This is a genomic window from Rossellomorea sp. NPDC077527, from assembly GCF_044542955.1.
GTDB classification, from domain to species: Bacteria; Bacillota; Bacilli; order Bacillales; family Bacillaceae_B; genus Rossellomorea; species Rossellomorea aquimaris_E.
In genome coordinates, this window is the sequence record NZ_JBITVL010000007.1 from 1 (window position 1) to 56260 (window position 56260).

The 56260-nt window shown below is 42.9% G+C and carries 65 protein-coding genes and 1 riboswitch; of the genes, 23 read left to right on the plus strand and 42 right to left on the minus strand.

Annotated features, from left to right (window positions below; all coding sequences use genetic code 11):
* Positions 1–300: 300 nt before the first annotated feature.
* Both ACIGG7_RS20025 and ACIGG7_RS20030 read right to left on the minus strand, forming a co-directional pair.
* Positions 301–876 carry a DUF5366 family protein gene (locus ACIGG7_RS20025; RefSeq protein ID WP_224945415.1) on the minus strand — a complete coding sequence of 192 codons (576 nt, stop codon included), beginning with the start codon at positions 874–876 and terminating at the stop codon, positions 301–303.
* 161 nt (positions 877–1037) lie between these two features.
* The gene (locus tag ACIGG7_RS20030; RefSeq protein ID WP_224945417.1) at positions 1038–1295 is read right to left on the minus strand and encodes a hypothetical protein; all 258 of its coding nucleotides are present in this window, start codon (positions 1293–1295) and stop codon (positions 1038–1040) included.
* 305 nt (positions 1296–1600) lie between these two features.
* On the opposite strand from ACIGG7_RS20030, the gene ACIGG7_RS20035 reads away from it, so the two are divergent.
* Genes ACIGG7_RS20035 through mnhG form a run of 7 tightly spaced genes read left to right on the plus strand, consistent with a single transcriptional unit; the run spans position 1601 to position 7368 of the window.
* On the plus strand, positions 1601–4006 hold the full coding sequence (locus tag ACIGG7_RS20035) for a Na+/H+ antiporter subunit A (protein WP_224945418.1): 2406 nt from the start codon (positions 1601–1603) through the stop codon (positions 4004–4006).
* On the plus strand, positions 4003–4437 hold the full coding sequence (locus tag ACIGG7_RS20040; protein ID WP_224945420.1) for a Na(+)/H(+) antiporter subunit B: 435 nt from the start codon (positions 4003–4005) through the stop codon (positions 4435–4437). Before ACIGG7_RS20035 ends, ACIGG7_RS20040 begins: the two co-directional genes overlap by 4 nt.
* The gene (locus ACIGG7_RS20045) at positions 4437–4778 is read left to right on the plus strand and encodes a Na(+)/H(+) antiporter subunit C (protein WP_224945422.1); all 342 of its coding nucleotides are present in this window, start codon (positions 4437–4439) and stop codon (positions 4776–4778) included. Before ACIGG7_RS20040 ends, ACIGG7_RS20045 begins: the two co-directional genes overlap by 1 nt.
* The gene (locus ACIGG7_RS20050; protein ID WP_397550832.1) at positions 4771–6252 is read left to right on the plus strand and encodes a Na+/H+ antiporter subunit D; all 1482 of its coding nucleotides are present in this window, start codon (positions 4771–4773) and stop codon (positions 6250–6252) included. Before ACIGG7_RS20045 ends, ACIGG7_RS20050 begins: the two co-directional genes overlap by 8 nt.
* Positions 6253–6258: 6 nt before the next feature.
* Positions 6259–6735 (plus strand): Na+/H+ antiporter subunit E, encoded by a 477-nt coding sequence (locus ACIGG7_RS20055; protein WP_224945426.1) that lies wholly within the window; start codon positions 6259–6261, stop codon positions 6733–6735.
* Positions 6735–7019 (plus strand): Na(+)/H(+) antiporter subunit F1, encoded by a 285-nt coding sequence (locus ACIGG7_RS20060; protein ID WP_224945428.1) that lies wholly within the window; start codon positions 6735–6737, stop codon positions 7017–7019. Before ACIGG7_RS20055 ends, ACIGG7_RS20060 begins: the two co-directional genes overlap by 1 nt.
* Positions 7003–7368 carry a monovalent cation/H(+) antiporter subunit G gene (gene mnhG / locus ACIGG7_RS20065; protein WP_224945430.1) on the plus strand — a complete coding sequence of 122 codons (366 nt, stop codon included), beginning with the start codon at positions 7003–7005 and terminating at the stop codon, positions 7366–7368. The genes ACIGG7_RS20060 and mnhG overlap by 17 nt, the downstream gene beginning before the upstream one ends.
* Before the next feature lie 52 nt (positions 7369–7420).
* On the opposite strand, the gene ACIGG7_RS20070 is transcribed toward mnhG, so the two are convergent.
* On the minus strand, positions 7421–7789 hold the full coding sequence (locus ACIGG7_RS20070; RefSeq protein ID WP_397550833.1) for a DUF2188 domain-containing protein: 369 nt from the start codon (positions 7787–7789) through the stop codon (positions 7421–7423).
* A gap of 69 nt (positions 7790–7858) precedes the next feature.
* Positions 7859–8242 (minus strand): PaaI family thioesterase, encoded by a 384-nt coding sequence (locus tag ACIGG7_RS20075; RefSeq protein WP_224945440.1) that lies wholly within the window; start codon positions 8240–8242, stop codon positions 7859–7861.
* A gap of 169 nt (positions 8243–8411) precedes the next feature.
* On the opposite strand from ACIGG7_RS20075, the gene ACIGG7_RS20080 reads away from it, so the two are divergent.
* Positions 8412–8798, plus strand: a complete 387-nt coding sequence (locus tag ACIGG7_RS20080) for a YuzC family spore coat inner layer protein (RefSeq protein ID WP_397550834.1) — start codon at positions 8412–8414, stop codon at positions 8796–8798.
* Between the two features lie 39 nt (positions 8799–8837).
* Here ACIGG7_RS20080 and ACIGG7_RS20085 read toward each other — a convergent pair whose 3' ends face one another.
* Positions 8838–10154 (minus strand): Na+/H+ antiporter family protein, encoded by a 1317-nt coding sequence (locus ACIGG7_RS20085; RefSeq protein WP_397550835.1) that lies wholly within the window; start codon positions 10152–10154, stop codon positions 8838–8840.
* Positions 10155–10307: 153 nt separating this feature from the next.
* On the opposite strand from ACIGG7_RS20085, the gene ACIGG7_RS20090 reads away from it, so the two are divergent.
* On the plus strand, positions 10308–10484 hold the full coding sequence (locus ACIGG7_RS20090; protein WP_397550836.1) for a hypothetical protein: 177 nt from the start codon (positions 10308–10310) through the stop codon (positions 10482–10484).
* 438 nt (positions 10485–10922) lie between these two features.
* On the opposite strand, the gene ACIGG7_RS20095 is transcribed toward ACIGG7_RS20090, so the two are convergent.
* On the minus strand, positions 10923–12428 hold the full coding sequence (locus tag ACIGG7_RS20095; protein WP_224945445.1) for a leucyl aminopeptidase: 1506 nt from the start codon (positions 12426–12428) through the stop codon (positions 10923–10925).
* Positions 12429–12585: 157 nt separating this feature from the next.
* Between ACIGG7_RS20095 and ACIGG7_RS20100 the strand changes: the two genes are divergently transcribed.
* Together ACIGG7_RS20100 and ACIGG7_RS20105 are read left to right on the plus strand one after the other, a co-directional pair.
* Positions 12586–13065 (plus strand): divergent PAP2 family protein, encoded by a 480-nt coding sequence (locus tag ACIGG7_RS20100; protein WP_224945447.1) that lies wholly within the window; start codon positions 12586–12588, stop codon positions 13063–13065.
* 10 nt (positions 13066–13075) lie between these two features.
* The gene (locus tag ACIGG7_RS20105) at positions 13076–13852 is read left to right on the plus strand and encodes a cobalamin-binding protein (protein ID WP_397550837.1); all 777 of its coding nucleotides are present in this window, start codon (positions 13076–13078) and stop codon (positions 13850–13852) included.
* A 70-nt stretch (positions 13853–13922) separates the two neighbouring features.
* Here ACIGG7_RS20105 and ACIGG7_RS20110 read toward each other — a convergent pair whose 3' ends face one another.
* The 6 genes from ACIGG7_RS20110 to ACIGG7_RS20135 all read right to left on the minus strand — a co-directional run bounded on the left by ACIGG7_RS20110 (position 13923) and on the right by ACIGG7_RS20135 (position 18565).
* On the minus strand, positions 13923–14813 hold the full coding sequence (locus tag ACIGG7_RS20110; RefSeq protein WP_224945449.1) for a fructose bisphosphate aldolase: 891 nt from the start codon (positions 14811–14813) through the stop codon (positions 13923–13925).
* A gap of 126 nt (positions 14814–14939) precedes the next feature.
* Positions 14940–15644 (minus strand): 3D domain-containing protein, encoded by a 705-nt coding sequence (locus ACIGG7_RS20115; protein WP_224945450.1) that lies wholly within the window; start codon positions 15642–15644, stop codon positions 14940–14942.
* Positions 15645–16018: 374 nt separating this feature from the next.
* Complete coding sequence (locus ACIGG7_RS20120; RefSeq protein WP_224945455.1) at positions 16019–16345, minus strand: YuiB family protein; 327 nt, start codon at positions 16343–16345, stop codon at positions 16019–16021.
* Positions 16346–16507: 162 nt separating this feature from the next.
* On the minus strand, positions 16508–16633 hold the full coding sequence (locus ACIGG7_RS20125) for a YuiA family protein (RefSeq protein ID WP_172655674.1): 126 nt from the start codon (positions 16631–16633) through the stop codon (positions 16508–16510).
* Positions 16634–16791: 158 nt separating this feature from the next.
* Positions 16792–17274: an NUDIX hydrolase gene (locus tag ACIGG7_RS20130; protein ID WP_397550838.1), complete on the minus strand. Its 483-nt coding sequence runs from the start codon at positions 17272–17274 to the stop codon at positions 16792–16794.
* Between the two features lie 73 nt (positions 17275–17347).
* On the minus strand, positions 17348–18565 hold the full coding sequence (locus ACIGG7_RS20135) for an NAD(P)/FAD-dependent oxidoreductase (RefSeq protein ID WP_224945458.1): 1218 nt from the start codon (positions 18563–18565) through the stop codon (positions 17348–17350).
* Between the two features lie 877 nt (positions 18566–19442).
* Here ACIGG7_RS20135 and ACIGG7_RS20140 point away from each other — a divergent pair.
* The 3 genes from ACIGG7_RS20140 (at position 19443) to ACIGG7_RS20150 (ending at position 21880) form a co-directional block, all read left to right on the plus strand.
* Entirely contained in the window at positions 19443–20441 is a 999-nt protein-coding gene (locus ACIGG7_RS20140) for an NAD(P)/FAD-dependent oxidoreductase (RefSeq protein ID WP_224944539.1), read from the plus strand.
* 75 nt (positions 20442–20516) lie between these two features.
* On the plus strand, positions 20517–21131 hold the full coding sequence (locus tag ACIGG7_RS20145; RefSeq protein ID WP_397550839.1) for an FMN-binding negative transcriptional regulator: 615 nt from the start codon (positions 20517–20519) through the stop codon (positions 21129–21131).
* Between the two features lie 104 nt (positions 21132–21235).
* On the plus strand, positions 21236–21880 hold the full coding sequence (locus tag ACIGG7_RS20150) for an SDR family oxidoreductase (protein ID WP_397550840.1): 645 nt from the start codon (positions 21236–21238) through the stop codon (positions 21878–21880).
* Between the two features lie 51 nt (positions 21881–21931).
* Here ACIGG7_RS20150 and ACIGG7_RS20155 read toward each other — a convergent pair whose 3' ends face one another.
* The gene (locus tag ACIGG7_RS20155; RefSeq protein ID WP_224944544.1) at positions 21932–22294 is read right to left on the minus strand and encodes a HesB/IscA family protein; all 363 of its coding nucleotides are present in this window, start codon (positions 22292–22294) and stop codon (positions 21932–21934) included.
* Positions 22295–22513: 219 nt separating this feature from the next.
* On the opposite strand from ACIGG7_RS20155, the gene ACIGG7_RS20160 reads away from it, so the two are divergent.
* Positions 22514–23212 carry a DUF2225 domain-containing protein gene (locus ACIGG7_RS20160; RefSeq protein WP_224944545.1) on the plus strand — a complete coding sequence of 233 codons (699 nt, stop codon included), beginning with the start codon at positions 22514–22516 and terminating at the stop codon, positions 23210–23212.
* Positions 23213–23372: 160 nt separating this feature from the next.
* Here the strand turns inward: ACIGG7_RS20160 and ACIGG7_RS20165 are convergent, their stop codons facing one another.
* Positions 23373–23615: a YuzB family protein gene (locus tag ACIGG7_RS20165; RefSeq protein WP_224944546.1), complete on the minus strand. Its 243-nt coding sequence runs from the start codon at positions 23613–23615 to the stop codon at positions 23373–23375.
* A 321-nt stretch (positions 23616–23936) separates the two neighbouring features.
* On the opposite strand from ACIGG7_RS20165, the gene ACIGG7_RS20170 reads away from it, so the two are divergent.
* Complete coding sequence (locus tag ACIGG7_RS20170) at positions 23937–25004, plus strand: NAD(P)/FAD-dependent oxidoreductase (protein ID WP_224944547.1); 1068 nt, start codon at positions 23937–23939, stop codon at positions 25002–25004.
* A 92-nt stretch (positions 25005–25096) separates the two neighbouring features.
* Here the strand turns inward: ACIGG7_RS20170 and ACIGG7_RS20175 are convergent, their stop codons facing one another.
* Together ACIGG7_RS20175 and ACIGG7_RS20180 are read right to left on the minus strand one after the other, a co-directional pair.
* Positions 25097–26305 carry a cytochrome P450 family protein gene (locus ACIGG7_RS20175; RefSeq protein ID WP_397550841.1) on the minus strand — a complete coding sequence of 403 codons (1209 nt, stop codon included), beginning with the start codon at positions 26303–26305 and terminating at the stop codon, positions 25097–25099.
* A 129-nt stretch (positions 26306–26434) separates the two neighbouring features.
* Complete coding sequence (locus tag ACIGG7_RS20180) at positions 26435–26761, minus strand: YuzD family protein (RefSeq protein ID WP_224944549.1); 327 nt, start codon at positions 26759–26761, stop codon at positions 26435–26437.
* Positions 26762–26959: 198 nt separating this feature from the next.
* On the opposite strand from ACIGG7_RS20180, the gene ACIGG7_RS20185 reads away from it, so the two are divergent.
* A complete protein-coding gene (locus ACIGG7_RS20185) occupies positions 26960–27196 on the plus strand; it encodes a NifU family protein (protein WP_034763763.1) in 237 nt (78 codons plus the stop codon).
* A gap of 55 nt (positions 27197–27251) precedes the next feature.
* Here the strand turns inward: ACIGG7_RS20185 and ACIGG7_RS20190 are convergent, their stop codons facing one another.
* Both ACIGG7_RS20190 and yutH read right to left on the minus strand, forming a co-directional pair.
* On the minus strand, positions 27252–28214 hold the full coding sequence (locus ACIGG7_RS20190; protein WP_397550842.1) for a 2-hydroxyacid dehydrogenase: 963 nt from the start codon (positions 28212–28214) through the stop codon (positions 27252–27254).
* 76 nt (positions 28215–28290) lie between these two features.
* Positions 28291–29292 (minus strand): spore coat putative kinase YutH, encoded by a 1002-nt coding sequence (yutH, locus tag ACIGG7_RS20195; RefSeq protein WP_224944553.1) that lies wholly within the window; start codon positions 29290–29292, stop codon positions 28291–28293.
* A 235-nt stretch (positions 29293–29527) separates the two neighbouring features.
* Between yutH and ACIGG7_RS20200 the strand changes: the two genes are divergently transcribed.
* Together ACIGG7_RS20200 and ACIGG7_RS20205 are read left to right on the plus strand one after the other, a co-directional pair.
* Positions 29528–30028: a phosphatidylglycerophosphatase A family protein gene (locus ACIGG7_RS20200; protein ID WP_224944556.1), complete on the plus strand. Its 501-nt coding sequence runs from the start codon at positions 29528–29530 to the stop codon at positions 30026–30028.
* Between the two features lie 309 nt (positions 30029–30337).
* Positions 30338–30460: a sporulation histidine kinase inhibitor Sda gene (locus ACIGG7_RS20205; protein ID WP_224945060.1), complete on the plus strand. Its 123-nt coding sequence runs from the start codon at positions 30338–30340 to the stop codon at positions 30458–30460.
* Here the strand turns inward: ACIGG7_RS20205 and ACIGG7_RS20210 are convergent.
* From ACIGG7_RS20210 to ACIGG7_RS20220, 3 genes are all read right to left on the minus strand, one after another.
* The gene (locus tag ACIGG7_RS20210) at positions 30457–30714 is read right to left on the minus strand and encodes a helix-turn-helix domain-containing protein (protein ID WP_224944559.1); all 258 of its coding nucleotides are present in this window, start codon (positions 30712–30714) and stop codon (positions 30457–30459) included. The genes ACIGG7_RS20205 and ACIGG7_RS20210 overlap by 4 nt on opposite strands.
* A 593-nt stretch (positions 30715–31307) precedes the next feature.
* Complete coding sequence (locus ACIGG7_RS20215) at positions 31308–32072, minus strand: TIGR01457 family HAD-type hydrolase (protein ID WP_397550843.1); 765 nt, start codon at positions 32070–32072, stop codon at positions 31308–31310.
* Positions 32073–32172: 100 nt separating this feature from the next.
* Positions 32173–32610: a DUF86 domain-containing protein gene (locus tag ACIGG7_RS20220; protein ID WP_397550844.1), complete on the minus strand. Its 438-nt coding sequence runs from the start codon at positions 32608–32610 to the stop codon at positions 32173–32175.
* Positions 32611–32745: 135 nt separating this feature from the next.
* Here ACIGG7_RS20220 and ACIGG7_RS20225 point away from each other — a divergent pair, with 135 nt between their 5' ends.
* Positions 32746–33015, plus strand: coding sequence for a DUF3055 domain-containing protein (locus ACIGG7_RS20225; protein ID WP_224944569.1), 270 nt, complete (start codon positions 32746–32748; stop codon positions 33013–33015).
* Positions 33016–33084: 69 nt separating this feature from the next.
* Positions 33085–33393, plus strand: a complete 309-nt coding sequence (locus ACIGG7_RS20230) for a cytosolic protein (RefSeq protein ID WP_224944572.1) — start codon at positions 33085–33087, stop codon at positions 33391–33393.
* 41 nt (positions 33394–33434) lie between these two features.
* On the opposite strand, the gene ACIGG7_RS20235 is transcribed toward ACIGG7_RS20230, so the two are convergent.
* The gene (locus ACIGG7_RS20235; RefSeq protein ID WP_224944575.1) at positions 33435–33710 is read right to left on the minus strand and encodes a YutD family protein; all 276 of its coding nucleotides are present in this window, start codon (positions 33708–33710) and stop codon (positions 33435–33437) included.
* 103 nt (positions 33711–33813) lie between these two features.
* Here ACIGG7_RS20235 and ACIGG7_RS20240 point away from each other — a divergent pair, with 103 nt between their 5' ends.
* Positions 33814–34548 carry a YhcN/YlaJ family sporulation lipoprotein gene (locus tag ACIGG7_RS20240; protein ID WP_224944578.1) on the plus strand — a complete coding sequence of 245 codons (735 nt, stop codon included), beginning with the start codon at positions 33814–33816 and terminating at the stop codon, positions 34546–34548.
* A gap of 321 nt (positions 34549–34869) precedes the next feature.
* Here ACIGG7_RS20240 and lipA read toward each other — a convergent pair whose 3' ends face one another.
* Positions 34870–35787 carry a lipoyl synthase gene (lipA, locus tag ACIGG7_RS20245; RefSeq protein WP_224944580.1) on the minus strand — a complete coding sequence of 306 codons (918 nt, stop codon included), beginning with the start codon at positions 35785–35787 and terminating at the stop codon, positions 34870–34872.
* A 222-nt stretch (positions 35788–36009) separates the two neighbouring features.
* Between lipA and ACIGG7_RS20250 the strand changes: the two genes are divergently transcribed.
* Positions 36010–37011: a M23 family metallopeptidase gene (locus ACIGG7_RS20250; RefSeq protein WP_397550926.1), complete on the plus strand. Its 1002-nt coding sequence runs from the start codon at positions 36010–36012 to the stop codon at positions 37009–37011.
* A gap of 38 nt (positions 37012–37049) precedes the next feature.
* On the opposite strand, the gene ACIGG7_RS20255 is transcribed toward ACIGG7_RS20250, so the two are convergent.
* From ACIGG7_RS20255 to ACIGG7_RS20345, 19 genes are all read right to left on the minus strand, one after another.
* Entirely contained in the window at positions 37050–37157 is a 108-nt protein-coding gene (locus ACIGG7_RS20255; protein WP_201714229.1) for a methionine/alanine import family NSS transporter small subunit, read from the minus strand.
* Between the two features lies 1 nt (position 37158).
* Positions 37159–38685 carry a sodium-dependent transporter gene (locus ACIGG7_RS20260; protein ID WP_224944583.1) on the minus strand — a complete coding sequence of 509 codons (1527 nt, stop codon included), beginning with the start codon at positions 38683–38685 and terminating at the stop codon, positions 37159–37161.
* A 279-nt stretch (positions 38686–38964) separates the two neighbouring features.
* The gene (locus ACIGG7_RS20265) at positions 38965–40527 is read right to left on the minus strand and encodes a Na+/H+ antiporter NhaC family protein (RefSeq protein WP_397550845.1); all 1563 of its coding nucleotides are present in this window, start codon (positions 40525–40527) and stop codon (positions 38965–38967) included.
* 115 nt (positions 40528–40642) lie between these two features.
* A riboswitch (Lysine riboswitch) is annotated at positions 40643–40825 on the minus strand.
* A gap of 80 nt (positions 40826–40905) precedes the next feature.
* Positions 40906–41670, minus strand: coding sequence for a sporulation protein YunB (yunB, locus tag ACIGG7_RS20270; RefSeq protein ID WP_224944589.1), 765 nt, complete (start codon positions 41668–41670; stop codon positions 40906–40908).
* A gap of 58 nt (positions 41671–41728) precedes the next feature.
* Positions 41729–42841 carry an HD-GYP domain-containing protein gene (locus tag ACIGG7_RS20275; protein WP_224944591.1) on the minus strand — a complete coding sequence of 371 codons (1113 nt, stop codon included), beginning with the start codon at positions 42839–42841 and terminating at the stop codon, positions 41729–41731.
* A 426-nt stretch (positions 42842–43267) separates the two neighbouring features.
* Positions 43268–43570: a YunC family protein gene (locus tag ACIGG7_RS20280; protein ID WP_224944593.1), complete on the minus strand. Its 303-nt coding sequence runs from the start codon at positions 43568–43570 to the stop codon at positions 43268–43270.
* 56 nt (positions 43571–43626) lie between these two features.
* Positions 43627–44979 carry a bifunctional metallophosphatase/5'-nucleotidase gene (locus ACIGG7_RS20285; RefSeq protein WP_397550846.1) on the minus strand — a complete coding sequence of 451 codons (1353 nt, stop codon included), beginning with the start codon at positions 44977–44979 and terminating at the stop codon, positions 43627–43629.
* A gap of 27 nt (positions 44980–45006) precedes the next feature.
* A complete protein-coding gene (locus ACIGG7_RS20290; RefSeq protein WP_397550847.1) occupies positions 45007–45831 on the minus strand; it encodes a sulfite exporter TauE/SafE family protein in 825 nt (274 codons plus the stop codon).
* 20 nt (positions 45832–45851) lie between these two features.
* Positions 45852–46694 (minus strand): DUF72 domain-containing protein, encoded by an 843-nt coding sequence (locus ACIGG7_RS20295; protein WP_397550848.1) that lies wholly within the window; start codon positions 46692–46694, stop codon positions 45852–45854.
* A gap of 454 nt (positions 46695–47148) precedes the next feature.
* Complete coding sequence (gene sufB / locus ACIGG7_RS20300; protein WP_224944605.1) at positions 47149–48546, minus strand: Fe-S cluster assembly protein SufB; 1398 nt, start codon at positions 48544–48546, stop codon at positions 47149–47151.
* A 39-nt stretch (positions 48547–48585) separates the two neighbouring features.
* A complete protein-coding gene (sufU, locus tag ACIGG7_RS20305) occupies positions 48586–49026 on the minus strand; it encodes a Fe-S cluster assembly sulfur transfer protein SufU (RefSeq protein ID WP_224944608.1) in 441 nt (146 codons plus the stop codon).
* Positions 49016–50245, minus strand: a complete 1230-nt coding sequence (locus ACIGG7_RS20310) for a cysteine desulfurase (protein WP_397550849.1) — start codon at positions 50243–50245, stop codon at positions 49016–49018. The genes sufU and ACIGG7_RS20310 overlap by 11 nt, the downstream gene beginning before the upstream one ends.
* Positions 50245–51555, minus strand: coding sequence for a Fe-S cluster assembly protein SufD (sufD, locus tag ACIGG7_RS20315; protein ID WP_224944613.1), 1311 nt, complete (start codon positions 51553–51555; stop codon positions 50245–50247). The genes ACIGG7_RS20310 and sufD overlap by 1 nt, the downstream gene beginning before the upstream one ends.
* 17 nt (positions 51556–51572) lie before the next feature.
* Positions 51573–52358 carry a Fe-S cluster assembly ATPase SufC gene (gene sufC, locus ACIGG7_RS20320; protein ID WP_034763664.1) on the minus strand — a complete coding sequence of 262 codons (786 nt, stop codon included), beginning with the start codon at positions 52356–52358 and terminating at the stop codon, positions 51573–51575.
* Between the two features lie 311 nt (positions 52359–52669).
* A complete protein-coding gene (locus ACIGG7_RS20325) occupies positions 52670–52816 on the minus strand; it encodes a YuzK family famiily protein (RefSeq protein WP_224944615.1) in 147 nt (48 codons plus the stop codon).
* Between the two features lie 304 nt (positions 52817–53120).
* Positions 53121–53486, minus strand: a complete 366-nt coding sequence (locus ACIGG7_RS20330; RefSeq protein ID WP_397550850.1) for a carboxymuconolactone decarboxylase family protein — start codon at positions 53484–53486, stop codon at positions 53121–53123.
* A gap of 131 nt (positions 53487–53617) precedes the next feature.
* Entirely contained in the window at positions 53618–54442 is an 825-nt protein-coding gene (locus ACIGG7_RS20335; protein WP_224944619.1) for a MetQ/NlpA family ABC transporter substrate-binding protein, read from the minus strand.
* 14 nt (positions 54443–54456) lie between these two features.
* On the minus strand, positions 54457–55125 hold the full coding sequence (locus ACIGG7_RS20340; RefSeq protein WP_224944621.1) for a methionine ABC transporter permease: 669 nt from the start codon (positions 55123–55125) through the stop codon (positions 54457–54459).
* Positions 55122–56144, minus strand: a complete 1023-nt coding sequence (locus ACIGG7_RS20345; RefSeq protein ID WP_397550851.1) for a methionine ABC transporter ATP-binding protein — start codon at positions 56142–56144, stop codon at positions 55122–55124. The genes ACIGG7_RS20340 and ACIGG7_RS20345 overlap by 4 nt, the downstream gene beginning before the upstream one ends.
* Positions 56145–56260 lie beyond the last annotated feature (116 nt).

Genomic DNA, 56260 nt, shown 5'->3' on the forward strand with positions numbered 1-56260 from the left:
GCAACGTAAAGTTTATGTTCCTGTGTAAACTTGGCCATTGGTGCGGGCACCTCCTATTGTTGGTTGGTGTGTCCAACAATAGGGGTGCAGCTCATGACGCTCCTGTGGGGTCTCACCTATTCCGCTTTTCCCGTAGGAGTCTTTGTCTTGCACTCCAATCAACAGCTAGAACCAGCTATATTCATGACATATGTTTTCGCAATAAAAAATCCGAACGATTTCGATTTTCACAAAAGAATTTCGAATGATCGTTCGGATTTTTCTATGATTAAGACACTTTTGTCTCTGATTCTATTTCCATTATAATTTCACCTTTGACATAATCGGCAAGCTGGCCATCACTCCGTTATATAGCTTTAGAAATACGAAGAAAATCGTCAAAAATAACGATGACCATGAGAATACTTGCAAACTCACTACTCCGAATATCCCCCATTTAGAGAGGGACGGACTTATTTTATAAACAAAATAAATAAAATAAGCGATTGAACTAACTGCAAAGATGACGAGAAGGCCCAGGAAGGACTTCAGGCTTACAACAGACACAAGGCCCCCGATGAAATAAATCATGGATCCTGAACGAACAAGATTATACAATTGACCATCAGAATCTGTGGCAAAAAACAGCATCGATACACCATTAATGGTCTCTGCAATCAGCTTCAAAGCGGCAAACACCATGAAAAACGCGACCATTAACAGAATCAGGATAGCTAGCTTAAGTTGGATATCAGATAAAAACTCCCTCATTCCGGGATAAACACCAATCTTTTTAAATATGTCTACAAATACCTCCACACCGTATACGGAAAATGTAAGGCTGAACAATAATATTGAAAAAAGGGGTAAATAACTTGTTAAATATGTATTTTTCACTCAAAACTCTCCCATTACGATTCTACATCCACTCTCATCATAATCGTTTATGGGTATCTTGAAAAGGGTATAGAAACAGAAGGAACGATGACAAAATGCCTATCTATCCAGCCGTTTACAAATAAAAAACTGCCCCTTCTGAAATCAAAGAAAGGACAGCTTCATTGATGAATGTTGGAATGTGGAACAACTCTGATATATTCCCTGGACCCAAATGGTTGTCTTCCACGGACAGGTTCTTTCTTCAACTCTTCTTCCACTTCTTCTGTTTCACCATATTGAACCGGCGTGATGTTCATGCTCGTCGGATCTTCGGATTCAATAAATCCACGATTGAATCGGTCTTCGGTTTCCACCATCCACGCAAAGCCAAAAAAAGCAAAAAATATGGTCGTAACCGCTACTGTTTTCTTTTTCATAACTTCACCACCTTATGGATAGGATTCTCCAATTTGACCGAAACTATTCTGTAAGTGTCCAATTTAAAAGAGAAAATCCAACAAATTTTTCAGTCTTCATTTCCGCCTCTCTTCATATTTAATACTTCTTGAAAGTTGTGATATGGATGGGATGCTGAGTAATGCAAGCATTTATTTTTTACGTTATAATGCTCTTTGAGGTTCAGCTTCGGTCGAGGTTATGTAGAATGTTGTCATATAATGAACAAGGTTGACATAGAGACCATGCCTAACAATAAATGAATTTTATATGAGGGGGGTTTTAAATGACTTTACTACATTGGGCAATTGTATCGCCTTTTTTATTTGCCATACTCATTCCGTTTCTTTATAAAGCATTCCGGAATGTGCACACCGGCTGGTTCGTACTGTTGTTGCCGGTAGCTTTATTTACGTATTTTTTTCAATTTATTCCCATAACGAGAAATGGGGATACTGTTAAGGAAACCTTGGAGTGGATGCCTTCCTTCGGGATCAACTTCATTGCTTACGTGGACGGCCTTGGTTTACTTTTTGCCATGCTCATCACGGGAATCGGTTCACTGGTTGTCCTTTACTCGATTTATTACTTAGATAAAAAGAAGGAGCAATTACATAACTTTTATGTGTACTTAATGATGTTCATGGGAGCGATGCTGGGTGTTGTTTTATCTGACAACTTGATCGTTCTTTATATGTTCTGGGAATTCACGTCCATTTCTTCATTCTTATTGATCGGTTACTGGTATCATCGTGAGCGTTCACGTTACGGAGCACAAAAATCCATGCTCATTACGGTATTTGGCGGATTGAGCATGCTTGGAGGATTCCTGCTTCTCTACCTTATGGGTGGGACCTTCAGCATCAGGGAATTAGTTGTACAAGCTGATCAGCTGATGACGCAGGCACTATTCCTCCCTGCGTTGCTGCTCGTTCTACTGGGAGCTTTCACGAAATCCGCCCAGTTCCCGTTTCACATCTGGCTGCCGGATGCCATGGAAGCACCGACACCGGTCAGTGCATATCTGCACTCTGCCACCATGGTAAAAGCAGGGATTTATTTAGTTGCCCGCTTGAGCCCGGTTTTCGCCGAATCAAGCGTATGGTTATGGCTTGTTGGAGGAGTCGGGATCTTTACTTTATTCTGGGGTTCTTTCAATGCCGTGAAACAAACGGACCTGAAAGGTATCCTTGCCTTCTCAACCGTCAGTCAACTTGGTCTCATCATGTCCCTGTTGGGGGTAGGAGCGGCAGCTCTTCACTACACACAGCTGGATGAAAACATTTATATGGTGGCTACACTCGCCGCTGTATTTCATTTAATCAACCACGCGACGTTTAAGGGAAGTTTATTCATGGTCGTCGGGATCATTGATCATGAAACGGGCACCCGTGATATCCGGAAGCTTGGCGGGTTGATGAACTTCATGCCTATCACATTCACCATAGCCATCATCGGAGCATTCTCCATGGCAGGCCTTCCGCCATTCAACGGGTTCCTATCCAAGGAAATGTTCTTTACAGGAATGGTTAGAGTCCTTGAAATGGATATTTTCAACCTGGATACATTCGGCATGATCTTCCCGCTCCTTGCATGGGTAGGAAGTGTGTTCACATTTATATACAGCATGCTTCTGGTATTCAAGACCTTTACCGGGAAGCACCAGCCGGAGAAGCTCGAGAAGAAACCGCATGAAGCCCCTCTTGGTATGTTGATTTCACCAATCATTTTGGCTTCACTCGTCGTCATCTTCGGGTTCTTTCCAAATATCCTGTCAGAGCGCATCATTGAGCCGGCAGTGGCTGCCATTACACCAAGCCTGATTCAGGAGGGACATGCAGTCGAAACGCATATCTCATTCTGGCATGGATTTACACCCGAGTTATTCATGACCTTTGGTGTTATTCTCTTTGGAGTCCTGTTATATCTCCTGCTTCCATCTTGGAAAAAGGTATACACATGGATCCCGGAACGCTTTACGCTGAATTCCTTCTATGATGGAGGGTTAATCAGGAGCGAACGTGGTGCCAAGAACTTCACAAGCGGCTATATGACAGGATTCATCCGTACGTATCTCGTATACATCTTCTCGTTTTTGATTGCTATCTCGCTATTTGCCATGTGGTTCAAAGGTGCATTTGCCATCGAGACGAAAGACCTGTCTCCTGTCGGTGTCTATGAAATTGCGATCGCTCTACTTCTCGTGATTAGTTCTGTCACCATTCTGTTCGCGAAATCACGTTTAACATCGATCATTTCACTTGGAGCTGCGGGATACACGGTTTCACTATTCTTTGTTTTATTCCGTGCACCGGACCTTGCGCTGACACAGCTTGTCATTGAAACCGTGTCGGTGGCATTATTCTTGCTTTGTTTCTATCACCTGCCTCAATTAAGCAGGCACGAAGAGCGGATGCGGTTTAAACTTGGAAATGCTTTGATTTCGATCGGGGTAGGATTGGTCGTTGCTTTATTCGCCATCTCTTCCTACAGTTCGAAACTGTTTGAATCCATTTCGAAATACTATATTGAAAATACCCATGATAAAGCCGGCGGGGAGAACATGGTCAACGTCATCCTCGTAGACTTCCGTGGGTTTGATACAATGTTTGAAATTTGCGTCCTTGCCATTGCGGCACTCGGCATTTTCTCAATGATTAAATTGCGCCTTACAAGGAGGGATGAAGGATGAAAACAAAAGTAAAAACGAATGATGTCATCCTGCAGACCGTAACCAATGTGGTCGCATTCATCATCATCCTGTTCTCATTGAGGCTCTTCTTCTCGGGTCACTACACCCCGGGGGGAGGATTCATCGGGGGCTTGATGACATCGGGGGCCATTGTGTTACTTTTACTGGCCTATGATATCAAGACTGTTGCCACCATTTTACCGGTGGATTACAAGATCATCACGGCAATCGGTCTGTTATTCTCTGTGGCTACTGGGGCAGGGGCTTTGCTATTTGATGTCCCTTTCCTCACGCACGCATACGATTATTTTCACCTTCCCCTTTTAGGGAAGACATCACTGCACACAGCCGTGCTTTTTGATACAGGTGTGTACTTGGTTGTCATCGGTGTCACGATGACCATTATTCAAACGATTGGGGTGAGTGAATAATGGAAATCATCATGGCCGTTGTCGTCGGAGTTCTGTTCACAAGCGCCGTATACTTAATGTTATCCAAGAGCTTACTCCGGATCATCATCGGGACAGCTCTATTAAGCCACGGTGCCCATTTATTAATCCTTTCTGTGAGTGGTCTCAAAGGAGGAGCTGCACCTCTACTCGGGGAACACGCTAAATCATATGTAGATCCATTACCACAAGCATTAATTTTAACGGCTATCGTTATTAGCTTTGGAGTGACAGCGTTCTTCCTTGTTCTCGCTTATCGGGCATATCAAGAGCTTGGCACGGATAATATGGATCAGATGAGAGGTAACGAAGGAAATGACTAACTTATTAATTCTACCGATTCTAATCCCGTTATTCACGGCGATTATTTTAATGTTTATAAGTAAATATGTGAAAGTACAACGTGGGGTTTCGGCCGTATCTACATTGATAACCGTCGCAACATCTGTAGTTCTGATCAATACGGTACATCAGGAAGGAATTCAGACGGTAAACCTGGGGAGCTGGGCTGCGCCGTTTGGAATCACACTGGTTTCCGATATGCTTTCGGCATTGCTCGTGACGACGACAAGCATCATCACGCTTGTTGTCCTGCTCTATTCGTTTAAATCTATTGGAGTTGAACGGGAAAGGTTCTATTACTATCCCGTCGTTCAATTTCTCCTCGTAGGAGTAAACGGGGCCTTTACCACAGGGGATATATTCAACCTTTTCGTCTTTTTCGAAGTGATGTTGATGAGTTCTTATGTCCTGTTGGTCCTGGGTGGAACGAAGGCACAGCTGCGTGAAGGGATTAAATACATTCTCGTGAATGTCATTTCTTCCGCATTATTCGTCATTACCGTTGCCTACTTGTATTCCGTCGTTGGAACGCTGAATATGGCGGATATCTCAAGGAAAATAGCCCAAGTCGATCAGCCGGGGATTCTGACCGCCATCGCCATCCTTTTCCTACTGGTCTTCGGTCTCAAAGGTGCGATCTTTCCTCTGTACTTTTGGCTGCCCGGCTCATACTATGCACCACCGACACCGGTGCTTGCATTATTTGGAGCCCTGCTTACAAAAGTCGGGATTTATTCGATTCTACGAACATACACATTGTTCTTCTATCATGATACTGGATTCACACATGAGATCCTGAGCATGCTGGCCATTCTAACCATCGTACTCGGCTGTATCGGAGCGATTGCTTACTGGGATGTTAAAAAGATCATCATCTATAACATCATCATTGCAGTTGGGGTCATCTTGTTCGGGGTATCTACGATGAACCCCGAAGCGTTAGAGGGATCGATTTACTACCTTATCCATGACATGATCATCAAAGCCGCACTTTTCCTTCTCGTTGGTGTAATGATTGCCATAACCGGCACAGCCGACTTAAAGAAAATGGGCGGATTGATCAAGAACTACCCTTGGCTCGGGTGGACATTCCTCGTCGCTGCATTCTCACTTGCCGGCATCCCGCCTTTAAGCGGCTTTATCGGCAAACTGTTGATATTGCGTGGAAGCTTTGCAGCAGAGGCCTATGTAGGCGCAGGAGTCGTTCTCGCCTCAAGTCTATTGGTACTCTACTCTGTCATAAAGATCTTCCTGAATGGCATTTGGGGAAGCCCGAAGGAATACACAGGGGCCTCAAAAGGCGACGCACGATATTTATGGATGACTTCAACCATACTGGTTGTACTGGCTGTATGTTATGGCCTGGGTGCTGAAGCAATGCGACCTCTCTTCTCACAGGCAACCGAAGTACTGGTGAACCCGGATCTCTATATAGACGCAGTGTTAAAGGAGTAATGTAGAATGGCTTTTCAAATATTATTAAACTTTTTCATGGCCTTTGTCTGGATGTTTCTTTCGGTATCCTTTACTTCTCAGTCATTCATTATTGGCTTTTTACTAGGATTGCTTGTTATCTTTGCATTCAGAAGATTTTTCAGTTCCCGCTTTTACTTACTGAGGGTGGCTGCCGTGATCAGTTTATTCTTCTTGTTTATGAAGGAGCTGATCCTGGCGAACATTGCGGTTTTAAAAACCATCTTAAAACCGAAGATGGACTTCCAACCGGGTATTTTCGCTTTACCGACAGAACTGAAAACCGATTGGGAAATTACGTTATTAGCAAATCTTATTACATTGACACCGGGCACACTCGTCATGGATGTTTCATATGACAACAAGATCCTCTATGTACATGCCATCGATATTCCTGATGTAGATGAAGCCATCAATGAGATTAAAGATTCATTCGAGAAAGCCATCATGGAGGTGAGCCGCTAATGTTACATCTAATTTTTCAACTCACATTACTATGCGTCTCCCTGTCCATGCTCGGACTCGTATACAGAGTGGTGAAAGGTCCCACGACCCCGGACAGGGTGGTGGCACTGGATGCAATCGGGATCAACCTGATTGCCATCATCGCTCTCGTTTCCATGATGCTTGATACGTACGCATTCCTCGAAGTGATCCTGCTTCTTGGGATACTGGCTTTCCTCGGGACTGTGGCCTTTTCAAAGTTCTTAGAGAAAGGGGAGATCATCGAACGTGAGCGAGATCATTAGATTTTTCATCGGATTCTTCCTGATCATCGGAGGATTTCTAAGCCTGGTCACGGCCTTTGGCTTATTGAGACTTCCGGATGTATATACGCGGAACCATGCCGCTTCTAAAAGTGCGACGCTTGGGGTCATGTCGATCCTGCTTGCGACTTTCCTTTATTTCTATCTCGAGCACGGACATTTCAATTCAAGACTGATCCTTGCCATCATCTTCATCTTCGTCACGGCCCCAGTTGCCGGACACCTTATTTCACGGGCGGCGTACAATTCAGGCGTTAAGCTTTGGGACAAAAGTGTTCGGGATGATCTAAAGGATAAAGAAGAATACGAGCGTCAGAACAGTTCAACTTAACCAAATGAAAAAGGCTTGCCCTCACGATATGGGGGCAAGCCTTTTTTAATGACTATTGTTGATATAAGTGATTTTCGACGCTTCCATCCTGCTTGTGAACAACCAGGGTACCGGAGTGATCCGTTACATAGTCCTTCGCTTTGGAAAGAAGCTTCTCCTTTGTATTCTCCACCAGGATGGCTCTCTTTCCGTCTGCCTTCTTCAACTGCCAGCCGTCATCATGAGGGGTGACGTGATACTCGGTTTTTTCGCCAGTGCCTCCCTCTTCGGATTTATGAGCCTGATCAGTAGCAATGGCAATCGCCCTCCCCTCTTGATAGCCTTCATCAAGAAGGGCATTGGCGATTTCTATCGCTTTATTCCTTACGTCAACAGGCAGGTTCTTCAGTGAATCAGGGTAATCATTTTTAGTCCAACTCATGAATATTGGCCTCCTAATTGTTTGATTAGTAGTTGATTTCCCATTTTTTCACTATTTAAACCTGTTTTTCTATCGTTTTGGAACAACCGCCATCGTGCATCGAGATACACAGATTAATTGTTCTTCCTCATCTGTGATCTTAATATCCCACACCATCGTGGTTCTTCCCTGATGCATGACTGTACCGGTCGCTGTAACAAGACCTTCCCGCTTCGCCTTAATATGATTCGCATTAATCTCAAGCCCAAAGCAAATTTCTTTATCAAGATCGATCAATTGGACCGCCCCTACACTTGCCACCGTTTCTGCCAGGGCCACCGAAGCACCGCCGTGAAGGAAACCGAACGGCTGCCTTGTGTTTTCATTCACCGGCATCGTCGCAACGACTTTTCCATTACCCAATTCTACAAATTCAATTCCTAACGCACTGATTAATGTATTCTCTGTATTCACCTGGATCACCTCATAACATATTGTTCTCTACTATTTGTTCTAGAAAGTGTCTGAAAATCCTTTATTTTTCCTTTCCTTTTACTCTGCGCCATCCTTTCATTACACGAATAATCCGTTACGTATTGTCATACATATCCTTAGAGCATTTTAATAAAAGGGGGTTTATGTTATGTATCGGTATCATCCTTTTTATCCGCCTGTGCAGCGCCCCTACTCACCCATCCATTCCAGGGCACAACCCATTTTCTCATATAACCGGACCTTTCCTCCTGTGGAAACCGAGACATTCATGTCGTCGGCAGGTAAAACATTAAGCTTAATGGGTGATGCCCAGATGGTACTCCAAAAAATCAATACCTCCAAAGAGTTTTCATCAAAATTCATGAACGCAGCACAGCAGTCGAACTTACCTGAAGTACATAAACTACTTCAATCCATCGGTACAAAGGTACAGCCGATTGTTTCGTTCAACCCGGACGGGATCCGTCTTGTATTTGATGAAAAGCTTGGTCAAGTCGATTGCTGCCATTTGATCGTCATCGTCCGATGGATGTAAAAGAAAAGAAGCAAGGGCAAAAGCCCTTGCTTCTTTCTCTTATAAAATGATCGCTGCGATCCAACCGAATAGGATCAGAGGAATATTATAGTGTAAAAAGGTTGGGACACATGTATCCCAAATGTGATTATGCTGCCCATCGGCATTTAATCCGGCTGTCGGTCCAAGCGTACTGTCTGAAGCAGGTGATCCTGCATCACCAAGTGCGCCTGCCGTCCCAACAATGGCAATCGTTGCAAGTGGGCTGAACCCAAGCTCCATGGCAAGCGGTACGAAAATGGCTGCGATGATTGGGATCGTCGCAAATGAAGAACCGATCCCCATTGTCACAAGAAGCCCAACCACCAGCATGATAAGAGCGGCCAAAGCCTGATTGCCTCCAATGACGTCAGCAGTTGCCTTCACCAAAGTTTCTACATCTCCTGTTTCCGTCACCACTGCCGCAAAACCTGATGCCGTTATCATGACAAAGCCGATAAAGGCCATCATCTTCATTCCTTCATTCAGTAAACCATCTGCCTCTTTCCATTTAACAGACCCTGAAATATACAGAACGGCAATACCAGCGAGTGCCCCGAAGATCATCGATTCTAGCTGAAGCTGGACGTATAAGGCCACTACGATGGAAATGAGAGCAAATACCATTGCTCTTTTATTGTAAACAACCTTTTCCTCTGCCACCACTTCTTCAGCTTCACTATAGTCTCTCGGTTTACGGTAACTCACAAACACGGCAATCAGCAATCCGATCACCATCCCGCCTACAGGAAGGAGCATCGCTTTCGGAATATCACTCAAATTGACCTCCATTCCGCTCGCTGCCATGTTTTGGGCGATGATTTCATGGAATTGCAAGCCAAATCCTACAGGAAGCAGGATATAAGGTGCCGTTAATCCAAACGTAATCACCGATGCGATTAACCTTCTATCAATTCGTAACTCCGTCATTACCTTTAATAAAGGTGGAATCAGAATCGGGATAAACGCGATGTGAATCGGAATCACATTCTGTGAAAAACAAGCCATGATTAAGATAGAAATAACAATAAGTGCTTTCGAAAGGGCTGTTTTTCTTGAATCTCCTTTTTTCCCAACGACTTTCAATACCCAGTCAACAAGAAGATTGGGTATTCCCGTATAGGAAATCGCCACTGCAAATCCACCCAGCAAGGCATAACTTAATGCAATACTTGCCCCGCCGCTGATTCCTTCAGAAAAGACGGATATCGTCTCATTCAATCCCATTCCTCCGGTAAGTCCACCGACTAACGCTCCAGTGATCAGGGCGAATACAACGTTCACCCGTACCAGACTCAGTACCAGCATGACAAGAACCGCTATAACAACTGCGTTCATAACTACTTCCTCCTCAAATTACTCAATATATCGATTTGCTATTTGCATTCGCATTTGCTTTAGTTCGCTAAATTGGTAGAGTAATAAAATCACGATTTCAACTTTAACAAGATAAAGAGAGTTTGTCAATACTTTAGTAGGAGGAAAGATGGAGTGGGAACTTTTGTCATGAGAGAGGAGGGGATGAGGTTGTTTAGAGGGATTGGATTGGATTGGATTGGATTGGATTGGATTGGATTGGATTGGATTGGATTGGATTGGATTGGATTGGATTTCCAACAAATGTTAGTCGGCTGGATATTTTCAAATATTGGCTGGATTCCTATTTAATTCGGCCGGATTTTTCATCAAATCAGCTGGATTATGACTGAAAACGGCCGGATTCTTGTACATTTCGGTTGGATTAGGATCATAAACGTCTGATCCTTTATCGTTCGGGGTCTCATTGCGTTCAACTATTGCGAGCTATCCTTCTTTTGCGTCCAATACTTGAATTTAGTATTCACTGCATTTTGGGGGATTGCGTCGCTTTTTCAATTATTGCGTCATTATTAAACGTATTTGCGTCATTTTTTCATTTTTTGCGTCATTATCAAACGTTTTTGCGTCACTTTTTTGTTTTATGCGTCTTTTACCATTTATTACCTAAATATCCACCTCTTCCATTCCTCCTACTCATTCCCCCTACCTATCAGTCCCCAACAAAAAAAGCCTCCTTCCAGTGCCCCCCTACGACTCAGGCACTGAAAAAAGACTCTCCACTCGTGTTTATTTTTCTAAAGGCTCGAAGCGTTCAACCAACAGTGCCAACGTTCTGGCCATGACTCCTGTTGCACCTGAAGGGCCAAGATCATGACTCCCCTTCGTAGTTGCCGTTCCCGCGATATCAAGATGCACCCACGGCAAACCTTCTGCAAACTCTCCGACAAATGCTCCGCCCATGATGGCGTGTCCTGCACGACCCGGTGAGTTATTCAAGTCGGCAATATCACTTCCCCTTACACGTTTTTTATCATTTTCCGTATAAGGCAGCTGCCAAATATATTCTCCGGATTCACCTGAAGCTTCCAACACCTGTTCGAAGAATGCTTCATTGTTTGTAAGGGCACCTGTTTTATCTTCCCCAAGGGCTACGATGACTCCTCCGGTTAATGTGGCGACGTCCACTAAGTAGTTTGCACCTTGATGCTTCGCATAGGTCATTCCGTCAGCAAGCGCCAAACGCCCCTCTGCGTCGGTATTTAATACTTCAATGGTTTTACCGCTCATGGATGTAATCACATCGTCCGGCTTGAATGCAGCACCGCTCACCATATTATCCGTAGATGGGATGACGGCTACCACGTTTTGTTCCGGTTTGATTTCACCGATGATTTCCATAGCACCGAGAACAGCCGCCGCGCCGCCCATATCTGTCTTCATTCCGACGATTCCATCCTTCGGCTTAAGCGAGTAACCGCCTGTATCGAATGTGATCCCTTTTCCCACTAAACCGATGACATCCTTCCATTCGTCTTTCCCGTTATATTTCAGGACGATCATCTTCGGTGGTTCCACAGATCCTTGGTTTACAGCAAGAAGTGCGCCCATTCCGAGGTGTTCCATCTCTTCTTTGTCCAGAATTTCCACTTCAAAGCTGTATTTCTCAGCCAACTCAAGTGCATACTCTGCTAATTTAGTAGAGGTTAATAGATTGCCAGGAGTATTCACAAGCGTACGGGCAGAGTTCACTCCGTTTCCAAAGGCAGAACCGATGGATAGAGCCGTTTCTACTTCTTTGGAATCTCCTTTTGTAAAGAATTCAATCTCCTCTACATGTACTTCCGGTTCATTCGATTTCTTTTTGTAGCCGTGGAATTCATAGGTAGACATCGTAAAGGCTTCCATGAATGCGTGGGCAATATCTGTCGCCACCATTTCCTCCGAAACAAATGTGTCAAGTGCCACTGAAAAGGAAGACACTTTCATATTCTTTAAGGACTTGGACGCTGTCCCCAATGCTTCTTTCAAGAGATCGAACGTAAGCTCTTTTTGTTTTCCAAGCCCTACGAATAATACTCTTTTTGTTCCTAGTTTTCCAAATGTATGTATCTTTGACACTTTCTTGTGCTTAGAAGAAATATCTCCATCTTTCACCAGGTGGGTAAGATAACCCTCGAATGTGTGATCAAGTTCTTTCAGCTCTCCTTCAAATGTTGGCTGATTGTATACACCTACGATCAGGCATTCCCCATTTGCTGTCTTTACGTCATTTTGATTAATTGAAAATTTCATGTTAACCGACACCTCCAATCACTATTATAACGGAGATGTCCAATTATTTCGACTTTCTAACAATCCGCCTCTCAAAGTTAAACCAGGGGTAAACAGGGTATGATATAATGAGAACATTATTTTTATTCAAACAATTGAAAGGGTGGCATTTCACAGCATGGAAGTACTGTTTAATTTTCCATTATGGGCATCATTATTCTCCATCTTTTTTGCTCAGTTCGTTAAGGTTCCCATACAATTCATCGCGACGAGGGAATTGAATTGGTCTTTGATTACCTCGACAGGCGGAATGCCAAGTTCCCATTCTGCAGCGGTGACGGCATTAACCACCGGGGTTGCTCTTGAAGTGGGAATGGATTCTCCCATCTTCGCGGTATCTGCCATGTTTGCCATCATCACGATGTTTGATGCGACTGGTGTCAGAAGGCAGGCAGGGGAACAGGCGATTGTGCTGAATCAATTGATGGTGGACTTCCAGAGATTCATGTCAGAAGCAAAAGGCTGGCAGAATAAGCCTGAGCAAGAAAAGCGCAAGGAATTAAAGGAATTATTGGGTCATAAACCCATCGAAGTATTTTTTGGAGGACTCTCCGGGATCATCTTGACGCTTCTTCTTCATTATCTATTTATCGCATAGGAGTGTGAGTATGAAAATCGTTTCCATTTGCCCAAGTAATACCGAAATCATCGATTACCTCGGATTGACTCCTTATCTTGCTGGAGTCGATGATTACTCTGATTATCCGGAAGAGGTAAAGTCCCTTCCACAGCTTGGACCGGATCTCTCCATTGATATGGATAAACTCGAATCATTGAATCCTGATTTGGTTTTCTCTTCATTGAGCGTACCCGGTATGGAAAAGAATATAGAAGAATTGGAAAACAGGGGCATTCCCCACATCACCCTGAACCCTCAGAGTTTCGCTGACATTGCAGAGGATCTTTTGACTGTGGGAAAAGCATGTGGAATCGAGGCACATGCCAATGTTCGTCATCAGGATTTCATCCGTAAAGTCGATCGCTTAAAGGCCATCGGTGCAGGGGTCACAAACCCTCCAACACTCTATTGGGAATGGTGGCCCAAACCTGCCTTTACCCCCGGTAACATCAACTGGTTAACCGAGTTAAGCGAAATGGTAGGTGCACGGAACCTGTTTCAAGATGTGGAACTAGCCAGTGTGCAAACGGATTGGGATGACGTATTGAAGCGGAATCCGAATTATATTTGCCTCGCTTGGGTAGGTGTACAGCAAAGCAAGGTAAAGCCTGAGATTGTCAAGAAACGGCCAGGGTGGAGTGAATTGGATGCCGTAAAGAAAGAAAGGATATTCGTTCTGGAGGAAGCTCTTTATTGCAGGCCATCTCCCCTTCTTATAAAAGGGGCGGAAAAACTTGCCCGTTTGCTGCACCCTGATCTATATTGATAGAAAAGGAATCCTTTTTAAAAAACATGCCCGCTAAGCATTTAAAGCGGGCATGTTTTTGTTATAAAGATTATTTCTTATGAACCGATGCTTCATAAATCGAATCAACAGCCTTCTTTAATGCTGCATCAAACTCATCCTGTGATTGGTTCACATTCAAGTCAGCAGCCAAGGCACGGGAGAAGCTAGCGATCATGCCGTCATTTTCTTTCAGCTTCTCATTCGCTTCTTCACGCGAATAACCGCCTGAAAGTGCTACGACTCGCACAACGCGCGGGTGATCGATCAATTCTTTATAAGCATTCGCTTTCGTCGGGATAGTGAGCTTCAGCATGACGTCCTCCCCTTCTGATAGATTGTTCAAGTGCTCTATCAATTCATGGCAGAGGATTTCTTCGGATTTTTCCTTTTGTTCACTATGGATATTCACTTCAGGTTCGATGATCGGAACCAAACCGGCAGCGATGATACGTTTTCCGATTTCGAATTGCTGCTGTACTACTTGTTTGATACCGTTCTTGTCCGGCTCATGGATGACCGAGCGCATTTTCGTACCGAATATGTTTCGTTCATTAGCACGTCTGAGAGTCTCTTCCAGATCGTTGATCGGTTTCATGAGCTGGACGCCATCCTTCTCTTCGGCAAGCCCCTTATCCACTTTTAAGAAGGGTACGATGCCTTTATCAGCAAGGTAATCTGCTGTATATTGGCCTTGGATTTCACTGTCCATCGTTTGTTCGAATAGGATGACACCCAGAATGCTGTCAGGGCTAAAGGCAGGGGAAGTGATGATTCGCGTTCGCATTTCATGGACCTTATCAAACATTTCATCCTCATTGGAATAAGAGTCTTCAAGTACGCCGTATGCCGCCAATGCCTTAGGGGTACTGCCGCCGCTTTGGTCCAGGGCTGCGATGAATCCTTTTCCGTTCTTCATTTTGTCAAATTGACTTTTGTTCATGGTATCCACTCCTCTTTGAATCTAATTTTACTCTTCCCCTTTTTCAAATGTTCAAACACTGCTGCATAGTGGAGAATAGGCAAATGAAAAAGGCACGCTGTTCATCATGGAACCGCGTGCCTTCGTTTATTCTTTTTCAGGTGATAATATTTGCTGCCTGAACACCTGCATGGACTTATTTTCATTAAGGGCCGTTAATTGCTGTTCGGATAGTTCACCAGAACCCATCTGGATCACATAGACGTCAAGTGTCTGCTTGCCCCATTCATTATAGACATCGTCGACGGTTTCATAATAAAGGTCCAATTTATTCCCTTTGATCGCGCTCCCTGTATCCGCAACGACCCCATATCCATAATGGGGGATGAATAGGATCGTACCGATGGGATAAACGGAAATATCGGCTGCAATCGTAGAATACAGATCACGCTTCACTTTCACTCCTGAGTATGTAATTCCATAGAGGGGATGTCCCGGGTCCTTTCCGGTCGATTCTACTCCGGCAGTATAGCCTGTTGCCACTACCTTATGCTTCGTATATTGATCCCAATCCACGGATTCTTCCAACGTAGCAGGTTTGACAGAAGCACTCGCCGACACTTTTGTCTCGTACCCAGTAAACCTTTTGAGAAACTTCAATGACAAGCTTAAGGGACTTGTCTTATGCTCTTTATAGTCCAGAGTTGTTTGATCAGCGTCTCCCTTTTCCATCAACCAGGTTTTGAAGGTTTGAGCCTCTACTCCAGATACTGATTGAAAAGTCGTTCCGAGTGCAAGGATAAACAGACTGACCATGACGAATCTCTTTGTCCAAAGTTTAAACAGATTCATGTATTCACTCCTCCCACCCTTAATACTTCCCAACCAGGAGGAGATATATGCATAAATTGATAAAAAAATCGAATAGTTTCAATATTTGGAAATTTATTTGGTATTTCATTTTGTGAAATACTCTCTTAATAAACTGGCTATTCCTTGCTTCAACTAGCATGTTCCTACCACTAAAATACTTTTATAAAGAGCTTAGTTTTTAGGTGGTTACGAAGATACAGAGACCTTTGCTTTTCGCTGCAGGCACTTGTTAACAGAGTATTTGCAAACCATATCACTAAGTGTTTCATACAACTAGTATTTTCAACAAACAATATACTTCCATAAAAAAATCCGTTCAATCCGGGATGGATGTCCCGGTCAAACGGATGGTGTTAAAACATTCGATATCCTTTTGCTCTTAATATTCTCATCACGATTCCAGAAAGGATGGCACCTGCGAGACCGCTTCCTAAAATCACGAGGTCTGCAACAGCTAGATGGCTGAGTCTCGTACCTAGCTCTGAAAAAGACTCTCCTGCATTCCTGAAATAATCTATAAAACGAACTTCGTCCACGATAAAGATAACGACAATCGGATAAATGATTGCCATGATCCAGGTCATACGCAATAACATATTCAACAAAAAGCCTATTCCGAAAAAGAGAACAAAAAATAGGAGCATCGAAATAATCATTACATGTATAGGCATTTGATCCATTGCACCTCCATAAACACTAAATAATAGTGTACCTCGAGGGAAATGAAAGCGTCAATATTTTCAGGAAAGATTTGTAGCTAATTCACAAAATAAACTTATTTTTCCTACGAACATAAAAAAGCAGACCCATAAACAGGTCTGCCTTCTTGTATTCTATAGGGTTTATTTTTGTTTCCCACTGCCGCCGCAGCACGGACACGTTTCAGAACCACCCAATACTAACTGAAAGTATCCTTTTCCTGAACAGTAAAGACAATATTTCGTTTTAGTACTTGCAGTAGCTCTCATTATTCCCTCTCCCTTTTCTTTAATTTCTTAATTTTCTGATAATATATCATCTATCTCTTATAAAGAAAAGGGACAATAAAGGGGATGTACCTCTAAGAAAGCGAATACATTTGTGTTTTTCTTTCATTATCTCTTTATTTCTTAAAATTTACAGAATTTTATAAAAATAAACGATACCGAGTGTAGGCGAATTGATCTCCGGGATTGATCCCTTCAATTCCGTTTAATGTGTGGTGTGATCCCATCCGTTTGATCATCTCGTGAACCATGACGGATGTTTTATCATCTTTCAATAATTCATGAGGCGACATCCACTTCACATCCCATAATTCAGCTTCTTCTATTTTAATGGAAGACGTTTTCTTATTTTCCAACAAAAAGATCATCATATTATCACTGATGTCGTATTGAATCACTCCTGACCTCACGCCAATGATCCCTTTAATGGTCGTATGTATTCCGGTCTCTTCCTTCACTTCTCTTATCACTGCTTCATCAACTGTTTCCCCAGCGTTGACAAACCCTGCCGGAAGAGACCACATCCCCTTCAAGCCGCTGTATTTCTTCTTCACCACCAGCCATTTTCCCGTTTCATCTATGACCAACCCTGCAACGGCCAGCCAAACCTTTCCCCTTTTCATAAAATGCACCTCCGCCTGCATTAAAAAAAGCAGAGTGGAATCCACCCTGCTTTTCATTTTCATCATTTATTGCTTAAAAGAACTTGAATTTTCCTTTTTTGAAGACAAGTGATGGTCCACCAACCATGTAAAGCGCACGGTTATCGACTACCTTCTTCATGAAAGAAGCTTTTGTTCCTGTGATCTTTTTACCGTATACAACACCGATTGCATCGTCTTCACCAAGTGAACATACTGTTCCTTTAATGTCTGGAGTGAACAATTCCAGATCTTCTTTACCGTGAAGTAAAGCAGCGATGTTGCGGGCACAAACTTCACCTTGTTGCATAGCGATTTGTGCAGTCGGCGGGTATGGACGTTCCGTTTCTTCATTAATCATCAATGAACAGTCACCGATGATGAAGATGTTGTCATGTCCTGGTGCACGAAGATCTCTGTTGATTTTCACGCGGGCACGCATGTTCTCGATTCCTGCTTTTTCGATGATGGAGTTACCACGAACACCTGCAGCCCATACAATCGTACCAGCTTTGATTTCTTCCACTTCGTCTTCACCTTTAGCGATAAGAACGCTGTCTGCTTTCGCTTCTTTAAGTGGAGTTCCGATATGGAATTCAACACCTTTTTTCTCAAGCTTGGCACGAGCGTATTTCACTAGCTCAGGATCGAATCCAGGAAGGATCATTGGTGCAGCTTCTACACACACAATGCGTACTTTCTTACGGTCGATATCATATTCATGACATAGTTCAGGAACACGATTACCTAATTCACCTAAGAATTCGATTCCAGTGAAACCAGCTCCACCGACAACGATTGTTAAGCGTTCATCGTTCTTTTCTTCTTCGTTCTTATACGTAGCAAATTGCAATTCAATATGCTCACGGATTTGACGGGCAGAGTTGATGTTTGAAATCATGAATGCATGCTCATGGAGGCCTTGAATTCCGAATGTTTCAGATTCTGCACCTAATGCAATGACCAGGTAATCAAATTCAACTTCGCCGTCAGCAGTGATAACTTTCTTCTCTTCTACTTTAATGTCTTCAACAGTAGATTGTAAGAAGTTTACTTTGCTCGTATTGACGACATCTTTCACATCGTAGCGTACACGATCATGATGAAGCGTACCTGCAGAAGCTTCATGTAACCAAGTGGTTTCATAGTGATAATCATTTTTATTAATTAAAATAATTTCTGCTTCGTTCGTACCTAACTGTTTTTGCAAACGGGTAACCGTCATTAATCCACCGTAACCTGCACCTAATACAACGATTCTTGGCTTTCTCAACTGAATCACATCCACCTTTTTTGATAAATTTGCTTTGGATACTCTTAGAGTCCTCCACATTATGCGTTTTTATCCCGTTCAATCTGAAGCTATTATCTTTTTCCCTATAAAAAAGAAACTAAAACAAACTAAACGCGATGTTTTCCATCATTCTAAGAGGAAAAATACTGTATGAAAAATATAAAAACAAAAGTATGTGACGTATTTCACGAACTACTCCATAGTTATGCGAAAATTGTCATAAATTCTTAACAAATATGCCTACATTACATCTTATTCTTTTTACCGTGCATTTTCAAGATATATATAGGAAATTGAATTCTTAAGAATATTTAGAAAAGAGGAAGGGCTTAGCTCAGTGGCGACAAGCATAAGGCGAACATGCCGGAAAGGCGTTTTTTTCCTTTTTGGTTGATTTGACTTATGACCTAGAGGGACTAGCCGCCGGAGCTGGACAATCAGAAAAGCGGAAGGGGCTTGCCCTGGGGCGACAAGCATAAGACGAGTCACCCGGAAAGGCGTTCTTTGCCTTTTTGGGTGACTTGGCTTATGACCTCGAGCCCCAAGCCCCTGGAGCTGGACAATCAGAAAAGCGGAAGGGCTTAGCTCAGTGGCAACAAGCATAAGGCGAACATGCCGGAAAGGCGTTTTTTTTCCTTTTTGGTTGATTTGGCTTATGACCTCGAGCCCCAAGCCCCTGGAGCTGGACAATGAAAAGAGGAAGGGCTTTGCCCGAAGGCGACAAACATAAGGCAAAGTGCCGAAAAGGGAAATATACTGATTATTCATAATAATGATGTCAATCTTGTGTAGAATCGGGGTCGATATGATAGAATAAATGAAAGTGAAGCACATCTAAATGGTTGGAGGGATTTAGTTGAAGGAAGATCAGAAAGTGTATGATATCACGATCATAGGCGGCGGTCCGACTGGATTGTTCACGGCGTTCTATGGTGGTATGAGAAAAGCATCGGTCAAGATCATCGAAAGCTTACCACAACTCGGGGGCCAGCTGGCTACTCTCTATCCTGAAAAATACATATATGATGTTGCCGGTTTTCCTAAGGTGAAAGCCCAGGATCTGGTCAATAATCTTAAGGAACAAATGGCGAAATTCGAAACGACGATCTGTCTGGAGCAGGCAGTCGAAGGTGTAGAGAAACAGGCTGATGGCATGTTTAAGCTGACAACGGATAAAGAAGTCCACTTCTCTAAGACCATCATTATCACGGCAGGAAACGGTGCCTTCCAGCCCCGACGTCTAGAACTCGAGCATGCTTCGAAGTTCGAAGGGAAAAACCTTCATTACTTTGTTGATAACCTGGAGCATTTCAGGGGCAAGAAAGTGGTCATATGCGGCGGCGGGGACTCTGCAGTGGATTGGGCATTGATGCTCGAGCCGATTGCTGAGAAAGTCTATCTCGTGCACAGACGCGATAAATTCAGGGCACACGAGCATAGTGTGGAGAATCTACACAATTCCACGGTTGAGCTGAAAACACCCTTTGTCCCTTCTGAATTGGTGGTCGATGAGGATAAGATTAATCAGCTCGTATTGGAAGAGACAAAAGGCGACGAGAAGGAAATCATCGACCTTGATGAATTAATCGTCAACTTCGGCTTTGTATCGTCCCTCGGTCCTATCAAAGATTGGGGGCTTGAGATCGAGAAGAATTCCATCGTGGTCAATTCAAGGATGGAAACGAATATTCCGGGTATTTATGCTGCAGGTGATATCAGTACGTATGATGGGAAAGTCAAGCTCATAGCGAGTGGATTTGGTGAAGCCCCGACAGCGGTCAATAATGCGAAAGCGTATATGGATCCAAAGGCAAGAGTGCAGCCAATGCACAGTACGTCCATGTTTACTGATTAAACGACAGGCTCTTATTCAGGAGGCTCAGGAAATTGATTCCTGAGCCCCTTTTTCAATTTAAGGAGGAGACATTCCATGTACATTCCAAAAGAGTTCCTCATTCATGATAAAGAAACCCTTTATTCCATCGTAGAAGAAAATGGTTTCGCCATCGTCTTTTCTGAGAACTGCGGTAAACCTTTTGCCACCCATTTACCTCTCTATTTAGACAGAGAATCGCAATGTCTTTATGGTCATTTTGCCAAAGCCAATCCACAGTGGCGTGAGAGTGAAGGAAAGGAGATGCTTGTTGTCTTCCATGGTCCTCATGCGTATATCTCCCCATCATGGTATGAATCCGATCAAACCGTACCCACCTGGAATTATGTCGCGGTACATGTGTACGGGAAGCTTGAGCTGTTGGATGATGAAGCTGATACCATCCATTCCCTCTCGACTCTAGTGAGGAAATATGAACTCTCCAATAGCCCATATTCATTGGATCGTGTCGATGAAAAGCTCCAGAGCGGGTTAAGAAAAGGAATTGTCGGATTTAAAATTCCTATCCAATCCATCGAAGGGAAAGCCAAACTTAGTCAGAATCACCCTTTGGAAAGGCAACAACGGGTCATTAAGAACTTGGAACAAATCCAGGATGAAAACAGCCAGAAGATTGCCTCTCTTATGAAGAAGAACATCCAATTGAAATAATGATGTCCTACATTTCATCCAGGCCCACGGTTTTGTTTATTTTCACACCGAATGGGTAGACCAATAATAGGACAAAAAACTCAGGATAAAGGATGATGGATGAAATGAATGTATTAGTTATTGGTGCAAATGGCCACACCGGCCGTCATATAGTGAAAGAACTTGCAGGCAGCAGTCAGCATTTCGTAAGGGCCATGATTCGAAAAACAGAACAGGCAAAGGAAATGGAAGACTTGGGCGCAAGACCGATCATCGCTGATCTTGAGCAGGACTTTTCCTATGCCCTTGAAAATGTGAATGCCGTTATCTTCGCTGCCGGAAGCGGAGGATCGACTGGTGATGATAAGACTCTGGCAATCGACCAGGAAGGTGCCAAAAAAGCTGTGGACTATGCGAAAAAAATGGGGATCGAGCGTTTCGTGATGCTCAGTTCCATGGGAGCCGATCATCCGTCAAGCGGTCCGGACGAAATACAGTTCTACTTAAAAGCAAAAGAAGCAGCGGATGCCCATTTGAAAGAAAGTGGCTTGAACTACACGATCGTCCGACCGGGGGCCCTTTCCTTCGATGATGCAACAGGTAAGATTGAAGCGGCCCTGAACATCACGGACAAAAGCCGCAACATTCCCCGCGCAGATGTTGCGAAAGTGATCGTAGATTCATTGACCACCGAAGAAACGAACCACAAAGTATTCGAAATCTTAAGTGGAGACACACCTATCGCAGATGCGCTGAAAAATATCCATTAACCTAAAAAAAGGGACGGACCTCATAAACCGAGGTCCGTCCCTTTTCCATGTTTAGCAATTTTCAGGTGTTCCCTTATTCGTCGCTGTCACGAACGATGAACCACACCCGCATGACGCGATGGCGTTCGGATTGTCGATTGTGAATCCACCGCCCATCATGGACTGCTTGTAATCTATTTTCGTACCGTTCAGGATGGCAGCATCATTTTTTGCCACGACCAGCTTGATTCCGTGCTGTTCTGTCGTGGCATCTCCATCTTGAAGATCATGTTCAAATCCCATACCATAAGAAAGGCCGCTACAGCCTCCCCCTTTTACCGCTACACGTAACATGGCATCTGTTTCGTCATGTTCCTTCATCATGTCTTTAATCTGAAGGGCAGCGGCTTCTGTTAGAATGACAACTTCACTCATTCACTACACCCCCAACCTTTTCATTTCTTATTACTTAGTATACTCCTTTCTATTTTACTACTCAACCAAAGGAGCTTTGGTGAATATTTGGAAGGATAATTTTATGAATTTTCTAACTAAACACAACTTTTTACTCATCTATATTAAAAAAAACACTAGTCCACTTCTATATTACCACGTTATAATAAGGTATATAGTCCCTATTCCGAGGTGGTATTCATGACGGTGGTGACGCCCTTTTATGATAAAAAGACACAATGTCTTTCGTGTAAACATTCCTACAGTACGACTAAGATACGTTCCCGTTTTGTAAAGCTTACAGGTTACGACAGTGACTTTTGTCCCCTGTATCAATCAGATGAAATAAATCCTATGCTCTATAACGTATCGGTTTGCCCAAGATGCGGATTTTCATATACAGATGACTTCACTGCTTACATACCTCCCGTACTCAAGACTGAACTGGAAGAGAAGATCAGTCTGCACTGGAAGCCCCAGGATTATGGGAAGCTCAGGTCATATGAAGATGCGATCAACACGTATAAACTGGCTGCTTACTGCGCTTTGATTAAAAAGGAGAAAAAGTTGACCATTGCAGGGTTATATCTTCGGACTGCCTGGCTCTACCGGAAGACGGATGATCAAGAACAGGAAAGGCGTTTTATTAACCTTGCTACGCATGAGTACATAGATGCCTATATGACTGATGGTACCTCAGGTTTTCTGATGTCCGAAACAAAGCTTTTATACATCATTGCCGAATTACTGAGGAGACAGAATAAAATCGAGGAATCCGTTATTTATCTTTCTAAAGTCATCGGGAAGCAACATCTGTCGACTGAACCGAAGATCATTGATATGGCAAGGGAACGCTGGTACGAGATCCGGGAAGTATATAAAGAATCTAAATCCATGTAAAAAAGAACACTGGTGGACGCTCCACTAGTGTTCTTTCGTATATTCCAGGGCAGTAGGATTCACAAATATTTTCATCCGAAGTGATCTTGATCAAGATTCTCATCCATCCTCTTTCCCCTCCAAAAGACAAAAAAAATAAGCCGGTCAGGCCGGCTTTTCCTTAGAACATCGGGTTGTCTTCAAGGAATTGATAAATCTCATCCACAAGTCCTTCAGGCGTGTCGCCTGTTACGACCTCCCCATTGACGAGAGCATAAAACGATTGGGCGCATTTTCCGCAGTAACCCAGGCATCCGTACTCAATGACATCAAGGTTCGGGTCTCTTTCTAATATCTCAAGCGCTTTTTGCGCACCGCTAGCAAGATTGCTTATACAAAATTCTATAATAGGTTTCAATTCCATCACCTCACTACTCTTTGTTATGCTACCTTTTTTTATCACCTTCGTCAATGAATTGCATTCCATGTAATGGTATAACAGATTGTGAACATTTTCGCTTATTTCTGTTGTGAAAAGACCTTTATTTCGATATACTTTTAATGTTAATAGGTTTATTTATGTAGAATTCACTCGAATTATGCTTCATATTGAAAATGCTTACTTTGTCAGGACTCGTTTTGGCCTGAATGTCCTTTAAATCCTGTCCCTTACCATTATGGGATATAAATCATTTACAAACACACTATTTCAACAATAATGTAGAGTGCAAAAGGGGAAATTTCTATGAAACAATTAGTGCTGCTTGGCGGAGGATATGGCAACATGCGCGTCCTTCTTCGCTTATTACCCAACCAACTACCAGAAGACGTATCGATTACCCTGATTGATCGAAATCCTTATCACTGCCTGAAAACAGAATACTATGCCTTAGCTGCCGGAACGATTTCAGATCAACATGTACGTGTATCATTCCCGGAACATAGCCGTTTATCATATGTTTATGGAGATATCACAGGCGTTGATATGGAAAATAAACTCGTCCAAATGAAAGATCAGGATCCCGTTCCTTATGATGACCTTGTCATTGGACTTGGTTGTGAAGATAAGTATCACAATGTTCCCGGTGCAGATGAACATACATTCTCGATTCAAACGATTGAGAGGTCTCGTAAGACGTATCAAACGCTGTGTAATCTTCCTGCAGGTTCCATTGTTGGTATCGTGGGAGCTGGATTAAGCGGAATTGAACTTGCCAGTGAGCTTCGGGAAAGCCGTTCTGATCTGAAGATTAAATTATTCGACCGTGGACCGCGTATCCTCAATGCATTCCCGGAACGTTTAAGCTCTTACGTTCATGGATGGTTTGATGAAAACGGCGTCGAAATCGTAAACAATTCCAATATTACGAAAGTGGAGCCGAACACGCTACATAACCACGAAGAGCAGATTTTCTGTGATGCCATTGTTTGGACTGCAGGAATCCAGCCTAGCAAGGTCGTTCGTGATATGGAAGTCGAGAAAGATGCAAGCGGTCGCGTCACCCTGACAAAGTATCATAATCTGCCCCAGGATGAACATGTATATGTAGTCGGTGACTGCGCAAGTCTTCCTCAAGCTCCAAGTGCCCAGCTTGCTGAAGGACAGGCAGAACAAATCGTGACCATTTTATTGAAACGCTGGAATAACGAAGAGCTCCCTGCAGAATTGCCGAAGATCAAGCTAAAGGGGATTCTGGGATCACTCGGAAAGAAACATGGTTTCGGACTTGTCAACGAGCGCTCTATAACAGGACGGGTCGCACGATTATTGAAATCCGGTGTGTTGTGGATGTATAAATATCATAATGGATGATAATAAAACCCCTACTGTTCAACAGTAGGGGTTTTGTACTGTTCATATCTTAAAAGACCCTTTTCATTCGAAAAACAGCCTTATGTAGATACTCATGCATCCAGTTCCACGTATAAGCCCCTCAGTCCCCTAAGCAGGAACATATCCCTCCAATTGGATTCATCATGATTCCCCACCATTTTCATGGCCGGAAAGGCACTCAGTAGTTTCTCAAAGGCTATTTTTCCCTCAAGTCTTGCAAGGGGCGCTCCCAGACAGAAATGAATTCCATATCCAAAGGCCATATGAGGATTGGGTTTCCGAGTCACATCGAATGTACCTGCATCTTCAAATTTTCTTTCGTCTCGGTTGGCAGATGAAATCGAGGCCAGTACCATGTCTCCTCTCTTGATGCGTTTCCCCTTAAAATCCATATCTTCCGCAGACCAACGTGCAGTAGAGAAATCAACCGGACTATAGAAGCGAAGTGATTCTTCAATGGCTGTCTCAATGAATGAGTGATTCATCCTCAGCTTCTCTAATTGATCTGGATGTTCGAAGAGAGCATACATTCCATTCCCTATCAGGTTGACCGTTGTTTCATGTCCGGCAATGATGAGAAGAATAATCATTGAATACAGTTCATCTTCGGTTAACTGTTCCCCCTCTTCCTCATGCAACACCAAATTGGAAATCAAATCATCCTTAGGGTTTTCTTTCTTTTCTTTAAGCAAGAGCGTCAAATATTCAATGAATTCCCTCACGTCCCCCTGAAAATCAGTATCCATATTGTCCGAAGCTGACACGATGGTGTTGGACCAACGCCTGAACTTTTCTCGATCTTCTGTCGGGACACCAAGAAGTTCCGAAATGACGATAATCGGGAGCGGAAAGGCAAAGTCATCAATCAGATCTATAACGCCTTCTTTCACCTTCATCTCATCGATGAGTTGATCGGCGATAGCCTCAATCCTGGGTGAAAGCTCTTGAATTTTTTTAGGATTGAAATAAGGTTGCACAAGCTTTCTCAGTCTTGTATGGTCAGGTGGATCGACGTCGAGCATCATGTGCTGAAACACCCTTGCTTCTAGGGGTAAATCATGATTCCCCTCAGAATTCGGAAACACCTTTGATTGATTTTTGATAAAAGAATAAGTTTTTAATAGCTCTAACACATCTTCATACCCTGATACGATCCACGTCGTATGCTCCCCATCTTCCCATGCTGCAAACACCGGATCTGTTTTTCTTAAGTGGGAATAGAATGGGTATGCTCCCCTTTTAAAGTTGGACTGAAATACTGATTCAAACGAATTCATCATGCCCCTCCTCTAATTAACTGACTAGTCAATCTTCTTCATCAGTATATGATAAGGACGATCAGGCTTCAATTCACAGCCTTAAATCGGCACAAAAAAAACCAATTTCATAAATGAAATTGGTTTTACAGCTTAAACCGCTTTATATCCAAACTTCTCAAGTTCAGAGTAAATCGTCTTCAAACGGGGATTTCCTTCGCCGACAATATTTCCTTCCAATAATACAATCGGATAGAACATATCTTCTTCAATCACCCTCGTGGCGAACTGCTTAACAGATTCTTCTTCGGGCGGATTGTGAATGTCCACATATTTAATCACGAATGGCTGATTCGGATATTTCCTGCTCACTGCAGCCTCTAGCCATTCATACGTTTCTTTCGATGATGGTAAGTTTACACAGCTTGGACAGAGTAGTTCCGCCCCGTAAACGTAAAGTTCAACCGGCTTACGCTCCATATGATTCTCCCCTTTGTTTTCCCTCTTTTGTTTATTTTACAAAAAAAACATTATGGTTGGAACCAAAATAGTCAATTTTCTCTTTGGCAACCCTCTGGGAAACATTTCTTGAAAAAGATATGCCCAATCGTTTGCAGGTTGATAGATTTTTTGCGAATATGTCATTATAATAGATAGTAAGGAAAGGAGTAGATAATAATGGCTGAAAACGAAATGATTGCACCCGTTCAGGAAGTATTAGATAAATTACGTCCGTTCCTACTTCGCGATGGTGGAGACTGTGAACTTGTGGACGTTGAAGATGGAATTGTTAAACTACGCTTACTTGGTGCTTGTGGAAGCTGCCCAAGTTCAACAATCACGTTAAAAGCAGGAATCGAACGCGCATTAGTGGAAGAAGTTCCTGGAATCGTTGAAGTAGAGCAAGTATTCTAATTCGGTTTTGACTTAAAAGCCTGAATCCTTCATTGGATTCAGGCTTTTTTTCTTTTTACTTCACAGCTGTTTTCGGCAGGTCTCCTTTTAGAACGGCTTGGATGTTTTCTACACATAGAGTCATCATGTTATACCGGGTATCCTCTGAAGAGCTTCCGATGTGGGGAAGAGCGACAACTTGATCGAATGCGAGAAGAGGATGATCTTCACTGATCGGTTCCTTTTCAAATACATCCAATCCAGCTCCTGCAATGTCTCCCCTTTTTAACGCTTGTATAAGCTCTTCTTCATTTACGATTGGCCCGCGTGCCGCATTGATGAGTATGGCCGTTTTCTTCATTTTTTTGAACTGGTTTCCCTGGAACATCCCCTCCGTCTCAGGATTCAGAGGCGCAAGGATGACAACGAAATCCGATTGAGAAAGGAGCTCGTCCAATAAGGCATATTGTACCCCTATACTCTGTTCGGCTTCGTGTTTCCGTGAACGATTATAGTACAGGACATTCATATTGAACCCTTTCGCCCTTTTTGCCACAGCTTCACCGATACTACCCATACCGACAATACCCATTGTTTTGTGATGAATATCTGCACCAGCCAGGAGAAGGGGTGACCAGCTTTTCCACTTTCCTTCTTTTATGTATCGGTCAGCTTCAACGATCCGTCTTGCAACAGCCAGCAAGAGAGCAAAAGTCAAATCAGCCGTTGTCTCCGTCAGAACATCCGGTGTATTCGTAATAGTGACCCCTTTTTCATTTGCCGCCTTAAGGTCTATGTTGTCATAACCAACAGCAAGATTGGATACGATCCTCAGTGAGTCAGCATTTTGTAAGAGTTCCCGGTCAATTTTGTCAGACAGCATCGTCAATAGGGCAGAAGCTTTTTCCGCTTTCTCCAGGAGGATGTCCCTAGGTACAGGTGCATCTTCCCTGTTCCACATATCCACCTCGAACTCATCCATTAATGGCTCAATGACGGATTCAGGCAGTTTTCGTGTAATGTAGATGAATGGCTTCATATGTATTCCCCACCTTCACTTCTTTTTTTCAGTTTAGCATAAAAGTGAAGGCTTCACCCGTTACTGGGCTGGGGAGTTACAACCAGGCAATCAGAGGGATACCCCACTTTTTCACAGGAACCTCTGACATATGGTAAAAATCAGAAAGAAATGATTCGTATTGATGAGAGTTCTTCAGATAACGCTCCAATTTCTCTTCGACTGTTTTTTTCTTCTGTTCTGATTGTGAAATATAGTACTCCTCAACGCACTCAAAATAATGCAAGGGGAATAAAAGCCGTGAATACAGCAATCTCCATGAAAATGGAGAGAGTGGTGTAATCGATTCATATTCCTTCATAAATTCTTGAAGTTCTGGATGAAACGTCTGGCTCCTCATGAAATAGCGTTCCCTGACCCACTCTGCTATGTCCCGGGTGCAGTGATCGAATACCCATTGAAATGGAAAATGAATGCACACTTCCGATCCCCATGTGGACTTCAGAAACCGTTCATGGCAAATGGTCCCTGCATCCTCCGCCTGAGGATCTTCATCCAGTTCTGTATCCACCAGATATTGTATAGCGTTTTCTGACAATGCACTGTAGTAAGGATAGCTTTCCACAAACAAGCGCTCAAACTCATCAGCCGGCTGATCCTGGATAACCTGATAATACGCTTTCTCCAACTGTGCCAGCCTTTTCTCCCACAGACTTTTCCACTGCCCCATGCGATTGATCTTTTCCACCTTTTCTTCATAGGTCCGTCCCCTGTAATGAAATTTACTAAGCTTTCTGCCAACCTTCTGATCTGGGGGAGAGTGAATGGTTTCATTCCTGAGGACGACATAATCCTTATCCTTCTCCACTACGAGAAATCTTCCTTCGTTACTCTGAACAAAGGTCGATACATAGCGATCTCCTGCACTTTTTAGATGCTCTGCCAATTTATAAAGTTCCACCAGGGTTTCCTGTTCCATATTCGAGACGCCTACAATACTATATACTAATCCCCCAACCATATAACGATCCATCATTCCATCGTAGAATGCCCGCTCAGGATGCAACCCAAAATGGTTAATTAAAATCTCTTGAGACATACTGACCTCTCCTATCTATAATGACCGTTCTTTTTCGCCATTCGTATATAACCTGTACTCTATATAGCTTGAGAACGATTCATGCAAAATGAATATCCAAAACCAGAGATGGGCAAGAATGAAATTAGAAGCTATTATTATGTCTATTTTCCAAAAGGGAATCATATGAGTAAAACAAGGCTTCGTCTAATCGAAATAGGGGTTTTACAATCTTTCAAAGAAAAAGGTGAATAGGATGAAGGATAAAGAATCAATGGATTTATTAGAGAGTACAGCACGTAAATGGCTGCATGAAAGAGGCGTGGAGATAGAAGATATCGCTCAATTAGTCATGTACCTTCAACAAAAGTATCATCCTGATCTTGAATTAAAGGAATGTGTTTACAACGTTGAACGTGTGTTAACAAAGCGTGAAGTACAGAATGCGATTCTGACAGGCATTCAACTTGATATATTAGCTGAGAAAAAGATGCTGATGGAGCCATTGCAGGCCATTGTAGAAGTGGATGAAGGATTATACGGAGTGGATGAAATACTCGCCTTTTCCATCGTGAATGTGTATGGTTCGATTGGATTTACAAACTACGGATATATTGATAAGCAAAAACCGGGGATCCTGGAGAAATTGAATGATAAGTCTTCGGGTATGTGCCATACCTTCCTGGATGATATTGTCGGTGCCATCGCCGCAGCAGCTTCAAGCCGTTTGGCACACCGGGCAAAAAGCACAGAGTGAAAGTATAAAATGTTTTAAATCAGACGACAAAGTCGTCTGATTTTTAGTGATGGAAGAAGTACATAAGGATAAATTATACGGTTGAACCCGATCGATTACATATTCATCAAAAATAGATCCTTTTAACTAACTTAATGATTGCACATTGTTGAATTGTTTTATATAATTACAATTATAGTTGTAATTATATTCAATATAGTTGTATCGAGGAATATTCTTAAAGCATAGAAACATCAATAAAGGCCGTTACTTTCACGACACTGCATTCCCCATATTACATATGTCCAGAAATAATCGAGGTGAATTCTTATCCAGTGCCTAAGTGATCAAGCCCTTATCGATGCCTATAAGAAAGCAAAACAGTTAAAACTAAGTAATGAATTCATCACTCTGATCGAACAAGAAATGAAAAAGAGAAAATTAGTTCATTAGATAATCGTTTGGTTGTAGATCTCTTCGTGTTCTTCACAAGTTGGCATGATGTCTTCCCACTGGACGTCCAGAGCACATACAATGGCATTCAGCTTGTTCAGGGACGGGTTCGCTTCACCCTTTTCAATCAACGAAATATAATTAACCGTCAATCCACATTTGTGACTTAATTCCTGTATGGTGATTTCTTTCGCTCTTCTATGGTGTCTTATTTTCTTTCCGACAAGTCCTGTAACTGTAACTGTAATACTCATTACCTCACTACCCTTTTAAAAATTCTTTAGAAATGATGTAGATGTTTCCCGTAAATCAAGATAAGAAACAGTGACTTCCATTCTTAAAGTTGTTTACATTCGTAAAGAATAGTTAGAAATTGAAAAGGTATCAATGCTAATAGTCCCCTACTACCTTTGATGTTTACCCTAGTTGGATACCTTTACACTTCATTTCGAAATATTTTTTAAAAAAATCAAAAAAATCTTTGCTTTCTCTTTTCACTTTCTGCTTTTAGCCCTTCTGAGTACTCAAATATGTGTAATGGAAAAAATTAAAGTTAGTTAGAGGAAAAACACATAATACAATAGGAGTATAATTCTGGTTCCTGCTACTATACTTACAACAATATTTATAGAGGCGTACATATTGTTAGCAAGGAGGACCGCTACCATGGTCCCTGAAGTATAAATAGTATTCCAGTTACTTCTTTTCACACTAGTTCTATTTTACTTATACGAGTGTGGGTTGTCTATTATGAATATGCTACTATTTTTTTACATTTGTTCTATTTGAGTACTCAGCAGGACTAATAGGGATATGGAGGCTGACTGTCAGCCTCCATTTTTTGTTATTATATATCCCACTCGTCCAAAGTTTCAATCGTATAAGTAGGCTGAATATGCTTCTTACTTAATGCCTCTTTCGTAGTGACCCCTGTATGAACAAGCAGTGTATCGAGCCCGGCATTGATCCCGGCGAGAATATCCGTATCATAGTTATCCCCCACCATCAGTGTTTCTTCCTTCGGGACTCCTAACACAGACAGCGCCTGTTCCATAATGATGGACTCCGGCTTTCCGATGAAGATCGGGTCGGTCTGGGTTGAGACGGTCACGACAGAGGTCAAAGAACCATTCCCTGGAAGCAGCCCCCGCTCAGTCGGAATCGCGATGTCCCCATTTGTTGAAATGAACGTCGCTCCATTTCTCACCCCTAAGCAAGCAAGGGATAATTTCTCATAATTAATGTCACGGTCAATTCCGACCACTACGAAATCAGGTTTTTCTTCCTGAAGCGTAATGCCGTTCTCTTCCAGTGCTGAACGAATCCCTTCTTCACCGATGACATAGGCAGTCCCGTTCGGCTTTTCCTTCGCCATATATTGGGCAGTCGCCATGGATGTGGTGAATACCTGCTCCTTTTTTGCCGGAATATCGAAGGACCTCAATTTTTCAGCCACCTGCTCAGGTCTTCTAGAAGAATTATTTGTGACGAACAGATAAGGTAAGTCTTTTTCCTGCAATCGTTTCACGAAGTCCCCCGCTTCTTCGATTTTCTCTTTTCCTTTATACATCGTTCCATCCAGATCGATTAAGTACCCTTTATATTCTTTCATTTGTAGTACCTCCATAACGTTGATTTTTAGTATGTCCAAGATTTTGTGTAACCCCATAAAAAATAAAGCGCTTTCTAAATAGAAAGCGCGATCAATTACTTTAATTTTTAAACGCTGATACGGGACCCAGTTCATTTTCGAGGTAGTTTCGTACCTGGACTGGAAATTGGGTCAGTGTTGGGAACACTTCTTTTATAATTGTATGTAATGCTTCATGATCAACCGAAGTATATTCCTGTACCAAGGGTTTACGCTGTCCAACGAGGCGTTTAAGGTCTTCACTCATGTTATCAGTGATCACCTTTTCATCGAGGAGAATGTCTATGATATCCTCGTAGCTGCCCGGATCCCTCATGATAAATCCATCAATCATGCTATTTCCTACATCCAGGATGGATTCAATGATTACGTGGGCAACACGCTCCAACGCCAATTTTTCTAATGTAGCATTCCACTGTTCTTGACGACTGATAATGGTCAGTTGCTCATTCATATAGATCAGTATTTCTGCAATCTTTTCCCTGTCTACAAAATACATGGTGCACACCTCTTCCTAAAACGAAATCCTCACACTCTTTATTTTAACATAATTTCAGCATCATACAGATACATCCTGCAATTCCTGCCTTAGTTTGATATGATGAAATGAGCAGAAAATGAGGAGGACATCGTAATGAATGAACGCTTTTATTTATATGATGATATGGAAACCACTAAAACCCGATTCGTGAGTTTCATGGGGGAAAGTCAACGATATGACCTGGCCATTACTCAAACCGAACGTTATTACGGGAAAGCATTAGTACTGGACCTTCAGGGTAACCGATTTGCCATTATGGGCAGGGATGATCTCGATGAACCCGGATATATAGAAAGTGTATTCAAATTAACGGATGAAGAAGCTGCAGAATTAAGGGACTTTTTAGGGGAAATCATCCTTTAAATGAAGGTGCCGCAAGAATGAACTCCCCCTCCATCTCACATACTAGAGGTATGAAAGGTGGGAGATTTGATGAGTAAAGACCGTAAACAGAACGACAAGGAAGAACAAGTATACAGCGACTTCTCAAACGTAGAAACTTATCGTAATTTCATCGTCCCCGAAACGCTTCCTGAAGGTCCTTACGGGGCTCCAAGAGGAAAGCATACCCCTGTTGAAAATAAGAGTACACCATGGGAAGAGGGACAGAGGTATTATAGTGCCTTCAACTACGAGAATAAATCACTGCATCAGGATATCCCCCGTCAGGAACCCGGTTCACATCCTGTTCATGCAGACCCTGATGTGAATGAAGAACCGCCTTATACTGAAAATAAGTAAAATAAAAAGGAACAAACGGTTGTCGTTTGTTCCTTTCCCCATTATTTGTTTACCTTTTTCACGAGAAAATAAGCACATCCAAAATTACAGTATTCATACAAGTAATCCTTATGAGTACTTACCTTTGTATCGAATGATGCCTTTTGATTGTGATCTTCAAAGAACCCTTTTAGACGAAGCTGCCCATATCCCCAATCACCAAGGATATAATCGTATTTGCTTAAAATATCGCTATATCTTTCTTTAAAAGCTTCTTCGTTGAATCCGTCTCTAAACTCCTCGACGATTTCGTAGCATGTGTTTTGTACGCAAATCACCTCTGTCCACCCACTTTCGTTTCCTTATCTTAAATTATAACGGATTGTCCATTAATTACTATGAAAAATTACCATTCCAGATGGTCACCCTATCAAATAGGGGGTGTTTAAGTTGAATAAATTAATTTTAGGTACAACGGTACTGAGCATCACGCTCATCGGAACTGCCTGCAGCGGCATCGACAAGGCTAATGAAGAAATGTTCCACGATAATGGAAATACAATTAACGTAACTGACCGGGAAGACCTTTATAATGAAAACGGCTGGACCAAAAAAGGCCCTCACCGCGGGGAAGACTTCGGTTATGTCCGTCAACAGAAGAGTCCCACTGGTGGCCAAAATATCTCCACGAAGGATATGTACAGCATCAATCGTGAGCAGGTAGCAGACTCCATCAGCAAAATGAGTGTTGCCCTTCCAGATGTGAAGGATTGCTCCACTCTGGTGACAGATGAAGAAGTACTTGTCTCTTATGTAACCGACAAAAAAGATAAAGACGGCCGCTTTGAAGTTGCCGATCAGGTAAAGAAAACAGCCATGTCGGTCATCCCACGCTGGTATCATGTCTATGTGACCGATGATAAAGCTTTGATGCGCAATGTTGAAAACCTCGCAAAAATGGATAGTGACAGCAAAAACGCGAATACAGCCATTGACGACACCATCAACCTGATGCTGAAAGACTCTCCACAAGGAAGAAATGTAGATTCAGGTGAAAATGCCAACGGTGAAATGACATCTGATCAATACGAAATGCGTGATGACGACACCCATAAAATCAATATGGACCGCCAAAAACGCAACGATTATACAGATACAAACAAAATGATGGACTAAAGAAAAGCGCAGGCGGCTCGTTCAGACCCGACAAGCATAAGGCGAATCAACCGGAAAGGCGTTCTTTGCCTTTTTGGTTGATTTGACTTATGACCTCGAGGGGCTAGCCGCCGGAGCTGGACAATCGAAAAGCGCAGGCGGCTCGTTCAGACCCGACAAGCATAAGGCGAATCTGTCGGAAAGGCGTTCTTTGCCTTTTTGGCAGGTTTGACTTATGACCTCGAGCCTCTAGCCGCCGGAGCTGGACAATCCCCATCTGCTACAAAAAGGACTGACTGTTAGAGAGCTTCTCCTTCAAGTCAGTCCTTTAATATGTTTAGATTAAGCGTTTTGAACCTCTTGTTCACCCTTGGCTTGTCTTGCTTTAGCTGCTGCGTTCACCTGCTCATCGGCATGATAAGAAGAACGAACGAGCGGGCCAGCTTCACAGTGGCTGAAGCCTTTTTCCATAGCGGCTTCACGAAGTTCGGCAAATTCATCTGGATGGTAATATTTTTGAACTTTCAAATGCTTCTTGGACGGTTGAAGATATTGACCCAACGTCACGATATCCACGTGATTGGCACGTAAATCATCCATGGTCTCCAGAATTTCTTCCTTCGTTTCCCCAAGACCCACCATGATGCTTGATTTCGTTGGGATGTCAGGATTCAATTCTTTCGCTCGACGCAGGAATTCCAATGTGCGGTCGTAAGTCGCGCGTGCACGAACTCTTGGAGTCAGGCGACGGACGGTTTCGACATTGTAGTTCATGATATCAGGCTTAGCATCCATCAATGTCTTGATATTATCGAATACCCCACCCATATCAGAAGGCAATACTTCGATGGATGTGAACGGGCTCTTACGGCGGATGGCACGTACCGTTTCAGCGAAAACTTTTGATCCACCGTCTTTTAAGTCATCACGTGCAACTGCTGTAATGACGACGTGTTTCAAGTTCATTAATTGTACGGAGTCCGCAACGCGTTCCGGTTCTTTCAGGTCCAGTTCAGTCGGCAGGCCTGTTTTCACTGCACAGAAACGGCAGGCACGTGTACAAATATCCCCGAGGATCATGAATGTAGCCGTTCGTCTCGTTCCCCAGCACTCGTGAATATTCGGACAACGCGCCTCTTCACATACTGTATGAAGATTGTTTTCACGCATCATTTTTTTCAAGCCCATATAATTATCGTTCGTATTCAGCTTAATTTTAAGCCAATCCGGTTTACGAATGTGTTCATCTTTCTTGCTCATACCCCTCATCTCCAATCCTAAATAATTCTGACTTAGGCAAAGAGTGAAACGCTATATCGTTCATCCTATGTAAAAAAAGCCATCATCAATATACTTCTTTTGTCACTTTATCATACTAAAAAAGTGAAAACAAGCATGTGATACCCTATTACCATTTATTGATGATTATGATTCCCGGTGAACGATACAAACTAGAAATAAGCCCCTAAAAATGGAGGGATTATTTTGTACAAACGACTGGTTTTGGTCATTGCCCTTTTCTCTTTCGTGGTAAGTCCATGTCAGGGCTTTGCATCAGAAAAGCTCACTGATGAACAGATATACAACAAAAGGATGGAATTATTTCAAAAGAGCGAGACTTTGACACAGATCCCCTGGTACTACTTAGCTGCCATAGATCAATACGAACGCAGTCTTCGCTTTGCACGTAAGGATAGGGAAAAGCCTTCTTCATTTATCTCGATTTATATGGAGCCTGAAAAGTGGATTGGCCCTTTAAATCCACGTGCAGAAGATGATAACCCTGAAACGATCGCCCTATTTAATGGAATTGGCCGAGATGGAGATCATGACGGGAAAGCAAGTATGAAAAGTGATGAAGATATCCTTGCGGCTTTAACGGATTTTATATTGAAGTATGGGATCGATCGCGATAATTTCAAACTGGCCCTCTGGGATTATTACAAACGGGATAAAACCGTCAGCATCATTATGGGCAATGCAAAAATATATAAGCAGTACGGCACGATTCATCTCAATAAAAAAGCCTTTCCTCTTCCCCTCAGGTTTAACTATAGTTACCGAAATACATGGGGAGATGCCAGGGGATGGGGGGGCAGACGGATCCATGAAGGGACGGATCTATTTGCTGATTACGGTGTACCTGTAAGGGCAACATCTTACGGAATTATCGAGATGAAAGGCTGGAACCGGTATGGAGGATGGCGGATCGGGATACGCGACATCAATAATACGTATCACTACTTTGCTCATTTAAGCGGTTTTGCCAAAGACCTTCATGTAGGACAGGTCGTTGAACCCGGAATGGTGATTGGCGGTGTGGGAAGCTCGGGTTATGGACCTCCAGGTACTTCTGGGAAATTCCCCCCTCACTTACATTACGGAATGTATAAGGATAATGGCTTGACGGAATGGTCCTTTGATCCTTATCCTCATCTCAGAATGTGGGAGCGTCAGGATAGAATCAATAACAAGAAGCATTAAAAAAGCAGACAATGGAAATCCATCGTCTGCTTCTTCCTTTATACCTGCTTTTTCGATTTGGAAACAGCGTTCATGATACTAGCTGCTAATCCACCCCAAATGATGACCATTCCTACAACCATCATTGCAATTGCGCTACCAGTCATGTTAGCTTACCTCCTTATAGCTTTCAGCATCTGTTTTGGCATTCCAGCGTTTAAATCCGAAGGCAACACCGACCAAGATGGCAAAGGCTGCTACAAACCAACCACTGTAAAGTACGAAGGCATCAGTATAGCCACCGTAGTTACCAGTTTCAGTTTCAAATTCTTTCAGTAAATTCATTTTGAATAAACCAAACATCATCCAACCAAGAACGATTGGTGTGATAACACCTAAACATACTTTCCACCAAGTACCAAGCTGGATATCCGAAATCCCATTTGCATGGGATTGGAATGCTCCCAATTTGCGAAGGAACCAGGCAATCACGACTACTTCCACTAACCCTACAAACGCAACTCCGAATTGGTTGATGAAGTAATCTGCTACATCAAGGAACAATAATCCGCCCTGTGTGGCAAATAGAATCGAGATGATGGCTGAAAGTCCGCCACCGAAAAGTACAGCTTTGTTACGGGAAATTCCGAACTTCTCAGAAACAGCTGCTACATATGTTTCTGAAATGGAAATTAACGATGACAAACCGGCCAGGACAAGTGAAGCAAAGAATAAGAAGCCAAATACTTCGTTGAATGCCGGGAATTCGTTAATGATCTGCGGGAAGACAACAAACGCGAGTCCCACTCCACCACTTACAACATCCTGTACAGCAACACCTTGAGATTGCGCCATGAAACCTAAAGCGGCAAATACACCGATACCGGCCAATAATTCAAACCCTGAGTTACTGAAACCAGTGATAAACGCATTGTTCGTAATATCCGATTTCTTCGGAAGATAACTTGAGTACGTAATCATGATGGCGAAGGCAATGGATAAACTGAAGAAAATCTGTCCATATGCTGCCACCCATACACCAGGATCAGCAATCTTGCTGAAGTCTGGCTTGAAGAATGCATCAAGACCTTCCATCGCTCCTGGTAACGTTAAAGCGCGAACAACAATAATTAAGAATAAAATAACAAGTGCTGGAATAAAGATCTTATTCGCTACTTCGATTCCTTTCTTTACACCTTTGAAAAGAATACCCAGTGTAACGGCCCATACGATTACAAGCGGGATGAAGACCCCAGGAACCACACTTCCTGTCTGACCTGCGTCAACTGATAGTTTTAAATAATCACTGAACAGGAATGACTCTGTATCCTTTCCCCAACCTAAGTTGAAAGAAAATACACTGTACGACATCGCCCAGGCGATAATGACGGCATAATAGGTGGAAATGACGAAGGCAATTAATACTTGCCACCAGCCAAGCCATTCTGTTTTCTTATTAAGACGGAAGTAAGATAACGGTGCCGAACCACGGTACTTATGACCGATTGTAAATTCAAGTACTAATAATGGAATACCTGCTGTAAGAAGAGCGAATAAATATGGAATAAAGAATGCTCCCCCACCATTTTCATACGCTACTGCAGGAAAACGCCAAATGTTTCCCAATCCGATTGCTGACCCGACAGCAGCTAGAATAAATCCTGCTCGTGTACCAAACTGCGCACGATTCTCCATGCTGTTCCCCCCTAGTTCTTTCCAACTACCCTTTGATAGGTATTTGAAATTTTTATATTTTCAGATTATTTATAATCTAAAGTCAGTATAGCTAGTTCCGGGACAATTGTCAAAGCTTTATTTTAGTGATTTCATAAGAATTTCACAAAATCACGGCAGTACTATTTCACTATAAGAACTTTGTCGGATTTTGGTGAATGGGTGGCGATAGAATCAGGAGGTAAGAGGTGGGATCCAAATAAAAACCAGAAGCCAAATTAGCTTCTGGTTCATCCTACATTATTCTGCAGATGCAGGTTTCGCTTTTTCACCGAACAGGAAGGCGATTGCCAAGATTAAAATGATGACAACCACGAGTCCCAGGATTGCGCTTCCGGTGAATCCAAGTACAATATATCCGATGGCGGCTACAACTGCACCAATAGCCGCATATGGAAGCTGTGTGATCACGTGATCGATATGATTACTTCCCGCTCCAGTTGAAGATAGGATCGTTGTATCGGAGATCGGTGAGCAGTGATCACCTAGAACTGATCCGGCCAGCACCGCTGCCATGGCAGGAAGTAAGATACTTACGTCTGTCGCGGCAGCAATTTCTCCGGCGATCGGAAGTAGAATACCAAATGATCCCCAGGATGTGCCCGTTGAGAAAGCCATGATCCCGGCAACAAGGAATAAAATGACCGGCAGTGCCTGCATCGGCAAGCTTGATTGTTCAACCAGGCCGGCAAGGTACGTACCCGTCTGGAGTTGGTCGATGAGTGTAACGATCGTCCATGCAAAGATCAAAATGTAAACAGCCGGCAGCATCGATTTAATCCCTTCCACTACAGCCGTTCCGACAGCACCAGCTTCAATTCCTTTTAAGCTGACTTGACGAAGGAAGAAGATCAGGGCAATCACAAGCCCGAACAACCCACCGTATAATAACGATTTAGTTACATCTGTATTTTCAAAGATAGGCAATAAATCGAAAGAACCCACTGCCTGGTAACCCGTCCAAAGCATCATGGAAACCGTACCAACAACAAGTGCCACGATCGGCCATACTAAATCGCCGACAGAGCCTTTTGAACTGACAGGAAGATCATTTTTCAATTCACCTGGGATCTCTTTACCCGGGTCATATAAATCACCCGTTTCAAGGGCACGAACTTCATGTTCTTTCATTTTGCCAAAATCAAGTCCCTTATAAGCAACCATGACGACAAGTAGGACCGCCGCCCATACATAAAGGTTCATCGGAATCATTTGAATGAATGCTGAAAACGCCGTATATTCCGTAATACTATGTGCCGTAAGGATCGAACCGATGATTCCGATGATATAAGCTCCCCAGCTTGAAATCGGGGATACTACACAAATCGGAGCGGAAGTAGAATCAATGATATACGCTAATTTCGCACGTGAGATTCTGTGTCGGTCCGTAATGGGTCTCGAAACCTGTCCAACAGCAAGGGCATTGAAATAGTCATCAATAAAAATGATAATACCTAATACCGCAGCCAAAAGCTGTGCACCTTGTCTCGTCTTTACACGTTTCATCGCCCATTCCCCGAATGCGCGGCTCCCGCCTGAGATATTTACAAAAGCGGTGATGACACCAAGAATGAGTAAGAAGAAAATGATATAGACATTCCAAGTGTTCAGACCGCCATCTGCGACAAAGATTCCTTTGAAGGCGTCCCAGATAAAGTTGAATGTTTTGGGTAATGAGAAATCCGCCAACAAAAAGGCAGACGCGACAATTCCTACTCCAAGTGAAAGCAGAACCCGTCTCGTGAGTATAACCATAAGGATGGCTAAAAGGGGTGGTAATAAAGAGTAAATCGTGTTTTCCATAGTGTCCTCCTCCTATTTGATAGGGGGGAACCATCGTAGCATGACAGAGGATAATAAAAAAAGGCAACGATAGAGAAACTATCATTACCTTTGTTAGTAACGTAAGTGCTCCATCACGATCTGTAGCTCCCCATTATAGAGATTTCCCTATAATGACAGTGTTATCCTTATTCAAGACAACCCCAGCAAATATACCTTCGACAAGCATATTTACTTCGGCAAAAATTCCCTTTCATCTGTTTTCTTCGTTGTCATCCTCAAACAGATTACTTTTGAATCCTGCGCCTCTACCCCATCGGACTGATGATGTGGTGTGTTATAAAATTTTCTTTATCAATATAACAAACTATCATTCTTTTGACAACTTTTTTTTCATAGCTAATTTGTGGGAAATTCTATGGATGGTCCCGATCCTCCCCCACCATTATTATAAAATTGCGGCACATCCAGGTGTACAGTACCCATCGCGACGAGAATATCCTGCTTGATCGTTTCCGTTTTCGTTGCAAATGGAATGATGATCTGGACGTTCACTTCAAGCTCCACAAATACCTTCACAACGGCATTATTAATTCCAAACTGTTCCACTGTCGTTTTCACATCTGAACGGACATCACCGATGGAATGAAAACGGATCGGGATTTTTGGACCCAGGTTCCCGAGTAGCACGTTGTTTGTCGCCTGCCCTAAAGGAACGGAATAGGTAATGCCCTTCGATGCCTTTGACTTCCCTTCATCAATTTCCACCTCGGTGAGAAATTCCAAATTTTCAATATTACCTGCCTCTGCCTCCTGCAGGTTCTGTTGGACCAGATTCGTAATTTCTGCCTGAACCCTGTTGATTGTCTGCGTATTGTATTTAAACGAAACGATATCACCTTCCTGGTTCTTCACTTCTTCCGTTATATCCGAAATATCCAGTACATCGGCAATTTTCTTATTGATCGCTTTGTTAATCACCAGGGTACCAATCCTGCTCGTTTGTGTCTCAGCATAAGCAAGAAGCGTCGGCTTCAACCCTTTATTGATGATCCACAATCCGAATCCCGTGGATATCATAAAGAACAGAAACGTGATGATCATGACATGTCGAAAAGGCAGCGGACCTCCTCTTCGGGGTTTGTAGGTTTTAAACTTAGACAAAAAAATCCCCCCTTACAAGCTATTTGTATGCACTGTAAGAGGGGTTTAACGCAAAAATTTATTTAACTTTAAGAGATTGAGGCTCATAATCCGGGTCAAATCCTGTTATCACCTTGTCTAACGCTTTGCTTAAATCTACAGGATAAGGGGAATGCAACTCCTGTCCATCTTCTTCGATGATCCTGAGCACAGGTCGGTCCGTCACTCCTTTGTTTTGATCCGTGACAATTCCTTTCCGGCCATCATTCAATTCTACAATCATTCCATTTGGATAGATCGCCACCGAAGATCGGAAAGCTTCGATCACTTGTGGATCGAACAGGGACCCTGATCCGGCATACAAGACTTCCAGAGCCTGATGAGGAAGCATCGCTTTCCTATATACCCGATTGGAGGTCATCGCGTCAAACACATCCGCCACAGCGATGATTTTGGCGAATGGATGAATATCTTCACCCTTGATCCCGCGTGGATAACCTGATCCATCGAGCCTTTCGTGATGCTGATAGGCACAATGAGCAATGATCAACGACACAGAATGAAGCTGCCTCAGGATGTCAAAGCCGTGCTCAGAGTGCTTCTTGATTGCACTGAACTCGTCTTCCGTCAATTTCCCCGGCTTCAAGAGGATCTCTTCCGGTACCAGCATCTTACCGATATCATGAAGAATCGCCCCCACTCCGAGCTGCTCAAGCTGCTTCGGTGAAAGCTTGAGTTCGAGACCGATCGAAAGCGTATATAACGTTACATTGAATGAATGATGAAAAATATAGGAGTCGTACGTAAAAACATCCGTCAAAATCGTGAGGAGATCGTGATTCGCCTTTACTTCAGACAAGACGACATCAATGACCTGCTTTAGTTGTTTGGCACTATCTTCAATCATGAGTACACTTGGCGAGCCACCCGTTGCGCTCAATTGATTAAAGGCTCTCTCGATATTATTGACCGCCTGTTGTCTCACTTTACTCGAAACGGTCCCCTTCACATAGATTCCACTGGAGAGGGAGTCTTCAATGTAGACATACTGAATACTGAGCTCCTGCAGCCTGTAAATCATGCGTTCTGTGATGGGAACATTATCATGAATCAGCGCTTGACCTCTCATATTATATACCGTTGTAGCTAGAACCATGCCGGGTTTTAAAGCCCGAGTTGATATAAGCCTCATAGAATTCTCCTATGTAATTCTTTCATTTTTCGACAAAATTTCCTAGTATCTCCATTATAAAGGATAAAATTGATCTTGCAAGGTGTATTTCGTTAATTATTCGTGAAAGAATATAGATGGAAAGAGGGGTGCTGGGAGTAAATGAGTTTTCCTTTTTTTGTTAAATGACGCGATTATGGTTGATTTTGACGCAATAAAAAAAATAATGACGCAATGACGTTTGATTTTGACGCAATAAATCTTAAAATGACGCAATTCCTTCCGATTTCGACGCAATTCCTTATTTTAACGGCATGTAGAGTTAGTAAGGCTACGATTTACAAATCGCGGAACCAGTCCTTAAAGCCTATTTGCCCCATGAATCCTCTCTGCCTCCCAAAAACAAAGACCAGATACTCTATAAAGAGCCCTGGCCGTCATCATTATTTATATCATCTTTAACAGCGCATCCCTGCCTGCCATCCCTGTATGGATACCGAGGTTTGCTGCTTCATACGTAATGGACTCCAAAGGAGCATCGAGAAGCTGATCAATGGTCTTTACACCGACCGCTCTTCCCGCTATGATCCCCCTGTCCTTTAACTTCTCATTCAGCAGCGCGACATCAAGTGCCCCACACATGATATATCCTTTTTCACTCGTCACAACGAGGAGATTTGTTTTCGGAAGTTCAACAGAAATCGCAGTAAAGGTATGTCCCCCAATGGTGATTGGAGATACATGCATCATGTTCATCGCCCCCTTCACTCATATGTATGTCATGAGCGAGAAAACGGTGAGGCTGATTACTGTTTTAATTTCCACTCCAAGACATCCCGTAAAAACTCCGGCATAAAGTACTTCTTCTCAAGCCTTTGAAGGTCAGGAAAAAAGTGTCCGAAAGTGAACATATCCGGAAGGGCAAGTTTGTATTGTTTCGAAGGTTCGATTGGAGAATTCCCAATCCAGATTTCATGGTTTCTGAAATCAATATTCGAATACGTAAACCTCCCCATCACTTTCCCCCTGAATCCAAGACCTTTCACTTCCAGTTGTGGCCAGTCCTCATTAAGCGTCTGTTTAATGATTTCTTTCAGTTCCGCCCCTTTCATCCGGATCATGCAAGGATTGATGGGGTGCGGGAGGATACGATGCAAATCCTGCCTCGTCACCGCCCCTTCATGAAGACCATCTATGAGTAAACCTGCATTCAGGAAGCCGCAATCAGCACCACACCACTCAACAAGAGCATTACACAGCATATCAGGAAGAATAGATGGCTGAAACCAGTCAACAGGTAAAGAGGCTTTCAGCAGGGCTATATCCTGCTTCAATAATTCCTCCCCCTTGCTGATCCATTGACCTATTTCCTCGACCTCTCCTTTAACAGCCGGAAGTTCATGCTGCTCATATAATTCGGCCTTTTTTTCAAGTACTTGCATGGTGACTGTATCCACTTCGATCATCATATGGCCGACATAGTGACCATATTTCCCAGCGGCCCCCAACATGGTGTCCTTCACCTCTTTACCATGTGGTAATACATGGTGGGTATGAGCACCGAGGATGACGTCTATTTCAGGGAATCGTTCCCCTATCATTTCATCATCCCGGATTCCTAAATGGGAAAGAAGAATGATCATATCAACTGCGGGATGAAGTTCGCGAACCAATTTTTCGAGTTCTTCCATGGGGGAAGTGATGTTCCATCCGAGCGCTTGATAAAAAGGCTTGAAATAGGCCGTTAATCCAATGACGCCGACCTTCATCCCACTGCCGGTCTGATAAATCCGGTGAGTTTCCAGCCATTTCGGGCGCTTGGATGATCGATCCAACAGATTTCCTACAATCACATCGAATCCGGCATCTTCATAAAGACGATTCAAATCATCATAATCCAGGGTGATTCCTTCATTGTTTCCTATCGTAACGGCATCGAACCCGGCTTCATTTAATAACTCTACATTCTCTTTTCCTAACGTCGCTTCAGTCAATGGATGCCAGCGGTCCACATGATCACCGATATCAAATAAATACACCGACTCCCCGTCATTTTCATGCTTCTTTTTTCTCTGTTTTAAAAAATCCCTGATTCTCGGCCAGTGTTCTAAGTGACTGTGAAGATCGTTCGTATGATAAATATGAATGGTTTCTCTCATAAATCGTTCACTCCTATAGGAGGTATGTTATCCTGTCATCCCTTGATAAATCAATCGAATTCCAATTAAAATCAATATAATCCTCAATACGCTCACCAATACTTTTGATTCGAGCTTCGTATTGATATAAGCCCCGAGCTTCGCCCCAATCCAGGCCCCTGGAATGAGGGCCATTGCGTATAGCCATTTTACGTTCCCAAACAGGACATGTGTGCCCGAACTCACCATGGCCGACAGAAAAATCATAAACATGGACGTTGCCACGGCCACATGGGGTGGAAATAAGAAGATCAGAATCATGGCAGGGACCATCAATGAGCCGCCTCCGATTCCGAATAATCCGGATGTAAAGCCGACAACAAATGCAATGGCCGCCCCTAATACGGGAGGATACCCGTAACGGAAGGTTTCTCCACTTGGATCAGTGAACTCCCTCTGGAAGGAAGCATTCCTGAATTTTTCAATGGGCTTCAATTTGTTTCGAACCATCAGGATGACGGCGATCAATATCATAAAGAATCCGAAATAAAGGTTGAAGCTTTCCATATTCAGCCCTTTATTCACCCATGCTCCCAAGATGGAGCCGGGACCGCTCCCCGCAAAGAAAATCAAACCGCTTTTATAATCCACGGTTTTGTGCTTCAAATAGGCAAGAGTGGATGATAAACCAGTGAATATCATTATGACTAATGACGTTCCCACTGCCGTTTGAGGGTTCATCCCTTCTATCAAGCTTGTATATGTACCGAAATAAAGCAGGGCAGGTACAACGATCACACCTCCGCCGAGTCCGACGAGGGACCCTATTGCTCCTGCCAAAAGTCCAATTGATAGAAGAACCATCCATTCCATCTATCTTTCATCTCCTGTCATTAAAAAAGGTCAAGTTGCTTCGGGGCAAGCCCTTCGTATTCAAGCCCCAATAATTCAATGAGTTCTTTCGCATTATCCGCCGCGTCCCCACCGGAATTATTGTTAAATAGTATATAAAGATCTTTCGTTCTTTCATGCAATTGATGTATATGAGGAATCCATTCTTCAAGCTCGGCACGATTGTAGCGGTATAAATAACGGACCTCCCGCCAATCTTTCCCATTCGGTTTACTCCATCCATACAGATTCCTGCCGTGGAAACGAATGAGAGTGGCATCTTTATGAGTGGACTCCAGCACCCTAGGGACCGATCCCTCACCGGCCTGAGGTTCATCGCAGATACTGTGGATCCATCCTTCATTTCTCATGAAGGTTAACGTCTTTTCCCGGAACTCCGGCCTAAACCAGCTTTGGTGTCGGAATTCAAGTGCCAAAGAATATCCCTTTAATTGTTCCTTGCAATACCGTATATAGTCGACATGCTCCCTATTACAATCATACCAAGGCGGAAATTGAAGGAGCACCATGGCTAATTTATTTGCATTTACGTACGGTGCAAGGGAATCCTTGAAAGCATCGAACATACCTTCCTTTGTTTCAAATGGGATTTCTCCCCTCTGATGTCCTGTCATCCCCTGATAGGCCTTCACAATAAATTTAAAATTTTCCGGTGTCTCTTTCACCCATTTTTCAGCATTGCGAATCGGCTGAACGGCATAAAAAGTCGTGTCCACTTCAACGATCGGAAAATGGGCTCCATATTCTTTTAACTTATCACGTGGAGAGATATTTTGATAAAGTGTATCATGGTCTCCCCAACCTGTAACTCCTATGTATATCATCCGCATTCACCTTCTTTATTATGAACATGTCCATTTTATCATAAGGGAAATGGAAATTCTTATGTTTGGATTGGTTAGGGAAAATCATGATTGATTTCCACAGGTTGATCATAGAATTGAAGGGAGTCGAGTCTTAATTGGCGTAGTTCGAAGTAGAGCGTGGTTTCTCTATTAATGGGGTCTTGAAGGCAGTTTTGGCCACAAAGAACACCTTCTCAAATAGAATTGATCCAAAATGGAATATTATTAAATCCGAGTTAAAAATGATTCCCCCGCAAATTTGATTTATTAAACCTGTTTGCAATTTATTGATCCCTTCTTTAAAACAATGAATCCTCCGTGTCGAATTTTCCTTAGATAACCATTCCATGCACCGATGCTCTCTTCTTCAGTGATTTTTCTTAAGAAAAAGAAAAAACTCCCCTGATCAACATCAAGGGAGTTTGATTATATATTATCCGATTGAACCTTCCATCTCGAACTTGATTAGGCGATTCATTTCAACTGCATATTCCATCGGAAGTTCTTTCGTGAATGGCTCGATGAAGCCCATTACGATCATTTCTGTTGCTTCTTCCTCGGAAATACCGCGGCTCATCAGATAGAATAATTGTTCTTCCGATACTTTTGATACCTTCGCTTCGTGTTCTAACGAGATATTATCGTTCAGAATTTCATTGTAAGGAATCGTATCAGAAGTCGATTGATTATCCATGATCAGCGTGTCACACTCGATGTTTGAGCGTGCGCCTTCCGCTTTTCGGCCAAAGTGCACAATTCCACGGTACGTTACTTTACCACCATGCTTGGAGATGGATTTCGAAACGATTGTAGAAGAAGTGTTAGGTGCCAGATGAATCATTTTCGCTCCAGCATCCTGGTGCTGACCTTTACCTGCAAGTGCAATGGATAGTGTCATACCACGGGCGCCTTCGCCTTTCAGGATGACAGCCGGATATTTCATCGTTAATTTCGAACCGATGTTTCCATCCACCCATTCCATTGTGGCGTTCGCTTCACATACGGCACGCTTCGTCACCAGGTTGAACACGTTGTTCGCCCAGTTTTGGATCGTTGTATAACGGCAGTAAGCATCCTTCTTGATGATGATTTCAACGACTGCAGAGTGAAGTGAGTTCGTTGTGTAAACCGGTGCTGTACAACCCTCTACATAGTGTACGCTTGCGCCTTCGTCGACGATGATCAACGTACGCTCAAACTGACCCATGTTTTCAGAGTTGATACGGAAGTAAGCCTGAAGTGGTGTATCCACCTTTACTCCTTTAGGAACATAGATGAATGACCCACCAGACCATACTGCTGAGTTTAGGGCAGCGAATTTATTATCCGTTGGAGGGATAACCTTCGCCCAGTGCTCGCGGAATAGGTCTTCATTTTCTTTAAGAGCAGAATCCGTATCTTTAAATACGATCCCCATCTCTTCAAGGTCTTCTTGCATGTTGTGGTATACAACCTCTGATTCATACTGTGCAGATACTCCTGCAAGATACTTTTGCTCAGCTTCCGGAATCCCTAATTTATCAAACGTTTGCTTGATTTCTTCAGGTACTTCATCCCAGCTGCGCTCTGACTTTTCAGAAGGCTTCACGTAGTAAGTGATTTCATCAAAATTCAATTCCTGCATGTCCCCGCCCCATTGAGGCATTGACATATTATAAAAATGCTCAAGTGATTTCAAACGGAAATCAAGCATCCATTGAGGTTCTTCTTTCATGCGGGAGATTTCTTCTACGATTTCACGCGTCAAGCCACGTTTCGAACGGAAAATCGAGACGTCTTTGTCGCTGAATCCATATTTATAATCCCCGATCTCAGGCGCTTTCTTAGCCATGTTGATTCCTCCATTCTTTGGTAGGGCCGAAGGAGAGCATTATTCCTGCTCTTCCTCTGACACTCCTTTTTCCATCGCTTTCCATGCCAATGTCGCACATTTGATACGGGCAGGAAATTTCGCGACTCCTTGTAATGCTTCAATATCTCCTAAATCCACATCGTCATCATACTCGTTGCCTTGCATCATGTCAGAGAAGATCTTGGAAAGCTTGAGCGCTTCTTCAATCTCTTTCCCTTTGACCGCCTGTGTCATCATCGATGCAGAAGCCATGGAGATCGAACATCCTTCTCCATCAAACTTCGCATCCTGAACAACACCATCTTCAACCTTCAACGTTAGGTGAATACGGTCTCCACACGTCGGGTTATTCATATCGATGGTAAAGCTACCATCTTCTAACGAACCTTTATTGCGTGGATTTTTATAATGATCCATGATGACTTGTCGATATAACTGATCTAAATTATTAAAAGACATCACTGAAAAACTCCTTTGTCTTCACCAGGCCGGCAACCAGTTTATCAATATCTTCTTCTGTATTGTAAAGATAGAAGCTGGCACGTGCTGTTGCGGAAACGTTCAACCACTTCATCAGCGGCTGTGCACAGTGATGCCCTGCACGTACGGCGATCCCCTCAGCATCAAGGACGGTTGCCACATCATGCGGATGAACATCATCAATGTTGAACGTCACAAGTCCCGCACGCTGACCCGGATCATTTGGTCCATAGATCGTCATGCCTTCTACTTCATTCATCTTATTCAAAGCGTAAGCCGCAAGCTTATGCTCATGTTCTTCAATATTGTGAAGGCCGACTTGCTCAAGGAAGTCGATGGCAGCACCAAGTCCGATGGCACCTGCGATGATCGGTGTGCCTCCCTCAAACTTCCAAGGAAGTTCTTTCCATGTGGATTCCTGAAGTCCGACAAAATCGATCATCTCTCCACCAAATTCCACCGGCTCCATTTTATTCAAATGCTTCTTCTTGCCATAAAGTACTCCGATCCCAGTAGGACCTACCATCTTATGACCAGAAAAGGCAAAGAAATCACAGTCAAGATCTTGTACGTCGACTTTCATATGCGGAGCAGCCTGTGCTCCGTCCACAACCATGACGGCTCCATTTTCATGAGCAATCCTGGTGATTTCCTTGATTGGATTCATTGTACCAAGTACGTTTGAAACCATCATGATGGAAACGATTTTCGTTTGAGGTGTAACCGTCTCTTTTACGTCCTCAATGGCAATCGTTCCATCTTCCTGAAGAGGAACATATTTTAACGTCGCTCCGGTTTCTTTCGCCAGCTGCTGCCAGGGAATGATGTTGCTGTGATGTTCCATATGCGTAATCACAATTTCATCACCCTCTGAAAGGTTGGCACGTCCGTAGCTTGCGGCAACCGTATTGATTGCGGTTGTCGTTCCACGAGTGAAGATGACTTCTTGCGTAGAAAACGCATTAATGAAATTGCGTACCTTCTCACGTGCCCCTTCATAACCGTCCGTTGCTCTCGTCCCAAGGGTATGAACACCACGGTGAACGTTCGAGTTGTATCCGCGATAATAATCATTCATCGCTTCAATAACGGAAATCGGTTTTTGAGAAGTTGCGGCACTATCAAGATAAACCAGTGGATGCCCATTTACTTCCTGGTCGAGAATCGGAAATTGTTTACGAATCTCTTTTACATCCATTAGTTTACTTTCCTTTCGATAACCTCAACAAGCTGTTTCTTAACTCCTTCAATTGGTAATTGTTTTACCACTGGAGCCAAGAATCCATGGATGACAAGGCGTTCAGCTTCTTTTTGTGGAATTCCACGGCTCATTAGATAGTAAAGCTGCAATGGATCTACACGACCTACAGAAGCAGCGTGACCAGCCGTTACATCATCTTCATCAATCAGAAGGATTGGGTTGGCATCTCCACGTGCTTTTTCGCTAAGCATCAACACGCGTGACTCCTGCTCGGCATTCGACTTGGACGCACCATGTTCAATCTTACCGATACCGTTGAAGATAGAAGACGATTCGTCCTTCATGACTCCGTGCTTCAAAATGTATCCTTCAGAGTTTTTACCGAAGTGAACAACCTTCGTTGTGAAGTTTTGTTTTTGTTTTCCACGTCCAACAACGACGGTTTTCGTATCACCATATGAGCCATCGCCCACAAGGTTTGTCACGTTTTCAGAAACCGTGTCACCATCATTCATCAACCCTAGAGCCCACTCAATGCGTGCATCCCTCGCAGCTACTCCACGACGGTTTACGTACGTCGTCAATCCGCTTGACAAGTTATCCACTGCACCGTATGCGACTTTCGCGTTATTATTTGCCAATACTTCCGTAACAATGTTGTAGACACCATCTTCTACATCAGTTGTAGAGATATAGTTTTCAACATATGTGACGGAGCTGTTTTCTTCAGCAACAACCAATACGTGATTGAACATAGCCACTTCTGCATTGTCATGAACATATACGGCTTGAATCGGTTGAGTTAATTCAACGTTTTTCGGAATGTAGAGGAAGGCTCCTCCATTCATAAGCGCAGCATGAAGAGCAGTAAGCTTATGCTCATCCGTTTTCACACCTTCAGTCATGAAGTACTTCTGTACAAGTTCACTGTGGTCTTTCACAGCTGTTAAAATATCCGTGAAAATAACACCTTTTTCCTTTAATTCATTCGAAAGAGAAAGAAAAGCAGGTGTGTTGTTTCGTTGAATATAAAGACTTTGGTCTGTATTATCTACATCAACTAATGCTTTTGCTTCTTCTGGCAGCTCACTCAAAGATGAGAACGTATCACTTTCCACTGTGTGCTTTTGGAATTGTGTAAAATTCCAATTGGTGATTTTCGTTTTATCTGCAACTGGAAGGCTAAGATCCTTTACTTTATTAAAGGCATCTGTACGAAGGTTTGTTAACCATTCCGGCTCTCCAAGTTGTTTTGAGTAGGAGCTGACATAGTCCTGTTCTACTGGTAGTTTCGTTTCTACAGTCATTTTCATCCCCCTAACACTTACGCTTCTTGGCCAACAGTTTCGTCTTTAATTCCTAACTCTTCTTTAATCCAGTCATATCCTTCTGCTTCAAGGCGTTGAGCTAATTCTTCTCCGCCTGATTTCACAATACGTCCTTGCATCATAACGTGGACATGATCAGGAGTGATGTAGTTAAGTAGACGCTGATAGTGAGTGATGATCAGGCAACCGAAATCTTCCCCACGCATTTTGTTGATCCCTTTTGAAACCACTTTAAGGGCATCGATATCAAGACCTGAATCGATTTCATCAAGAATGGCGATCTTTGGTTCGATCATCATTAATTGTAGGATTTCATTACGTTTCTTCTCTCCACCTGAGAATCCTTCGTTCAGGTAACGTTGAGCCATATCCGGGTCCATCTCAAGGTATTCCATTTCAGAATCCATTTTGCGGATGAATTTCATAAGTGAAATTTCTTCGCCTTCTTCACGACGGCTGTTGATTGCTGAACGTAAGAAGTCAGCATTTGTTACACCGCTGATTTCACTTGGGTATTGCATTGCAAGGAATAGACCTACGCGAGCGCGCTCATCCACTTCCATCTCAAGGACATCTTCACCGTCAAACGTGATGCTTCCCTTTGTCACTTCATACTTTGGGTGACCCATGATAGCAGAAGATAAAGTTGATTTACCTGTACCATTCGGTCCCATTACTGCGTGGATTTCTCCACCTTTAATTTCAAGGTTAACCCCTTTAAGGATTTCCTTTCCTTCAATCTCAACATGAAGATCTTTGATTGTTAAAGTAGAACCTGCCATGTGTAATTACCTCCGTGACTTTATAATGAATTTAAGAATACAATTCTTTAATCATTCTCAATTTATTCTCATTACAATCTTATAACAAATAAAAGCTATAATCAACTTTTTCAAGCTGTCAGTTCATGTTAACCGAACTATAGAATCCCTATCTATTGTTGTCCTAAATGAGCGGAAAAATGTAGCGTATCACTTCTGCATTTTTCTCTAGGTTGGTGACCTTTGATTATTCGGCCCAGCACATTGGCTCATTGGGAATGCATTAAAAAAACCAGTGCATCGTCTACACTGGTTTCCTTTTTTCTTCCTTATTATATGTTAGCGTGCACCTTTCGATCAAGTGCTGCAATCATTCTTCGGCTTTGCTTGTATTCCTGCTCTCTTTTCTGCTCTACTTGCATTCTGACATCATGCTTTCGTTTGTACACCTCATAACCAATCCCATGGGCTCCATGCATTGCTTTCTCCATTTCACTTGTGTACGAGATACTCTCAAGAGAGTCGATAGTGAATCATTCCTTTCGGGTTTTTAATTACTTTACAACTATACTACCCCCTCGTTCACAAGACAAAACCGGTATTCCACCATTTTTTCTGAAATTTTCCCTTCAGCAAGATTCCCGGGGGCTACTCTTAAGTTTTCACAAAATTCCGCCATTATACTGCCAAATAATAGTACACCAATGTGATTTTATTAATGTATATGTATATTTATTAATTTATTCTCCATAAAAAAGAGAAGGATTTCTCCTTCTCGATTGGTTATTGCTTTAACTGATTCAAGTCTTGAATCGACTGCTGCACTAATGTAACAGCCTGACTCATGACCGCTCCGCCGCCAAATGCTGCCGTTACGCCGATGGCCTCGAGGATTTCCTCTTCACTGCATCCTTGATCAAGGCATCCTTTTGTATGGTAAATGATGCAGTATTCATCCTGGGAATACAAGCTGATTCCCAGTGCGATCAGCTGCTTCTCTTTCTTGGAAAGAACCCCTTCTCTGAAGCAATGCTCGGTGAATGTATTATACTGTTCTGCAAGTTCCGGCATTTTATCAGTAAAAATGCCAAGTCCCATTTTATAATCATGAAGGGCCGCTTCTGTTGTGTTTCTCGGTTCCATCTGCAATTCATCCAACTCCATTTCAAAAATAGATTCATCGAAAATAGTATGAGCCAACAGCGAAACGATTATGTTAATAATTATAGGAAGAGAATATAAAAAACCCGATTCTATAATTCGAATCGGGTTTCTTTCGTTTATTCAGTTACCGGTACAACCGCTCCATCCCATTCTTCCTTGATGAAATCCTGGATTTCTTTCGAGCGTAATGCTTTCACCAGCTCTTTTACTTCCTCTTTCTTTTCATCCCCTTTGTTTACAGCAATCACGTTTACATAAGGGGAGTTACTATCTTCAATGGCGATCGAGTCTTCCAGAGGCTTCAAGCCTGCATCGATGGCATAGTTCGAGTTGATGACAACTGCGTCCCCTTCTTCGTTTTCATACATTTGCGGAAGAAGAGCTGCTTCGTACTCATAATCGAATTTCAGGTTTCTCGGGTTTTCTTTGATGTCTTCCAGTTGAGCCTGTGTATTCTCCACACCATCCTTGAGTGTGATCAGTCCTTTTTTCTCCAATAAAGTAAGGATGCGTCCATGGTCGGACACGGAGTTACTCATTAAGATCGTCGCACCTTCTGGAAGATCCTCAAGTGATTTGTACTTTTTAGAGTACACACCGATAGGCTCAATATGAATTCCACCCGCGTTGACAAAGTCATAGTCATTTTCCTTCATTTGCAAATCCATATACGGGGTGGTTTGGAAATAGTTCGCATCCAGGTCCCCATTATCAAGATCTTTATTTGGCAGGATATAATCCTGATACGTTTCAATTTGCAGATCGATACCCTTTTCCTCCAAGATAGGCTTCACCTGTTCAAGGATTTCTGCATGTGGTACATTTGATGCCCCTACTACTAATTCCTTTTCATCACCGCTTCCGGACCCTGAATCATTCCCGCATGCTGCTAAACCAAAGATACTTGTTGCTGCTATAACTCCTGCTACCCATTTTTTCATGAACTTTCTCTCCTTTATCTTTTATCTAATTTATTTGTAAAGAAATCACCTATTAGTTGAATGGCAAATACGACAAGTAAAATCATGATCGTTGCTGCCAGTGTTACATCTTCCCTGCTTCGCTGGAATCCATCAAGATAAGCAAGGTTCCCTAAACCACCTGCTCCGATGACCCCTGCCATTGCTGTATATCCTACGAGGGCGATGGCCGTTACCGTTATTCCCGATATCAAAGCTGGAAGTGATTCAGGAATCAATACTTTCCAAATAATCGTGCTCGTTTTGGCGCCCATCGCTTTCGCTGCCTCGATAACTCCTTTGTTTACTTCTCTCAAAGCGATCTCGACCATTCGGGCATAGAATGGGGCTGCACCGATGATCAGTGCAGGAAGAGCCGCGTTCGCTCCCCGGATGGTATCCAGTAAAAATTTAGTGAAAGGAATTAACAATACAATCAGGATTATGAACGGGATGGAACGGAATACGTTCACCACTGCGCTGGTAATGGTATAAGTGAGTTTGTTCTCCCACAAATTCTCCTTGGATGTAAGAAACAGCAATATCCCAAGAATCATTCCCAGTACAAATGTGATCAACACCGACATCCCTGTCATATAAAGAGTTTCAAGAGTGGCTTCCCACATCTTCTCCCAATCCACATTCGGAAATAGATTTTCCATCATCCTCGTAACACCTCCACCTTAACCAGCTGCTCTTCAGCAAATAGAACCGCTTCCTGGATGGTCCGTTCTTCTCCATCCAAATGGACGAATAGTGTTCCATAAGCCCCTTTTTGTGTTTGGGAAATTTGTCCTTGGAGGATATTGACTTCAAGATCGAATTTTCTGATCAAGCTGGTGATGAGCGGCTGCTCAGTCGCTTCACCCACGAATGTAAATTTAAGCACTTTCCCATTTGGATACTGGGCTAAAAGGTGTTCCAACGTTTCTCCGGTTTCCTCGACCTGGGACACTTCTTTCACAAATCGCTTTGTCACCTGCTCTTGTGGATTCCGGAACACTTCCAGAACGTCACCAAGCTCTACAACCCTTCCTTGTTCCATGACCGCAACACGATGACAAATCTTTTGAATCACATGCATTTCATGTGTGATCAAGACGATTGTGAGCCCCAAACGCTTGTTGATGTCCACCAGTAAATCAAGGATGGAATCCGTTGTTTGAGGATCTAAAGCAGAAGTTGCTTCATCACACAAAAGAACATTTGGATTATTGGCAAGAGACCTTGCTATCCCAACCCTTTGTTTCTGTCCCCCGCTCAATTGGGCTGGATAGGCGTCCCCTCTTCCTTCCAATCCGACCAATTCCAATAATTCATTGGCTCTTTGGATTCTTTCCTTCTTGGAGACTCCCGCAATTTCCAAAGGGAACATAATATTTTGTAAAACGGTACGTGACCAGAGCAGATTAAAGTGTTGAAAGATCATTCCAATTGACTGCCTTGACTCGCGCAGTTTTTTTCCCTTCACCTTTGAAACAATCTGTCCGTTTACATCGACGATCCCCTCTGTCGGAACCTCAAGTCCATTCAGCATCCGAATCAATGTACTTTTACCTGCCCCACTATAGCCAATCACCCCAAAAATTTCGCCTTGAGCAATTTCGATATTGACGCCATCGACAGCGGCGATCGGTCCATTTTTGGATTGATATACTTTCTTTACATCTGAAATGGTAATCATGTTGTATCCACCTTCTTTCTGAGTAGAACCATCTTTTTAATCAGAATAATATTTGCACTATCCTGAAGGCCATTCCTATCTATTTCATTTATAGAAAATAAAAAATGCCTTCCTGC

Bases quoted from the DNA above. Each gene is read 5' to 3' on its own strand.
- ACIGG7_RS20120 (WP_224945455.1), bottom strand. From the start codon at position 16,345: ATGGATCAAATGCCTATACATGTAATGATTATTTCGATGCTCCTATTT.
- ACIGG7_RS20100 (WP_224945447.1), top strand. From the start codon at position 12,586: ATGGAAGTACTGTTTAATTTTCCATTATGGGCATCATTATTCTCCATC.
- ACIGG7_RS20085 (WP_397550835.1), bottom strand. From the start codon at position 10,154: ATGAACGCAGTTGTTATAGCGGTTCTTGTCATGCTGGTACTGAGTCTG.
- sufC (WP_034763664.1), bottom strand. From the start codon at position 52,358: ATGGCAGGTTCTACTTTAACAATCAAAGATCTTCATGTTGAGATTGAA.
- ACIGG7_RS20190 (WP_397550842.1), bottom strand. From the start codon at position 28,214: ATGAAGCCATTCATCTACATTACACGAAAACTGCCTGAATCCGTCATT.
- ACIGG7_RS20040 (WP_224945420.1), top strand. From the start codon at position 4,003: ATGAAAACAAAAGTAAAAACGAATGATGTCATCCTGCAGACCGTAACC.
- ACIGG7_RS20045 (WP_224945422.1), top strand. From the start codon at position 4,437: ATGGAAATCATCATGGCCGTTGTCGTCGGAGTTCTGTTCACAAGCGCC.
- ACIGG7_RS20150 (WP_397550840.1), top strand. From the start codon at position 21,236: ATGAATGTATTAGTTATTGGTGCAAATGGCCACACCGGCCGTCATATA.
- ACIGG7_RS20220 (WP_397550844.1), bottom strand. From the start codon at position 32,610: ATGTATTTTGTAGACAGGGAAAAGATTGCAGAAATACTGATCTATATG.
- ACIGG7_RS20210 (WP_224944559.1), bottom strand. From the start codon at position 30,714: ATGAGTATTACAGTTACAGTTACAGGACTTGTCGGAAAGAAAATAAGA.
- ACIGG7_RS20290 (WP_397550847.1), bottom strand. From the start codon at position 45,831: ATGGAATGGATGGTTCTTCTATCAATTGGACTTTTGGCAGGAGCAATA.
- ACIGG7_RS20345 (WP_397550851.1), bottom strand. From the start codon at position 56,144: ATGATTACCATTTCAGATGTAAAGAAAGTATATCAATCCAAAAATGGA.
- ACIGG7_RS20310 (WP_397550849.1), bottom strand. From the start codon at position 50,245: ATGGATGTAAAAGAGATTCGTAAACAATTTCCGATTCTCGACCAGGAA.
- ACIGG7_RS20155 (WP_224944544.1), bottom strand. From the start codon at position 22,294: ATGAGTGAAGTTGTCATTCTAACAGAAGCCGCTGCCCTTCAGATTAAA.
- ACIGG7_RS20340 (WP_224944621.1), bottom strand. From the start codon at position 55,125: ATGATGGAAAATCTATTTCCGAATGTGGATTGGGAGAAGATGTGGGAA.
- ACIGG7_RS20275 (WP_224944591.1), bottom strand. From the start codon at position 42,841: ATGAGGCTTATATCAACTCGGGCTTTAAAACCCGGCATGGTTCTAGCT.
- ACIGG7_RS20060 (WP_224945428.1), top strand. From the start codon at position 6,735: ATGTTACATCTAATTTTTCAACTCACATTACTATGCGTCTCCCTGTCC.
- ACIGG7_RS20130 (WP_397550838.1), bottom strand. From the start codon at position 17,274: ATGAAAAGGGGAAAGGTTTGGCTGGCCGTTGCAGGGTTGGTCATAGAT.
- sufB (WP_224944605.1), bottom strand. From the start codon at position 48,546: ATGGCTAAGAAAGCGCCTGAGATCGGGGATTATAAATATGGATTCAGC.
- ACIGG7_RS20125 (WP_172655674.1), bottom strand. From the start codon at position 16,633: ATGAGAGCTACTGCAAGTACTAAAACGAAATATTGTCTTTACTGTTCA.
- ACIGG7_RS20255 (WP_201714229.1), bottom strand. From the start codon at position 37,157: ATGACTGGTAGCGCAATTGCAATGATGGTTGTAGGAATGGTCATCATT.
- ACIGG7_RS20175 (WP_397550841.1), bottom strand. From the start codon at position 26,305: ATGATGAATTCGTTTGAATCAGTATTTCAGTCCAACTTTAAAAGGGGA.
- ACIGG7_RS20170 (WP_224944547.1), top strand. From the start codon at position 23,937: ATGAAACAATTAGTGCTGCTTGGCGGAGGATATGGCAACATGCGCGTC.
- ACIGG7_RS20260 (WP_224944583.1), bottom strand. From the start codon at position 38,685: ATGGAGAATCGTGCGCAGTTTGGTACACGAGCAGGATTTATTCTAGCT.
- yutH (WP_224944553.1), bottom strand. From the start codon at position 29,292: ATGTCTCAAGAGATTTTAATTAACCATTTTGGGTTGCATCCTGAGCGG.
- ACIGG7_RS20285 (WP_397550846.1), bottom strand. From the start codon at position 44,979: ATGAGAGAAACCATTCATATTTATCATACGAACGATCTTCACAGTCAC.
- ACIGG7_RS20055 (WP_224945426.1), top strand. From the start codon at position 6,259: ATGGCTTTTCAAATATTATTAAACTTTTTCATGGCCTTTGTCTGGATG.
- sufU (WP_224944608.1), bottom strand. From the start codon at position 49,026: ATGTCTTTTAATAATTTAGATCAGTTATATCGACAAGTCATCATGGAT.
- ACIGG7_RS20335 (WP_224944619.1), bottom strand. From the start codon at position 54,442: ATGAAAAAATGGGTAGCAGGAGTTATAGCAGCAACAAGTATCTTTGGT.
- ACIGG7_RS20115 (WP_224945450.1), bottom strand. From the start codon at position 15,644: ATGAATCTGTTTAAACTTTGGACAAAGAGATTCGTCATGGTCAGTCTG.
- ACIGG7_RS20165 (WP_224944546.1), bottom strand. From the start codon at position 23,615: ATGGAATTGAAACCTATTATAGAATTTTGTATAAGCAATCTTGCTAGC.
- ACIGG7_RS20050 (WP_397550832.1), top strand. From the start codon at position 4,771: ATGACTAACTTATTAATTCTACCGATTCTAATCCCGTTATTCACGGCG.
- ACIGG7_RS20030 (WP_224945417.1), bottom strand. From the start codon at position 1,295: ATGAAAAAGAAAACAGTAGCGGTTACGACCATATTTTTTGCTTTTTTT.
- ACIGG7_RS20070 (WP_397550833.1), bottom strand. From the start codon at position 7,789: ATGAGTTGGACTAAAAATGATTACCCTGATTCACTGAAGAACCTGCCT.
- ACIGG7_RS20110 (WP_224945449.1), bottom strand. From the start codon at position 14,813: ATGAACAAAAGTCAATTTGACAAAATGAAGAACGGAAAAGGATTCATC.
- ACIGG7_RS20295 (WP_397550848.1), bottom strand. From the start codon at position 46,694: ATGATATACATAGGAGTTACAGGTTGGGGAGACCATGATACACTTTAT.
- ACIGG7_RS20230 (WP_224944572.1), top strand. From the start codon at position 33,085: ATGAGTAAAGACCGTAAACAGAACGACAAGGAAGAACAAGTATACAGC.
- ACIGG7_RS20225 (WP_224944569.1), top strand. From the start codon at position 32,746: ATGAATGAACGCTTTTATTTATATGATGATATGGAAACCACTAAAACC.
- ACIGG7_RS20145 (WP_397550839.1), top strand. From the start codon at position 20,517: ATGTACATTCCAAAAGAGTTCCTCATTCATGATAAAGAAACCCTTTAT.
- ACIGG7_RS20105 (WP_397550837.1), top strand. From the start codon at position 13,076: ATGAAAATCGTTTCCATTTGCCCAAGTAATACCGAAATCATCGATTAC.
- ACIGG7_RS20035 (WP_224945418.1), top strand. From the start codon at position 1,601: ATGACTTTACTACATTGGGCAATTGTATCGCCTTTTTTATTTGCCATA.
- ACIGG7_RS20265 (WP_397550845.1), bottom strand. From the start codon at position 40,527: ATGGAAAACACGATTTACTCTTTATTACCACCCCTTTTAGCCATCCTT.
- ACIGG7_RS20280 (WP_224944593.1), bottom strand. From the start codon at position 43,570: ATGATGCATGTATCTCCAATCACCATTGGGGGACATACCTTTACTGCG.
- ACIGG7_RS20080 (WP_397550834.1), top strand. From the start codon at position 8,412: ATGTATCGGTATCATCCTTTTTATCCGCCTGTGCAGCGCCCCTACTCA.
- ACIGG7_RS20160 (WP_224944545.1), top strand. From the start codon at position 22,514: ATGACGGTGGTGACGCCCTTTTATGATAAAAAGACACAATGTCTTTCG.
- ACIGG7_RS20180 (WP_224944549.1), bottom strand. From the start codon at position 26,761: ATGGAGCGTAAGCCGGTTGAACTTTACGTTTACGGGGCGGAACTACTC.
- ACIGG7_RS20200 (WP_224944556.1), top strand. From the start codon at position 29,528: ATGAAGGATAAAGAATCAATGGATTTATTAGAGAGTACAGCACGTAAA.
- ACIGG7_RS20185 (WP_034763763.1), top strand. From the start codon at position 26,960: ATGGCTGAAAACGAAATGATTGCACCCGTTCAGGAAGTATTAGATAAA.
- ACIGG7_RS20095 (WP_224945445.1), bottom strand. From the start codon at position 12,428: ATGAAATTTTCAATTAATCAAAATGACGTAAAGACAGCAAATGGGGAA.
- ACIGG7_RS20325 (WP_224944615.1), bottom strand. From the start codon at position 52,816: ATGCATGGAGCCCATGGGATTGGTTATGAGGTGTACAAACGAAAGCAT.
- ACIGG7_RS20215 (WP_397550843.1), bottom strand. From the start codon at position 32,072: ATGAAAGAATATAAAGGGTACTTAATCGATCTGGATGGAACGATGTAT.
- lipA (WP_224944580.1), bottom strand. From the start codon at position 35,787: ATGAGCAAGAAAGATGAACACATTCGTAAACCGGATTGGCTTAAAATT.
- sufD (WP_224944613.1), bottom strand. From the start codon at position 51,555: ATGACTGTAGAAACGAAACTACCAGTAGAACAGGACTATGTCAGCTCC.